This is a genomic window from Halioglobus japonicus, from assembly GCF_001983995.1.
Lineage (GTDB): Bacteria > Pseudomonadota > Gammaproteobacteria > Pseudomonadales > Halieaceae > Halioglobus > Halioglobus japonicus.
In genome coordinates this window covers 2,935,557-2,993,227 of sequence record NZ_CP019450.1, presented here as the reverse complement: position 1 = coordinate 2,993,227, position 57,671 = coordinate 2,935,557, and the positions used below count along the sequence as shown (strand labels likewise).

The following is a 57,671-nucleotide window of genomic DNA, read 5'->3' as shown; positions in this document are numbered from 1 at the left end:
ATAGGCGGCATGCTGGGTCACGGCGGTCTGGTGGTGTTTGACGATACCGCGGACATGGCTGCACAGGCGCGATTTGCGATGGCATTCTGCGCTGAGGAAAGCTGTGGCAAGTGCACGCCCTGTCGGGTTGGCTCAACCCGTGGGGTTGAGGTGATCGACAAAATCATTGCGCGCGAAGATCCGGCGGCCAACATGACGTTGCTGGAGGATCTCTGCGATACCATGGAACATGCCTCACTGTGCGCCATGGGCGGGCTGACACCGCACCCGGTGCGCAGTGCCATGACCTATTTCCCCGAGGATTTCTGTAAGGATGTCGGCGAGGTGTGACATGCTGAAATATTACGAACCCCAGAAAGATTTTGGTACACCGCCAGCCAGTAGCGATGCACAGGTGTCGCTCACTATCGACGGTGTTGCCATCAAGGTGCCAGAAGGTACCTCTGTGATGCGCGCCGCCGCGCTGGCCGGTATCAAGGTGCCGAAACTGTGTGCCACAGACAGCGTCGATGCATTCGGATCCTGTCGCGTGTGCATGGTGGAAATCGATGGGCGGCGCGGCTACCCGGCTTCTTGCACAACGCCGGCGGAGGAGGGCATGTCGGTCAGCACCCAGACACCGAAGCTGGCAAATCTGCGGCGCAATGTTATGGAGCTGTATATCTCCGATCACCCACTGGATTGTCTGACCTGCCCTACTAATGGCGACTGCGAACTGCAGGACACCGCCGGTGAGCTTGGCCTGCGTGAAGTGCGCTACGGCTTCGAGGGTGAAAATCACCTGTCCGCCGAAAAGGACGAGAGCAATCCCTACTTCACCTTCGACCCCAGCAAATGCATTGTGTGTTCGCGCTGTGTGCGCGCCTGTGAGGAAGTTCAGGGCACGTTTGCGCTGACGATCGAAGGGCGCGGATTTGATTCCAAAGTCAGTGCCGGCGGGGCCGATTTTATCGGGTCTGACTGCGTCTCCTGCGGCGCCTGTGTAGACGCCTGTCCCACCGCGACGCTGACTGAGAACAGTATTATCGAACAGGGCATACCTGAGCACAGCGTGGTGACGACCTGCGCCTATTGCGGTGTGGGTTGTTCACTGCGCGCAGAGGTTAAAGGCAATACCGTGGTGCGCATGACACCCTGGAAAGACGGGCCGCCAACGAGGGCCACGCCTGTGTAAAGGGTCGCTTTGCCTGGGGCTATGCCACCCATGGTGATCGTATTACCTCGCCGATGATACGCGACAGCATCGACGATGCCTGGCGCGAAGTGTCCTGGGATGAGGCGGTCAATTTTGCGGCCAGTCGTTTCCGCGACATCCAGCAACGCCACGGGCGCAATGCGATTGGCGCCATTACCTCCAGCCGCTGCACCAACGAAGAAGTGTATCTGGTACAGAAGCTGGTGCGAGCGGGCTTCGGCAACAACAATGTCGATACCTGTGCCAGGGTCTGCCACTCGCCCACCGGCTATGGACTGAAAACTACGCTGGGTGAATCAGCCGGCACCCAGACTTTTGCCTCCGTGGCCAAGGCCGATGTGATTATGGTCATGGGCTCCAATCCCACCGAGGCTCATCCTGTGTTCGGTTCTCGCTTGAAGAAACGCCTGCGCGAGGGCGCTAAACTCATTGTTATTGATCCACGCAGTATTGAGTTGGTGGCTACGCCACATATTCGTGCCGATTATCATTTGCCGGTAAATCCCGGTTGCAATGTTGCGGTGCTCAACGCCATGGCGCATGTCATCGCCACCGAGGCGCTCTACGATGCTGACTATGTAGAGGCACGCTGTGACAGTGCTGCCTTTGCACAGTGGTTCGAGTTTATCTGCAGCGATGAACATTCTCCTGAAGCGCTCGCCGAGACCACGGGCGTGGAAGCACAAACATTGCGGGCTGCGGCCCGTCTGTATGCCAATGCTGGCAACGGTGCGATTTACTACGGGCTCGGCGTGACCGAACACAGCCAGGGATCGACGGCCGTGATGGGGATTGCCAATCTTGCGATGCTCACCGGCAATCTCGGTCGCGAGGGCGTGGGCGTCAATCCCATGCGTGGTCAGAACAACGTGCAAGGCTCCTGCGATATGGGCTCGTTTCCGCACGAATTGCCCGGCTATCGGCACCTCTCAGATGCTGCAACCCGCAGCCTGTTCGAGGAGGCCTGGCAGGTTGAACTGGACCCCAATCCGGGTATGCGCATACCCAATATGTTTGACGCAGCGGTCGATGGCGAGTTTCGCGGCCTCTATTGCCAGGGCGAGGATGTCGCGCAGTCTGATCCCAATACACATCATATCGAGGCGGCCTTGCGCGGCCTGGAGTGCCTGGTGGTACAGGACATTTTTCTCAACGAAACCGCCAAGTATGCCCATGTTTTCTTGCCCGGTGCCTCCTTCCTGGAAAAAGACGGTACGTTCATTAATGCCGAGCGGCGTATCTCACCGGTACGCAAAGTCATGCCGCCGCTGTCCGGCAAAGCAGACTGGGAGGCCACCATGGCGTTCGCCAATGCACTGGGTTACCCCATGGACTATGCACACCCCTCGGAGATAATGGATGAGATCGCCGCGCTCACCCCGACCTTCAACGGCGTGAGTTATGCCAAGCTCGACCAACTTGGCAGTATTCAGTGGCCCTGCAACGAGGAAGCACCTGAGGGCACGCCTACGATGCATGTCGACAGCTTTGTCCGCGGCGAGGGTTACTTTGCTATCACTGAATTTGTCCCAACCGATGAGCGCGCCAATCGTCGCTTTCCGTTGCTGCTTACCACGGGGCGCATTCTCAGCCAGTACAACGTGGGTGCGCAGACGCGCCGTACGGCCAATACCGTTTGGCACGATGAGGATATCCTGGAGATTCATCCCCACGATGCGCAGGAGCGGGGAATTGGCGACGGCGACTGGCTGGGCATCCAAAGCCGGGCCGGCGACACGGTGCTGCGTGCGCGACTGTCAGAGAGTGTGAAGCCCGGCGTCGTGTATACGACGTTTCACCATCCGTTCTCTGGTGCCAATGTGGTGACCACCGACAATTCCGACTGGGCGACCAATTGCCCCGAGTACAAGGTGACAGCTGTACAGGTTACCAAGGTGACAGCGCCCTCAGCCTGGCAGGCACGGCAGCGCGCTTTTGGCGAGCGCCAGCAGGCCTTACTCGCAAAAGCGCGGGTCGATGCCTGAGCGCATCGAGAAAGTCGGTCGCTATCAGTGGCGCGATGGCAGCGGCGATTACGACACCGATGAGGTCGTGGTAGAGCTGCCTGTGGCGCTAAGCTACAACGGTATTTCCCATGCGGTCATGATGACGACGCCGACGGACCTCGCAGACTTCGCTCTAGGGTTCAGTGTATCCGAGGGTATTTTGTCGGGCCCGCAGCAATTATTGGGGCTGGATATTGTCGAGCGCGAGCAGGGGTTGGAAATAGCCATGGAGATTACTGCAGGCGCGTTTGCAGGTCTCAAGGATAAACGCCGAACACTGGCGGGCCGCAGCGGTTGTGGTCTGTGCGGAAAGGAGTCACTGGAGGCCCTGAGTTTTACACCGGCGCCTCTACCTTCCACGCTGACGATAGCGCACCAGGCCTTGCAATTAGCACAGCAGACGCTGCAGCGCGAACAACCCCTGAAAGCGGTCACCGGCGGTGTGCATGGCGCTGCATGGTGTGATCCCGACGGCAGTATCGTCCTGGTGCGCGAGGATGTTGGGCGTCACAACGCATTGGACAAACTCCTCGGCGCTCTATGCCGATCCGATCGCGGGCAGGGCTTTGTGGTTGTAACCAGCCGCGCAAGCTACGAAATGGTCATCAAGGCAGCGGCCTGTGGCGTCGAGCTGTTGGCCGCGGTTTCCGCGCCCACCGCACTGGCCGTGGAGCAAGCCCGGGCTGCCGGCATGAGTCTGGTGGGCTATTTGCAGCAGGGCAGGCACGCGGTTTATACCGGGGACCATCGAGTGGAGGACAAAAAATGACCACGGCGGGACAAACCGCGCATCTGGTGAAAATGGCCAATCAGATTGCACTGAACTTTGGCGAGCGCAGGGACTCCAAGCTCGCAGCGCAACGCACGGTGCAACATCTGGAGAAATTCTGGACACCGGCCATGCGTGAACAATTGTCAGCGTACGCCACGTCCGACGGTGAAGCATTGTCGTCGGACCTGGTGCAGGCGCTGGCAGAAACGCCCAACACACTCAGGTAGTCTTTATGTCACGACTGTTACAAATCCTCGCTGTCTGCGGCCTTGTGCTGCTGTTTAACGCCTCCCAGGTAAAGGCCGAGGTCACCGCTGCTATTCACGCCACAGGCCAGGCCGAAGCCAGGCTCGCGCCGGATATGGCTACACTGGAGCTCAGTGTCGCTCGCGAGGCAAAAACGGCGCGCGAGGCACTGGATGCCAACTCAGCGGCGATGGGGCGGGTGATTGCTGCCATGCGCGACCAGGGTGTGGCCGACGGTGATTTGCAAACCAGTAACTTCAGTATTCAACCCCGCTATGTATACCCGAGCAATCGCAGTGAAAAGCCGCCCCAGTTGGTCGGCTACCGAGTGCGGAATTCGCTGACCGTGGTTGTGCGCGATCTGGACCAGCTGGGTGCACTGCTGGATAAGTCGGTCAGCCTTGGTGTGAATGAGGGCGGCAATGTCAGCTTTGGCAACACGGATCCTTCTGCGGCCATCGATAAGGCCCGGGCTGCTGCGGTTAAAGACGCATTGCGAAGAGCAGGCACTATGGCTGAAGCGGCGGGGGTGAAGCTGGGCGATATTCTCTCCCTGAGTGAGCAATCCGGTATGTCTCATCCACGCCCGATACCCATGGCGAGAATGGCTGCCGCGGAAGCGGATTCAGTACCCATGGTGGCCGGCGAAAACAGCTACCAGGTCACTGTGCAACTTTCGATCGCCATCGATCAGTAACGCTGGCGCCCGCGGCTCAGCGGGCGTTTCCCCGCGCTTGTCCCAGTGCGGGGGCTCATCCCAAACATCGTTCCCCGGGGTCGTACAATGCTCGTGTGGCTGCGCATTTTTGGTCGTCTGTATTGTTAAATATTCACACTGGTGCTGTCCGCTCTGACCATGGCCGCATGTTATGGTGTGATCGCGCAGTAACCGGCTCTTCGGTTCGTCTCATGCCGGGTATCGCCCAAAAAAAGCTACAAGAAAGTACAAGAACGAAACGTTAGGGAGACTCCACCATGCATTTCAAGAATGCGCCTTTGTACGCAGCTGTCGCTGCAGCGGTTGTCACGATGACACAATCAAACCTGGCTCTTGCCCAGGACAATTCACAGATGGAACTGGAAGAGGTCGTTGTTACAGGTTCTCGTAATCTCAAACCGCGGACTGTCTCCGATTCCCCAGTGCCGGTGGATGTGCTCAATAGCGAGGAATTCAACAGCCTCGGTAACACCGCTGATATCACTGATAACCTGAAGGCACTCGTGCCGTCGTACACCGCGACACCCGCAACCGGTGACGGCAGCGCGTTCATCCGTCCGACCTCGCTGCGTGGCATGGCTCCGGACCAGACTCTGGTGCTGGTGAATGGCAAGCGTCGTCACCGCGCCTCACTGCTGCAGTTCTTCGCCCCCGCCGCCGGTAACGGTGCACACGGTGTCGACATCGGCATGATTCCCAGCATTGGCCTGAAGAGCGTTGAAGTTCTGCGCGATGGTGCTGCGGCCCAGTACGGTTCAGACGCGATTGCCGGTGTGATGAACTTCCGCATGAAAGATGCCAGCGAAGGCGGTACTGTCATGGTTCAGTACGGCGAGTTCTTCGAGGGCGAGCAGAGCACCAAGGTAGGCGCCAACTTCGGTTTCGCTGTTGGCGATCGCGGTTTCGTTAACCTGACCGGTGAATTCTACGAGAACGACGGTCTGTCCCGCGGTGACCAGCGCCCGGATGCACAGGCGCTGATTGATGCTGGCGCACAGGGCGTGGGTTCCGATGCAGTGTTCGGTGATGCGCCGTTCACGCAGTCATGGGGCCGCCCGGAAAGCGACGGCTACCGTTTGTTCTTTAACTCCGGTTTTGGTGTGGGCGACGAGGGTGAAATCTACGCCTTTGGTAACTACGCCGAGACAGAAGGCCGCTACCGTTTCTTCTACCGCAGCCCGACCCACGGCACCATGGAGCAGTTCCGGGATGAATTCGGCTACGATGGTCCGCTGAACCAAACCGGTTACACGCCGTATCTCGATGGCGACCAGACTGACTACAGCCTAGTCGGTGGTTGGCGCGGTAATTTCGCCAACGACATGACTTACGATTTCAGCGTAGGTTATGGCAAGAACGAACTGGACTACTACCTGAACAACTCTACCAACCCCGACCTTGGACTCGGTTCTGATGGCGAGCCCATTCAGCGCGGCTTTGATACCGGTGACCTTGAACAGGAAGAACTCAACTTTAACGCCGATTTCGGTAAAGCTCTCACAGACAGCCTGTTCCTGGGTTTTGGTGCGGAATGGCGCGAAGAGACCTACACCATTATCGCGGGTGAGCCCAACTCCTACTTTGGACAGGGCGTGAGTGGTATGCGCGGTACTGCGCCGCAGGATGCCGGTGAATTCGATCGTGACAACTGGGCCATTTACGGTGATATCGAGCACGATATTACTGACAACTGGCTGATGCAGTATGCGTTGCGCTACGAAGACTTCTCAGACTTCGGTGATACTACCAACGGTAAGATCGCCACCCGTTATCGTTTTGCCGATGACTTCACCATCCGCGGTGCCGTTTCAACCGGCTTCCACGCACCGACGCCCGCTCAGGCTAATGTGCGCAGCACCATTACTACCTTTGATGGCACCACCGGTTTGCAGGTAGAGGAAGGTCTGGTACCGCCCACATCGCCGCAGGCACTTGCCAGTGGCGGTGCGCCGCTGACCGAGGAAAAGTCCACCAACTACTCCCTGGGCTTCACCTGGGATATTGGTGAGAACACTACCCTGACAGTGGACGGCTACTTCATCGAGGTGGATGATCGCATCTACCGTACCGGTGATATTGCCCAGCCTGACGGCACCAGCATCTCGTTCTTTACCAATGCCCTCGACGTTGAACACACCGGTCTGGACCTGGTGTTGACCAACGATCTGTACTGGGATGACAGCACCTCTACCACCTTCACCTTTGCTTACAACCACAACGAAATTGAAGTGGTTGATCAGTCACTGGTGAATGGTATTCAGCCTGTCAGCGATTCGCTGGTGGAAGATATCGAGAACAACTACCCCGAAGATCGCCTGGTGTTCACTGCCAATACCCGCTTCCTGGATAACTGGTGGTTTATGTTCCGCGCCAACTGGTGGGGTAGCCACTACGATGAGCGTGGCACCATCGACGGCGAGCCCGGCAGCCGCTCCAAGGAGATCGGCGACCTCTGGTATGTTGACCTCGAACTCGGTTGGGACATCACCGAAAACTGGAACGTTACCCTCGGCGGCTCCAATGTATTCGACGAGTACCCGGATGAAATTGGTGATGACGGCCCTTATGCAAACCGCGTAAGCGTCGGCCTGCCGTATCCGCGTCGCACTGTAACCAACTACGAAGGCGGTTCCTGGTACCTGCGCGCATCTTACAACTTCTAAGTGCGATGCAATGCGAAAAAGGCGGCTCTGGCCGCCTTTTTTGTGCCTGCAGTATATAGCCAGCCTGCTTCGAGAATCACCTGATGGGCAATATTGCGTTCCAAATCGGAATGTCTGTGCTACATTTCCTGTAACTATAGGGAGGGTAGTCCATGCGCTGGGATGACATAGATAAACAGGTTTGCTCGGTCGCACGTGCACTGTCAGTAATCGGTGAGCGGTGGACCATGCTGATTATCCGCGATGCGTTTCTCGGCACTCGTCGGTTCGACCAGTTCCAGAGTAACCTGGGCATCACCCGACACCGCTTGTCTGAGCGCCTGGGCAAACTGGTCGAAGCCGGCGTGCTGGTCAAGGTGCCTTACAGTGAACGTCCCCTGCGCCATGAATATCGCCTGACCCGCAAGGGCCTGGGGCTTTACCCGGTATTAATGAGTCTCGCCGCCTGGGGTGACGAATGGATGGATAATGGCGAGGGTGCGCCGATGGAGTATGTGCACCAGCGCTGTGGTCGGCAAACCCATGCTGTGATGACGTGCAGCGAATGTGGCGAAGCTTTGCGTCCGGAAGAAGTCATGCCCAGTGTAGGGCCAGCGCTGCAAGTGATTGCCGACGAACTCGGCGAACAGGTTAATGCCGTAGAAGAGATTCCCGCGCTGCTGCGCAAATCCATGTAGCACTTTCACCACGACCACGCTGCGATTCGTCGCAGCGCAGTCGCCACTCGTCTCAGACAAGCTCACTTGAACACTTTTTCTATGAAATAGTGTGCCTTTCTCAATCTGGCGAATTTCAGACGTCTGTCTAGAATTCGCCTGAAATTTAAAAGTACAAACACAACAATCAACACACGCTTTACGGAGCGCACCGCAATGAAGACTTTCCAAAAAACAGTGATGGCCACGGCTGTCCTCTCCGTACTACCTTCGCTTTCTGTGCCAGTTCTTGCCCAGGGCGGTGCCAACCAACTCGAAGAAGTGGTGGTTACCGGGACGCGCAAAGAAGGGCTGTCGCCGACAGAGACGCTATCTCCCATTGATCTTATCGGCGGTGAAGCACTGTCCGAGCAGGGCGCGTTTGACCTCACGGATTCACTCACCAAGATAGCTCCCTCGCTGAATACCCAGCGTTTCCCGATCGCCGACGGCACCGCTTTTATTCGCCCTGTGACGCTGCGCAACTTATCGCCAGATCACACTCTGGTGCTGGTCAACGGCACACGTCGCCATCGCTCGGCGCTGGTAAATCTGCAGCTGGCGCCACTCGGTACAGTTAATCAGGGCTCGCAGGGCGTCGATTTTGCCGCGTTCCCATCGGCTGCGATCAAGCGTGTTGAAGTGTTGCGAGACGGCGCTTCAGCACAATATGGTTCCGACGCTATCGCCGGCGTCGTCAACGTCATCCTCAAGGATGACGCCGAGGGCTTTAACGTGTCTGCCCAGTACGGCGAATATCAGGAAGGTGATGGTGAGCGCATGTCGGTGAGCGCCAATGGCGGCCTGTCACTGGGCGCCGATGGCTTTTTGAACCTGACCGCTGAGTACTCGGACACCGATACCACCAGTCGCGGTAATGCGCGCCCTGATGCGGCAGATGTAGCTGGTGTTGTTGGATCGGGTAACGTGCCCTATGACGGCCTTGGGCAGCGCTGGGGTGACCCTGAAGTTGAAGCAGTCAAACTGTTCGCCAATGGTGGCTACGCCATCAGTGACAGCGTTGAATTGGTCGGCCACGCCAGTTACATGGACAACGAAACCGTGGGCGGTTTCTTTTATCGCACACCGGTTTTACCGGGCGATGGCAATATCGCTATTCCCGCGCGTGAAACACTGCAAACCGATGCAGATGGCGACGGCCAGCCCGATTTCGCCGAGACCTCGCTGGTCGATTCCATTCTCGCCCAGGGCCTGAATCCTTCTGAGTATCTGGTGGCTGATCCTGCCAGCCCCAGCGGTTATGTCCTGCGCAACCCGAGTTACACTGAATTCCCCGGCGGTTACAGCCCGCTGTTTGGCGCTGATATCACCGACTATGAACTGGTATTTGGCGGTCGTGGTGAGCTGGACAACATGGGCTTGAGCTGGGATGTGCGCGGACGCTACGGCGAGAACGAGGTTGAGTACACGCTGGAAGGCAGTATTAACCCCAGCCTTGGCGCACTGTCACCGCTGAAGTTCAACCCGGGTACACTGACCCAGGAAGAAAGCAGCATTAATGCCGACTTCGTTAAGACCTTCGATAATTCGCCAGGCAACCTCGGTTTTGGTCTCGAGTGGCGGAATGAGACATACGTTATTGACCAGGGCGACCCCGCCTCGATAGCCGTTGGCCCCACCTTCGCTCAGTTTGGCGTTGGTTCCGACGGTTTCCAGGGTTTTTCCCCGGATTCGGCTGGCGAGTTTGAAAGTGATAGCTGGGCCGCTTATATCGATTACGAGACCGACATTACCGACCGTCTTTCCGGTGCGGTAGCGGTGCGCTACGAAGACTACGAAGAGTTTGATTCCACCACTGACTGGAAGCTGTCTGCCCGCTACGATTTCACCGACAGCTTTGCGGTTCGCGCTACCGCCAACACCGGCTTCCGCGCACCCAGCCCGGGTCAGGTGAATACCCTGAACGTGACCACCACCTCCGATAGCAGCGGTAACCTGATTCCCAGTGGTACCTACCCTGTCGATTCCCCAGTGGCCCAAGTCTTGGGATCCCAGCCTCTGGAATCCGAGGAGTCTACTAGCTATACCGTCGGCCTCGTCTGGACACCGGGTGATCGCTACAACATTACTCTGGACTACTACGATATTACGATCGAAGACCGCATAGCGCTGTCGTCTAATACCATCAGTCAGCAGAACGTCGACGATCTGCAGGCCATTGGCTATGAGAATGCTGAACTGCTGCTGGGCAGTAACGCCAACTACTTTGTTAACGGCTTCGAGTCGCAGGTTAGCGGTATCGATGTGTCCCTGACGGCCTGGTATGACGTGGGTGCGGGCGTACTGACCGCAGACCTGCGCCACAACTACAACGAAATGGAAGTCAGCGATGTTCAGTCTGCGGCGATTGGTCCAGACCGGGTATTCGACCTTGAGAACCAGGTGCCGGAGAACAGCACGGTGCTCAGCTTTGACTATGATCTGGATGCCTTCCAGACCCTGGTGCGGGTGAACTACTACGACGAATGGTCAACCACAGCCGGTTTGTTCGGCCCGGGTGATGCGTCTGACGCGGTCACCTATGACGACACCTTCCTGGTGGATATTGAGGCCAGCTACACGTTTGCAGAACACTACACGGTAACCATCGGCGGAGAGAACATCTTCGACGAGTACCCTGACAGTGAGGCCAATGACGTGCTGCAGTTCCTCGGTACAGAGTATGCGATTACCTCGCCCTATGGCTTTAATGGCGCCTTCTGGTACGCGCGGATTTCGGTGACTTTTTAAGTACGCTATAGCGAAAAAGCCCGGCACTCGCCGGGCTTTTTTTGCGAGTAGCGATCAGGCCGCAGCGGCAGCCAGGGCTTGTTCGATATCGGCAATGATATCGTCGATATGTTCGATGCCAATCGATAAGCGCACCATTTCCTCGCTGACCCCCGCGGACGCCAGTTCTTCCGGGTTGAGCTGGCGGTGCGTGGTGCTGGCCGGGTGACAGGCGAGGGACTTTGCGTCGCCAATATTGACCAGGCGCAGGATTAACTGCAGTGCGTCGATGAACTTGCCGCCAGCTTCCGTACCACCTTCAATGCCAAAGCTCAGAATGCCTGCGGCTTTGCCGCCGCAAATTTTCTTGCAGTTGTCGCGGTAGGGGCTGTTATTCAATCCGGCGTAGTTCACCCACTTCACCTGAGGGTGGCGAGACAGGTATTTAGCCACTTTCTTGGCGTTCTTGCAGTGTTGCTTCATGCGCAGGGCCAGTGTTTCCAGTCCCTGCATAATCAGGAAGGCATTGTGTGGCGACAGGCTGGCGCCAGTATTGCGCAGTGGCACCACGCGGCAGCGACCAATGTATGCGGCTTCGGCCATGGCTTCGGTATAGACGACACCGTGATAAGAAGGGTCGGGCGTGGTCATGACAGGAAAACGGCCACTGGCAGCCCAGTCAAACTTTCCTGAGTCGATGATGGCGCCGCCTATAGTTGTACCGTGGCCGCCGATATATTTTGTCAGTGAGTGCACGACGATGTCCGCGCCGTGATCAAAGGCTTTGCACAGCAGGGGCGTCGCCACCGTATTGTCGACAATCAGGGGGACACCAGAATCGTGGGCAATATCCGCCCACTGCTGTATGTCGACGATATTGCCGGCGGGATTGCCAATGGATTCACAAAACAGCGCTTTGGTGTTGTCATCGATGAGTGCGCGGACCTTGTCGAAGTCGTCTGCAGCGGCAAAGCGGGCCTCGATTCCCTGGCGCGGAAAGGTGTGTGCGAACAGGTTGTAGGTGCCGCCGTACAGCTGTGAGGTGCTGACAATGTTAGAGCCTACCTCCGCAATGGCTTCAATGGCGTAGCGTATCGCCGCCATACCCGAGCCCACACACAGCGCGCCGACACCACCCTCCAGCTCCGCAAGTCGCTGCTCCAGTACTGCATTGGTCGGATTCATGATTCTGCTGTAGATGTTACCCGGCACGGCCAGGTTAAACAGGTCGGCGCCGTGCTGCGTATTGTCGAAGGTAAAGGAGGTCGTCTGGTAAATGGGCGTGGTAGCAGCGTTGGTGGCAGGATCGCCGTCGTAACCGGCATGCAGGGCGATAGTCTCTTGTTTCATTGTCTAGGGTTCCTAATGGTTGTTTTCGCTATTAGATGAACCCTAGAGACTAGCAAAGCCGGGCATAGTCGCAAGCAATCCGGGCAGGCGAGGCGGGTTGATTCGCGCTATAGTGATCCAGAACAAAAGAATAGAGGGGGCGCCAATGCGCTTATTAGAGCTCGGGCTTATTCCACAAATCGTGATCGGCGTCGTGCTGGGCGCAGTGCTTGGCATGTTGCTGCCCTCGTTGGCGGAATCTTTGGGGCTACTCGGTCAGCTGTTTGTCGCCATGCTCAAGGCCGTTGCACCGCTGCTGGTTATGTTGCTGGTGATGTCGGCGATTGCCAATCGTCACGAGTCGGGCAGTGATGGCCGTAAAACGTTTATCGTTGTGGCGCTGTATATCGTCGGCATGGTGAGTGCGGCTGTCGTGGCGCTCACCCTCAGCCAGATCTTTCCCCAGACAATTGCCCTGGCTGCCAGCGCTGAAGGCGCGCCTCCCGTCGCTGTAAGTGCAGTACTGACCGATGTGCTGCTCAAGCTGGTCGACAATCCGATCAACGCCTTGTTAACCGGTAATTTCCTGGGATGTCTGTCCTGGGCTATTTTGCTCGGTATGAGTTTCCGCAAGGCGCCACATACTTTTCGGGATCATCTGCAGGTGGCAGCAGACGGCGTAGCCACCATCGTGGGTTACGTGATCAAACTGGCCCCCATCGGCATTTTTGGTCTGGTGTGCTTTACCGTGGCCACGGTGGGTATGGAGGCGCTGGCGGGATACGCCAGCCTGGCGACGGTGCTTGTAGCGGCGATGCTCATCATGGCACTGCTCATCAATCCGCTGTTTGTCTTCCTGATCACGCGCAAAAATCCGTATCCCATCGTCATCCGGTGTCTGGAAGAGTCGGGTATTACCGCCTTCTTTACCCGTAGTTCGGCAGCCAATATTCCGGTCAACCTGAATCTGGCAAAGAAACTGGGCATCAGCGAAGAGCTTTATTCGGTGACGATTCCGGTTGGCGCTACGGTCAATATGACGGGCGCTGCGATTACCATCACGACCCTCACGCTCGCCGCAACTCACACTCTGGGTATCGAGGTCTCTATGCCGGCAGCGTTGCTGCTGTGTGTGATCTCTGCGCTCTCTGCCTGCGGCGCCAGTGGTGTCCCTTCAGGCAGTTTGTTATTGATTCCGTTGGCGTGTTCGTTGTTCGGTATTCCGCTGGATGTGTCCATGCAGGTTGTCGCGGTGGGATTTATTATCAGCGTGATCCAGGACTCTGCGGAAACGGCGCTTAACTCCAGTACTGATGTGGTCTATACCTACGCGGTCGACCAACTGGGCGAGGAGTCCTAGCGCACCTGCGTCAATTGCCGGCAAATCACTTCGGCGCCCTGAAGCAGTCGGGTCGTGGGGCGTTGCACCAGGTCGGGATGCACATGAAACAGCGCATCGTCCTGCACTGCCTGTAGGAAACTGTACTGACGCCAGTCGTCCAGCCATTCTGGCCGGGATGCATCCATGCCGCTGGCAAGAATAGCCTCCGGGTTGAGTTGCAGAACGGCTTCGCGACTGACGACCGGCGCCAATTGCGTGGCATTGGCAAAAATATTGCTGCCGCCGCACAAGGCAATCACTTTGCTAATCATGTGCTCGCCATTGATAGTTTGCAGCGGGCTGTTCCACACTTCGTAGAAGGCGCTTACCGGGCGCTGATGGCTGTGTGCTTGGGCGAGTGTATGAAAACCCGCATCAAGCGTGTCGGCTGTGCTGTTTGCGATCAAAGATGTCCCGGCCAGCACCCCGATATCGCGAATCATATTGCCGATATCTTCGATCTTTCGTGGTGCACTCACATAGACTGTAAAACCCAGCGACTCCAGTTTGCGCAGCGACTCCATGCCGTTACCTGACGCCCACATGAGCACCAGGTCCGGGGCGAGGGCGGTGAGGCTTTCCTGGCTCCAGGCGTGATAGCTGCCGATGCGTGGCAGCGCCTTGGCTGCGGCCGGATAGTCGGAGTATTCCACCACGCCGACCAACTTGCCGCCGGCGCCGGCGCTATACACGTTTTCAACAATGTGCGGAGCGAGGGCGACAATACGTTGCGCAGCCTCGGGCAGCTGGACTTCACGGCCCAGGGCGTCGGTGACGGTGACTGCCGCTGCCGCGTTGCCTATCTGCAGGCAGGCCAGCAGTGCGATCAGGCGGATCATTCAGGACTCCTCGGCGATACCGGCTTCGGCGAAACTCGCCATGTCATTGTTCAGTGCCAACGCAGCTTTGATCAGCGGTACGGCGGTAAGGGCGCCGCTGCCTTCGCCGAGGCGCATGTCCAGTTGTAGCAGCGGGGAAAGTTGCATGGCATCAAGCAGAAGCTGATGGGCGTTCTCGGCAGAGCAGTGTCCGGCGAACAACCAGGGCTGCACGCCGGGATTCATCTGACTGGCGACCAGCGCGGCAGCCGTGCTGATAAAACCATCCACGAGGCTCGGTAGCTGGCGCTGCGCGGCGCGAATGTAGGCGCCTGCCATGGCGGCAATCTCAAAGCCGCCGAGGCACTGGAGCGCGGCCAGGGGCGTGTCAAGTTGTTGTCGATGTAGGTTCAGGGCCCGCTGGATGGTCGCTGTTTTTGCCGCGAGACGCTCGCTGTCGATACCCGTACCACGGCCGGTGGTTTCGGCAGCAGCCAGATCCAGTAAGGCAGCCATCAGGGCTGACGCAGCGCTGGTGTTGCCAATCCCCATATCGCCGGCAATCATTAGCTGGCAATCTAGGCCGTCCACTACCTCGGCACCCGTCGCCAAGGCCTTGTCGACCTGCTCGGCTGTCATCGCCGGCGTGCTGCTGAAATCGGCGGTGCCGGCTGCGACTATGCGTTGGCGCAGGCCGGGCATGTCAGGGACGGGTATGAAGGTGCCGAGATTAATCACTTCCAGATCAATATTTTGCTGTTTGCACAGCACGCTGGCAGCTGCACCGCCGTCAATAAAGTTGGTAATCATCTGCGCGGTGACCTCTGCCGGATAGGCAGACACGCCCTGTGCCGTAATGCCGTGGTCCGCGGCGAAGATGCGGGCGCTCACTCGTTCGAGCGCCGGGGTGTCGGTGTGCTGCCAAGCAGCGAATTGCTCGGCCACCTGTTCCAGTCGTCCCAGCGAACCCGCGGGTTTGGTCAGCGTGGCCTGGCGTTGCCGGGCCGCAATGCGGTGAATTTCTGAAGGGGCCCGGCAGGGCTGTTCGTACCAGTTCATGGCGGGCTACTCCTTGAGTGTCTGGGGTAGGCCGGCTGTGACCAATGTGACTTTGTCGCACAGGGTCGCCAGATCCTGGTGCAGCCAGCCGATCTCGTCTACGAATCTACGGCTGAGTTCGCCCATTGGAATAATGCCCATGCCGACCTCGTTGCTGACCAGAATCACCTGCGCTTCGATCCCCGGCAGGCAATTCATCAGGGCTTCGCGTTCGCGCGTCCAGCAGTCCTGGTGCAAGCAGTTGCTAAGCCACAGGCTCAGGCAGTCGACCACCACGCAGCGGCTTGGCGCATCCAGTGTTTGCAGCTGCCGGGCCAGCCCAATAGTCTGTTCGCAAACCACCCAGTGAGGCGGGCGGTCTTGTTGGTGACGCGCAATGCGCTGCGCCATCTCTTCGTCGCCGGCTTCGGCCGTCGCGATTAGATATGGCGTGGGGACCGCCTGTTCGGCCAGTTGTTGGGCGATACGACTTTTACCGCTGCGAGCGCCGCCGAGAATTAAGTGCTTCACGACTTGATGACCAAAGGACCACGATGGACAGGGTGCGCTTCCACCAAAACGTTTGCACTAAACACTTCGCGGAACATCTGTGTTGTGAGTACCTCTGCCGGTGTGCCGGTGCTGTGCAAGTTGCCATGGTTAAGTACCATGATGCGGTCGCACAGCCCTGCCAGCAGATTAAAGTCATGGCTTGCGATGACCAGTCCACATCCGCCCTCGCTGAGACGCTCTACGGTATCGCCGACCATATGGGTATGTGCCAGATCCAGCGCGGCACTCGGTTCGTCCATCAACAGAACCCTGTGGGCGCTGTCCTGGGCGCGCCACACCTGAGCGACGCAGCGCGCCAGTTGTACGCGCTGGCGTTCACCGCCAGACAGCTCCGTATAAAGCCTATCCCTGAGTGACTGAGTGTCGGTGAATGCCAGCACTTCGTCGAGAATGTCGAGGTCCGCTTCACTGCCACTGGCATGGGGAATACGGCCGAGCAGAATCACTTCTTCGACACTGAAGGGGAAATTGAGCGCGGGGTTTTGTGATAAAAAAGCCAGGGCGCGGGCACGCTGTTCGTTGTGCATGGCCGCCAGCGGCTGATTTCCCAGTTGCAGACTGCCCTCTTGAATAGGGTGGCCGCCGGCGAGTGTGTGGAGCAGAGTGCTTTTGCCTGCGCCATTGGGCCCGATCAACCCCAGCACGTCGCCGGCCTCGATCGCCACAGTGATGTTCTCCAGCAGCGCGATCGCGCCATAGGGCGACACACGAGTGGCTTGCAGGTTGAGCAGACTCATCACAGCATGCCGTAGTCGCGCCGACGGCGCAGCAGTGAGATGAAGAACGGTACCCCGATGGCCGCAGTTACAACGCCGACAGGCAACTCAGTAGGGGCCACGATTGTCCGCGATAGGGTGTCGGCGAGTATGAGCAGTATCGCGCCTGCAAGCCCGGAGGCGGGCAACAGGTAGCGGTGATCAGGGCCAATCAGCATGCGCATGATGTGCGGCACGACCAGGCCGACGAAGCCGATCACACCGGCCAGGGCCACGGAAAAACCCACGCCAATAGCGGCGAGCGTGATGATACAGCGTTTGGCAAACTCGATATTAATCCCGAGATAACGGGCTTCTGATTCGCCCAGCAGCAGAGCGTTCAGGGCGTTGGCGAAACGTGGCAGGGTTATACCCAACAGGGTGGTTGCGACGAGCGCCATAATGACGCGCGGGTAGTTTGCTCCGTCCAGACCGCCCATACGCCACATGCTGATGCGGCGCAGAATTTCATTGCTCGAGTAGAACTCCAGGACATTACTTGCGGCGGCCGACAGTGCTGAAATGGCAATGCCTGCCAGCAACATGGTTGCCACGGACGTCATGCCACCTGAGGTGGCAAGCTTGTAAACCAATATGACCGCCAGCATGCCGCCCGCGAAGGCGCCAATAGAGACCACGCCCAGCGCACCCACGCCGGCGACAACCGGTGCCGCCATGGCGATGGCCATGCTCGCACCCAGTGCCGCGCCCGCCGTCACGCCAATCAGGGACGGGTCGGCCAGGGGGTTGCGAAACAAGCCCTGCATGGCTGCGCCGGTCATGCCCAGCATGGCACCGACAAGCATGGCGAGCAGGCTGCGGGGCAGCCGAATCTGGCCGATAATCACGGCCGCCTGATCGACGCTTTCACCCTGCAGATAGCGGCCGAGCGCGGCGGCCGCTTCAGGTAGTGAAATCGGCACAGTGCCCGAGGCAGTGGCGTGGAGCAGGCAAAGTGGTAATGAGAGACCGAGCAACCAAAGTGTTGTGCGTGCGCGTTGTGCTCTCATGGCGTGAACCACTGTGGAAACATCGCGCCGAGGTCGAGGGATTGCTCGAGTGCGTCTGCCAGCCGGTCGATCTCCCGTTCGCGCAAAACCTCGCGATCCTCTGTAACCGCAGCTTCGAGCCCGGCCCAGCGCAGCAGCGCTGCACAGCTCTCTCCCTGGTCAAAGATGCCGTGAGTGTATGTGCCGGCGATCTGGTTATCTGCTGACAGGGCGCCGTCTTCACGGCCGTCATCGAAGTGCACAAAAGCGCGGGTGCCGGGTTCAACCTGAGTCTGGCCGCAGTGAATTTCATAGCCTTCGAAGCATCCACCATCACTCAGATGACCTGTGACCTGGCGCAGGGTTTTGCCAGGCGCAAGCGTCGTGGACAGGGGCAGTAGATCGAAACCAATGCTAGTGCCTGCCTCACCTTCGACGCCCTGGGGGTCATTCACCTGCGCGCCCAACATCTGCATGCCGCCGCAAATGCCCAGCACTTTGCCGCCGTAGCGGACATGCCGCTGCAGATATTTTTCCCATCCATTGTGACGCAACCAGGCGACATCGGCTCGAACACTCTTGGATCCGGGGATAATCACCAGATCAGCGGGCGGTGGCACTTCCCCCTCACCGATGTACTGAAGATCCACGCCGGGGTGGGTGCGCAGCGGGTCAAAATCGGTGTGATTGGATATGCGCGGCAGCACCGGAACAATGACGCGCAGTGGCTCGTCGGTATCACAGGCCTGCTCGGTGGCAATGGCATCCTCAGCATCCAGCTGCAAATTGTGCAGATAGGGCACTACACCCAGCACGGGCTTGCCGGTGCGCGCCTCAAGCCAGTCGAGCCCGGGCTGCAGCAACGCGATGTCGCCGCGGAAGCGATTGATTATAAAACCTTGCACGAGGTCTTGTTCACTGGGTGACAGTAATTCGAGGGTGCCAACCAGGTGTGCGAAAACGCCGCCCCGATCGATATCGGCAACAATCACCACCGGGCAGCTGACTGTCTCGGCAAAACCCATATTGGCGATGTCACCTTCGCGCAGGTTGATTTCAGCAGGGCTGCCAGCGCCTTCGACGAGCAGCGCTTCATATTGGATTTGCAGTCGCCGCCATGAGTCCAGCACCGTGTCCATGGCGACTTTCTTGTAGTCGTGAAACTCAGTGGCTTCCATGTGCTCCAGGGCGCGGCCTTGAAGTATGAGCTGAGCGCGTTGATCGCTACTGGGTTTCAGCAGTACCGGATTCATGTCCACGTGTGGTGCGATACCAGCCGCCTGGGCCTGGAGGGCCTGGGCGCGACCAATTTCGCCTCGATCGGAAGTAACCGCGCTGTTCAGCGCCATGTTCTGTGGCTTAAAGGGGGCGACGCGGATGCCGCGGCGGTGCAGGCAGCGACAAAGGCCGGCCACCATCACAGATTTGCCGGCGTCTGAAGTGGTGCCCTGAATCATCAGGGCAGGGGGGGGTCAGTAGTCGACACCACGCCGGGCCTTGATGCCGGCTTTGAAGGCATGTTTGACTTCCTTCACTTCCGAAACGGTATCCATGGCGGCCTGCAGCGCGGAACCGCCACCTCGTCCGGTCACAACCACGCTCTGTTCACGAGGACGCTGGGTAATCGCTTCAATAATCTCCGCTTCTGGGAGATAGTCATAGGCAATCATGTAAGTGAGTTCGTCCAGGACCACCAGGTCATAGCTGTCGTCCTGAAGCATGGGAAGGGCCTTTGCCCAGGTGTCTTGCGCCGCGGCGATATCGCCGGAGCGATCCTGAGTGTCCCAGGTAAAGCCGGTGCCCATTTGGTAGAAATCTACCTGCGGACACTTGTCCCGCACGTAGATTTCTTCACCGGATAACTGCGCGCCCTTGATGAACTGAACTACGCCGACCTTCATGTCGTAGCCCAGGGCGCGCATGACCATACCAAAAGCAGAACTGGACTTGCCTTTGCCGTTGCCGGTAACCAGCACCGAGACTCCGCGTTCAAGATCTGCGGCCTCGATGTTGGCGTCGACTTTGGCTTTCTGCTTTTCCATAGCGGCCTTGTGTTTGGCCTCACGCTTTTGGTCCTGGTTGTTATCGCTCACAGTGACTCTCTCTAGAAGTTGTAACGCACGCCGGCGTAGGCCGCCGAACCTGAAGTGTTATAGGTTGGCACTTCCTGGTAGTCCTCGTCCAGCAGGTTTTCTACGCGCCCGTACAGCTCCAGGCCCTCGATAATCTCGAAGCTGGCATTGAGATTGACGAGTTCATAATCGTCCAGATCGCTACCATCGACATCAACGGCGTCATAGGAGCCACGGACGTACAGCGCTACCGACAGGCGATCCGCCAGGCCCAGCCAGGTCAGGCCCAGATTGGCCAGGTGTTCTGGGCGACGCGCGCGGCTGCCGCCGGCGGCGCGTTCGGTGTCGTTATAGGTGTAGTTGCCATCCAGGGTCAGCCCCAGGGGGAGGGGCAGGGTGCCGATCAATTCCACGCCACTAGAGTCAAAGTCACCGTCGCCCTGCAGATAACCCGAGAATCCGGTGGGATCGAAGAAGATTTCGTCACTGACAGTCTGGTCGAAGTAGTTCGCCTCAAGATACACACCGCTATTGGCGTACCAGGCGATACCGACATCGAAGCCTTCACTTTCCTCTTCCTTCAGTACCACCTCGGATGCGGGCGGGCTCGCAGCGACGCTGCTGTTGTAGGCAACCTCGTACAGGCTGGGTGCGCGGAAACCCGTGCCGTATGTGGCTTTCAACTTGAGTTCGCCATTGTTCATGGGAATAAGGTAAGCGCCGCTGGCGCGGTAGGTGGTGTGAGAACCGAAGTCGTCATTGTCGTCGTAGCGCGCGCCCGCGGTAACAAAGAAATCGTCAATCACTTCACCCTGGTACTCCAGGTAGTAGCCGTCCTGATTGCGCTCGCGATTATTAAAGCCGTCGTCAAAGCTCTCTTCCTTGCGCTCGGCGCCATAGACGAGACGGGTTGCATCGCTAACAGTGAAGCTGCCCAGGTAGCCGTATTGGTCGAGGTCGCCATCGCCACCAAAGCCGAATACATCTTCGGTATAGAACTTGCGCTCGGTTTCGTTGCCAGTGTAGCTCAGGTCGTGGCTGAAGCGTCCGGTTTGTAACTCAGCAGAGAGGTGCCAGGCGGACTGGTCAAAGGTGTTGTAACAATCATTGCTGCTGGTGAACGTGGCACTGCTAAAGCAGCTGTCGTACTCGTTTTCGCCTTCGGTGTCTCGCAGTACCGCTTCAACACGTAAATCGTCGCTGATGTTCCAGCCCAGACGGCCGTGCAGGGTGGTGTTTTCGTAACCGTCATCGTCCCTGAGGTCAGTGTCTGTGGCTTGGGTGTTGAAACCGTCGGTTTCAAAGTCAATGGCCGATATGCTGAAGTCGAGGGTGTCATTACCACCGGCTGCATCTGCGGCCAATTGTTGGGTGCCGTAGCGGCCGCCTTCGGCACTCACTCTGCCGCTGAAGCCTGGCTCGGCTGCTCGGGTGTAGGCGTTGATGACACCGCCGGCATCTGCGCCATACATCATGCCCTGAGTGCCGCGCAGAATTTCAACGCGATTAATCCCTGCGGACATCAGGTTTTCAAACTTGGGGCCGATTTGCGTGCCGGAGCTATCGGAGACGTCAATGCCATCGATATAGAGCTTGGTCCGGTATCCTTCTTCACCGCGAACGCGAACGCTGGTTGCGGAGCCGGCACCGCCGGTGTTGCTCACGCCGATAGCGGGCTGGGTGCGCAGCACGTCAAACAGCGAGTTGTAACCGCGCGCCTCAATGTCGGCAGCCGTGATGACAGAGACGGACGTGCCGATCTGGCGCAGGGGCATAGCCACCCGCGAGGATACGACGACCACTTCCTCGAGTTGGCTGTTGGTGGTTTCCACCTGAGCCTGGGCCAGCAGTGGTGTAGCGCTGATAACGGCGAGCGCCAGCGGTGTAATTTTGGACATTAGAATTCCTCAATTGCCATTTAGTCTGTTGGCGACTGAGGGAGGGGATCAGGAAATACAGCCCGGTAGGCCAGACAACCTTAATGAAGCCCTCCGCTCCATCGGTGAATGCATCAGGCAGGTGTCGGACTGTCCGTCAGTGACGGCATACCGTTGCGGGGGCAGTGGTGTCGACATCGCTGTCGCACGCTTCCCATTTAACCCACCCAGCAGTTCCTCGGAATGCGGCAGGCACCTGATACGGGGCGGGGAGAATAAAGGCTGGGCAAGACTAAGTCAATTGAGGCTGACGGGTGCCGCGTTGGCGAATGAATAGTTGAACGCCCCGGCCAGAGGCTGTCCGGCCAGCTCGCACAGCAGAATACCCAGGGCCCCTCGATGGCCGACCAGCAGGGTGCCTGGAGGGCTCTGGTCGACGACCTCGTGCATGCGCTCTGCCACCTGTACGGCGGATTCACCCCCCGGGGGACCTTCGTGTACCCAGTGCTGGCCCCAGTGGTCGACGGCGGCCTGGTGGGTGGCGTACAGCGTATCCCAGCTCTGGCCTTCCCAGTGGCCCATGGAGATCTCACGCAGGCGAACGTCGATGTCCGGGGCAGGGGCGTTGAGCAGGTCCGCGAGAATCTCCGCCGTTTGTCGCGCCCGGCCGATATCGCTGCTGACGATACGGCTCGGTAGCGGGCCAGCCCAGTGGCTGGCCAGTGCGGCGATCTGCCGCTGGCCATGGGTGGACAGGGGATGTTCCCATTGTCCCACGCAGCGCCCGGCGGGGCGTTCCGCATGGGCGTGGCGTAGCAGGGTCAGACGGCGGTTCAAATGGCGTAATGGGCGCAGAAAAACAGCAGCACTGCGCATTCCGTCAGTTGATTGACAGCGCCCAGCGTGTCGCCGGTAATGCCGCCGATACTGCGCCGTAGCCACCGTTGGCTTGACACGAGCAGGGCCGCCACCACGGCGATCAGCGCAAGCGCCTGGGGTAGCGGGAGCCACAGCAAAGGCAGCACAGCGATGGCTGTGCCCAGACCGATGCGGCGGGCGGAGACACTGCCTACCAATGGCTTGCCGCTGGCACCTTCACTGACATAGGCGCAGAAACGCACCAGCGGCAGTGTCGTCCAGCGCCCCAGTGTGTGGGCGGTGATCAGGGCCAGGGGAACCATGGCGGCCACAGTGCTTGCCAGGCAGGCGAGCTTCAGTGCGAGCGCCAGGAACAGGGTAACCGCACCGTACGTGCCTATGCGGCTGTCTTTCATGATGCGCAGCTTGTCTTCGGTCGTCCAGCCACCGCCCAGGCCGTCTGCGCTGTCCGCCAGACCGTCTTCGTGGAAGGCGCCGGTAAGAGCTACTGCTGTTACCAGGGTCAGCACTGCCGCAATCGACTGTGGCCATAGCATCGCGCTGATGGTGAACACTGCAGCGGACAATGCGCCGATGACCAGACCCACCAGAGGGAAGTAGGCGGTGGACTGGCGAAAACTGTGCTCGGACCAGGCAAAGGGTGGCACGGGAATGCGGGTCAGGAAACTGAAGGCCGTGGCCAATGCCCGTAATTCCTGTCTCTGCCTGCTGGAAGCGGGGGCATGATCGGGCGTGGAGTTCATGGCGATACCTGAGTACTATGCGCGGCAAAGTGAAGGATGATAACTGATTCATGGCAGACGAACATCGATTTAGCCCGGCGGAGTTAGCTGCCGTTTACCGCGCCATTTATGAGCGCCGCGACATGCGCCACTTTCGGTCTGATCCGGTTGATCCGGCCATGTTGCAGCGGCTACTGCAGGCGGCTCATCACGGGCCTAGTGTGGGTTTCATGCAGCCGTGGCGTTTCCTGCGTGTTACCCAGCCAGCATTGCGCCAGCAGATTCACGCATTGGTGGAAGCCGAACGCGTGGCTACGGCCGAAGCGCTGGGTGAGCGCAGTGACGAATTTATGCAACTGAAGGTCGAGGGCATACTCGAGTGCGGTGAGCTGTTGGTGGTGGGCCTGATGGACCAGCGCGAGGAGCATGTGTTTGGTCGGCGGACGCTGCCGGAAATGGATTTGGCCTCCACCGCCTGTGCCATTCAGAATCTGTGGTTGGCAGCCCGTGCTGAGGGCCTGGCAGTGGGCTGGGTATCGCTGTTTGATCCCGATGACCTGGCCCGGTTACTGGCAATGCCCGCCGGCAGTAAACCTATTGCGGTGCTCTGCATTGGCCATACGGACGAATTTTACGACGAGCCCATGTTGGCGCGCGAAGGTTGGCGGCAGCGCGATGATTTGGCGTTGTCCGTCATGGAAAATCAGTGGGAGCCCTAGAATATGACTAAGATGATAGTGGGCACAGGCCGCTATGGAGAGGAGTAGCTTGAGTATTACAGAAACAGATCGCCGGGCAGTGGCGGCATTACTGGGGCGCGCGCCGCGCGGCCTCGAGGAGGTATCAGTGCGTAATGCCGCGGGTGAGCCCAGTGTGATCAGGGTGGCGCCGCTCGTTGACGACAAACCTTTCCCGACACTCTATTGGCTGGTGGATCGCGAGATATCCTACCGGATAGATCAGGAAGAAGCGTCGGGACTAATTGCGCAGCTGCAGGACCAGATTAATGCCGACTCGTCACTGCAGGCGCAAATGGCAGAGGATCATCGCCGCTACAAGGCGCGTCGTGAAGCCTACATGTCCGAGGAGGAGCGGCAGCGGGTCAAAGCGTTGGGCTTTGGCGATGTGTTCGAGATCAAGGGTATTGGTGGTATCGCCGACACATCACGTATTCGCTGTCTGCACACCTGGTATGCAGCACACCTGGTTGAATCCAATACCGTCGGCAGAATGCTCGATGACTACTGGGCAGGGGCCGCAGAAAGCAATTGACCCCGCCGGTGGGTGCTCATAAAATAACCACAATAGAAAAATAGTTATCACTAACATAAGGCGCTCTGCGATGCATATGATCAAGTTACTCCTGGTGGCACTTACATTTACCGTCGTGGGCTGTGCGCCTGAGCAGGACAGTAAGACCGCGGCTGCCGAGGTCGCCAGTCGTGATTTGCAACCGGCCGATGGGCAGCTGGCCGAAATCTATAACCGCAGCTGTCGCAGTTGTCATACGGTCGCAGCCACGGGGTCGCCGTTGACCGGCGACGCCACAGCCTGGCAGCCGCGCATGGACAAGGGTATCGACGTACTGCTCGACAGCGTGATCAATGGTTTCGGCGGCATGCCTCCCTTTGGCTTGTGTATGGATTGCAGTGCAGAAGAGTTCGAGGCGTTGATTCTGTTTATGGCGGGGGAGCAGGGCTGATGATGCAGCGTCGCAGTGTATTACAGGCGCTGGTGGCCACGGCCGTAGCGTCGCAGATGAGCCCGCTGGCACTTGCTTCCGAACCGCGCCGGCTTCCCTGGCGGAACTGGTCAGGGAGCCAGCAGTGCCTGCCGATGGCGCGTAAAGCACCGGCCAGCATGGCCGAGCTGCAGGAGCTACTTACCACCACCACCGGAACGATTCGCGCGGTGGGTGCGGGGCACTCTTTTACACCGTTGGTGCCAACCGACGGCACACTGGTGTCACTGTCGCGTATGGGTGGGGTGAGTAACGTCGACAGCAATACCCTGCAGGCCAACATCGGCGGTGGTACCCGTTTGGGCGACATCGGCCAGCCGCTGCATGACGCTGGCCAGGCACTGGTCAATATGCCCGATATCGACGAGCAGACGTTGGCGGGCAGCCTCGCCACCGCCACTCATGGTACCGGAGCGGGCTTTGGGTGTATGTCAACGCAGGTGACGGGACTTGAATTGGTGACAGCCGCAGGTGACATCTTGTGGTGTGATGCGCAAACGAACCCAGAAATTTTTCAGGCGGCAAAGGTATCCCTCGGTAGTCTGGGAATGATTACCCAGGTGCGCATGCAAAACCAGGCGCCGTATCGACTGCGCCGGGAAATGATCTGGATGCCACTGGAAGAGATGTTGGAAGTCGTGGATGGCATGGCCAACAAGCACCGCAACTTCGAGTTTTTCTACGTGCCGTTCTCAGGTTGGGGTTTTACCGACTCGCACGATATTACCGACGAGCCAATCGCTGCTGCTGAGGCGCCTGTGGATCCCAATGAGGGCACTATGGAGCTGAAGATGATTCGCGATTGGCTGGACTGGACGCCGGCGGTTCGCGAGCTGGTGTTAAGCACCTACGCACGCACTATTCCCGACGAAGTCAAAATCGGCCACTCCTGGAGCAATTACGCGAATGAACGCAATGTGCGCTTCAATGAAATGGAGTACCACCTGCCGCGAGAGAATGGTCTGAAGGCATTGCGCGAGGTGGTCGATGCGCTGGAGCGCGATCATCACGAGGTCTTTTTCCCCTTGGAGATTCGCTATGTGAAGGGCGACGACATCTGGTTGAGCCCGTTCTACCAGCAGGAATCCATGTCCATTGCGGTACACCGCTATTTTGAAGAAGACTACAAGCCGTACTTTGCCACCATCGAGCCGATTCTACGCAAGTACGGGGGTCGTCCTCACTGGGGTAAGCTCAACAGCCTCGGTCAGAAGGAGTTCCGCGAGCTCTACCCGCGCTGGGACGATTTTGCCGAGGTGCGCCGCGAGCTGGATCCGCAGGGGCGTTTCCTTAACGAATATCTGTCCGGTCTCTTCGGGTAGTCGCATGAAACGTCGCAGCTTTGTTCTGGGTGGGCTGGCAGGTGCCGCAGGCGCGGGACTTTTATTGCGCCCCAGTGATCGCGGGGCGCCGCATACCGATTATTTCAGGGGCCTTAGCACTGCGCTGGATCACGCTGGTCTGGCTGCGCCGCGCCTGGTCATTGATCGGAAGTTACTGCGCGACAATGTCGCGACGCTCAAGCGCCATATCGGTAACCGTTTCCACTATCGCATCGTCGCCAAGTCACTGCCCTCGATTGAGTTGCTGGAAGAGGTCATGCAGTCCGCCGATAGCAACCGCCTGATGCTGTTCCACCAACCGTTTTTGAATCGCGTCGCCGAACGACTGCCGCAGGCAGACGTATTGCTCGGTAAGCCTTTGCCGGTGGCGGCGGCAGCGAGGTTCTATGCCGAATATCGCGGCGAATCGTTCAATGCCAGTCGTCAGTTGCGCTGGCTTCTGGACAGCCCCGCGCGAGCGACACAGTACGCCGACCTGGCCGATACCTTGGGCCAGGACATGCTTGTATGCCTCGAACTGGATGTGGGATTGCACCGCGGAGGTGTGCAGTCAAACGAAGAGCTTGAGGCAACGCTGGCGATTATTCAGGCATCGCGCCACCTGAAGTTTGCGGGTCTGATGGGCTACGAGCCGCATATCGTTAAAGTGCCTGGTGGGCCAGAGCGCTACAAGCGGGCTGCCATGGATGCCTATCGCGGTTACGTGGCTTCAGCAAAGGGTTACCTTGGCAGCGATTGGCCGCAGGATGTGGTGCTCAACTGCGGTGGTAGCCCGACCTACCAGTTGTACGATGAAGGCGACTATCCGTTCAATGAACTAGCTGCAGGATCCTGCCTGGTGAAGCCCGGCGACTTCGATCTACCCTCACTGGCGGACCATCAGCCAGCGAGTTACATAGCCACCCCGGTAATCAAGACCAGCGATGGAGTAAAGATTCCCGGCATAGACCTGGGGCAACTGCAATCTTTGTGGGATGTGAATCGGCGTCGCACCGTGTTCACTTACGGTGGTTTCTGGAAGGCGCAACCGGTATCGCCCCAGGGTTTGAGCACTAATACTATCTATGGTCGTTCCACCAATCAGGAAATGCTTAACGGCTCTGCCGCAACTGATCTGGCGGTGGACGATTGGGTGTTCCTGCGGCCCGACCAGAGTGAGTTTGTATTCCTCCAGTTTGGCGATATAGCGGTGCTGGAGCAGGGGCGCATTAGTGAGTACTGGCCGGTGCTCGGACAGCATCCCGCCTGAGCCGTGGCCTACCTCATACCGGCGGCCGTGATCGAGCACGAGTATGCGGTCAAGAAATCACGCTTTATTGCCCGCGTTCACCCGGTAAGCAATCGCGATGAGGTCAACGCAGCCGTTCGCTGCGCAAGAAGTGACTACCCCGATGCCCGTCACCACTGTTGGGCCTACTTGTTGGGTTCGCCGGCGGATGCGCGAAATGCCGGCATGAATGACGATGGCGAGCCCTCGGGTACGGCGGGCAAGCCGATGCTGAACGTCCTCCAGCACGGTGAGGTGGGCGACGTACTGGTGATTGTCATCCGCTACTTCGGCGGCATTAAGCTCGGCGCTGGCGGGCTGGTTCGCGCATACAGTGCTGCCACCCAACAGGCCATGGACAAACTACCTACCCGGGCGCTGCGCGATATGTGCCGGTTGGTACTCAGCGCCAATTTTGCTGACGAGCAAGCATTGCGCCACCGCCTGGGGCAACTCGATGCTGAGATTGAGCATGTCGACTATCGAGAGCAGGTATGGCTGCACATTTCGCTCCCCGTTGAGAGTGAATCGGCACTGCGCGCGTTTTGCGCCGCCCACAGCGTGGCGGTGAACGTCATCGACACTGCATAGCACACCATCCCCAAAGTGGCCTGTGGGTGCTATATTAGGCGCCGATTTTTTGCAGCAACAGAAAGGTTTAGCGAGTATGACTGCCAACACAGACGACCTGAGAATTCAGAAAACCAATGAGCTGATTTCTCCGGAACATATTATTGAGGAAATCGGGGTCAGCGATGCGGCGGCGGCCACTGTTAACAACGCCCGCGAGGCGATTCACCGTATTCTTACGGGCGAGGACGATCGCCTGCTGGTAGTGGTAGGCCCTTGTTCTATTCACGACCCCGTTGCGGCCCGCGACTACGCTGCCCGGCTTAAGGCGGAAGCGGACCAAATTGCTGACGATGTCCTGGTGGTGATGCGCGTGTATTTCGAAAAGCCGCGCACCACTGTGGGCTGGAAAGGCCTGATCAATGACCCGGATCTGAATGACACTTTCCAGATCAACAAGGGCCTGCACCTGGCGCGCCAGCTGTTGGCGGACTTGGCGGAAATGGGGTTGCCGACCGGTACTGAGTATCTCGATTTGATCAGCCCCCAGTACTATGCGGACCTTATTTCGTGGGGCGCGATCGGCGCACGGACGACCGAGAGCCAGACTCACCGTGAACTGGCGTCGGGTTTGTCTTGTCCCGTGGGTTTCAAGAATGCAACGGATGGTGACATTCAGGTGGCTATCGATGCCATTGGTTCCGCCTCACAGCCGCACAATTTCCTGTCGGTGACCAAGCAGGGACACTCAGCGATTTTCCAGACTGCTGGCAACGAAGACTGCCATATCATTCTGCGCGGTGGTAAGCATCCTAACTACGATATGTTCTCCGTGGACGATGCTGCGGCAATGTTGTCCATGTCAGGCCTGCCTGAGCGCATCATGATTGACGCCTCGCATGCCAATTCACGCAAGATCCCAGCCCGCCAGATCGACGTGGCATCTGATATCGCAACACAGGTTGCGCGCGGTACACGCAGTATCTTCGGTGTGATGATTGAGTCCAACCTGGTTGAGGGACGACAGAATGTAGTGCCTGGCCAGGAGCTGACTTACGGTCAGAGTATTACCGATCCCTGCATCAACTGGGATGACACGGTGACCCTGCTCGAGGAGTTGGCTACCGCAGCGCGTCTGCGCCGCGGTTAATTCAGGGGTATCTGCCGCTTAGCGGGAGCGAGCACGCTCTCGCGCAGCGGTCATCTGATCCAGGTAGGTCAACATTTCCATGGTGTTGGTCTCCCGATCCATAATCCGGGTTTTGTACACGTCGTAGACCAACTGTTGCACGTTGGGGTCATCGGGCCGGGCGTAGAACAGCCAGTCGGTCAGGTGCGACGCCAGGCGAATATCGTTGGCAATCAGGCCCTGTGCGTACTCAACAATCGCGGGGATATTGCCTCCGGCGAGTTCAATAATCATCTCACCCTGATTCTCCATGGTTGCCGGCGTCCAGTGCGAGGGGATGTCATCCCACCAGCCAGTGTACTGTTTGATCAACATTTTGGAGATGTCGTTGGGTGTCACATACTGCACGTTGAGTGTCGGGTGTGTCGCCAGGTGCTCAGGTAACTGCACACTAAGGAAGATTTCATCCTTGCGCTTGCCCGCATTAAGCCCATCGATAGTGTGCTCGGTAATGTGATCAAATGCCTCTGCCAGCACCAGGAAGTTTTCCTGGATCGTAGCAGTATCCGTCAGGGCTTCGCCGTGAGCCGGCAGCAGGAATGCCGGCTCCAGCGCCGCCATCTCCTTCATGGCCGCAGACCAGGCTTCCACGTGCCGTTGGGTGCGCTTGCCATTGCCGGCGTTGGGCAGGAAACCCTGATAGTAATCGGCGCTGGCCAGGGCGCCGCGGCCCGGTACCCAGACGTACAGCTGGTCATCGGTTTCGCCTTTGTGATGTTGAAGCACGAAGGTTTCGCCGCCCACTTCGATTTCCAGCCGATCGCTGAAATAGCGTGTGGGCCAGACCAGGTCATCGGTAGAGGCGGGGAGTTGCTCCTCGGGTTGGCTCATGTATTTGGCCAGCGAACCGCGCAGGCGGATATAGCGCTCAAATCGAGGTTTGAGCAAGTCGTGGGCAATGATTTCCGGCGTCTCACCGGCCTCCATAATCGCCCAGGTGCCATAGCTGTGGTCGACATGCCCATGGGTATAGATGATGGTGTGTATGGGCAGGTCAGTGACGGAGCGGATTGCCGCGTAAATGGCCGGACCCGCGGGGCCCATGCCGGTATCAACGAGCACCACACCTTCGTCGGTAACGAAGAAAGCCGCGTTGACGATGGGCATGCGAATCAGATAGCTGCGCGGGCCAACCTCGACGACATGGGTTTTGTTCATGACATCGTCGATTGCCGCCTGGGTGCGGCCGAACATGTTTTGGGCTGCCTCCACCGAGTATTCGCCACCAAAGGAACCGCCTTCCATCAGGCGCGAGATAATCTCGGGGTTTTCCGCCAACACCATGGTTCGGGTTTCGATGCCGGCGCGATTGCCGACGACTTCGATCGCAGCGGAACGCGCCGAGCGCGCGGCATCCAGCGCAGTCTCAGCGATTCTGGTATCTGCCAGGGTCATCCCGATGAGCAGAAAGATGACAGCCACAAGGGCGTGGGTAAGCAGCTTTTTCACGGTGCATCTCCGATGGTTTGATCCAGAGGATAGTCATAGCAGGGCAGGGCGCCAATGACCCCGGGGGCCGGATACTATTGGACTGAAACAAAAAAGGGCGGCCTGAGCCGCCCTTTTCTGAAGTGCCAGTTCTTTAGAAGCTGTAGCGCACGGTAGCGCCGATAACGCGCTCGGTCTGGATGTTGGACTGCAGGTAGGACCCGCCTGAATACAGTATGTCGAACTGGTCGTGACCCTGTTCGAAGACGACCTCATCGGAATCCAGCAGGTTCTTGGCCCAGATGTTCACGTCCCAGGTGTAGTCACTGGAGCGCAGACCGGCATAAACATTGACGACGTGGTTAGCATCGAACGTTTCGCGAGAGGTGATGCCTGCTGACGCTTCAGTATTTAGGCGTTCATCGGTGTACTTGTACAGGGCGCGTACATACCACTCGTTGCTGCCAATGGGCATGAAGTATTCAGTGTTGGCTGTCACACTCCACTCTGGCTCCCCACCGAGGGCATCACCGCCAATGTCACAGAAGCCCAGAACTTCACCCGGTTGGCGGTCATTACAGGGCTTTGTAGCGCCATCATCCCATTCACCCTTGGTGTAGGACACCGCACCGCCGGCATTCCAGTGTTCGCTTAGCAGAATCTGGCCTTCGAGTTCAGCGCCCCAAACGGTGGCGTCGCCGTTGAAGAGCACACCGCCGGAAATATCCTGCGGGTTACCGTCGTCGTCGAGTACCTGTACGCCGCGGGTGAAGCCCAGATAGCCGTCGTACTTCTGATAGAACAACGCGCCATTCAGCGTGGAGCGTCCATTCAGATAACGACCCTTGAAACCCACTTCGAAGGAATCACTTTTCTCTTCGTCGTGAATCAGGTCGTCTTCACCGTTAGGCAGAAACTGTATGTTCGGCGTCGGATTAATCGAGATGCCGCTCGGGCGGTAGCCACGGTTGTAGGCGGCATATAGTGTGGTGTTGTCGGTCCAGTCGTGGTTGATCGCAACAGAGCCGGTGATGGTATCTTCTTTGGTGTTCTGATTCTCTTCGCTAACCCCCTCGATGGGGAACGCTGCTGCGAAACCTGCTTCAATAATGTCTATGATAGGCTCGAACGCCGGCGGCAGGTAAGTCAGACCGCCATAGTTTACGGTCGCTCTGCGGAAAGAGTCATACTCGGCGTAGCGCAGACCAACTTCCAGCTTCGTGGCCTCGCCCAGATAGAAAGTATTGAAGGTAAAGATACCCAGCTCTTTCCGGTCGACTGGAATGTCGCCTGCGGTGATAAAGCCAATGCCGGTATCCACGCTATTGGCAAAGAAGTCAGTTGCGGTTTTCTGATCCTGGTAGTAAATGCCGACCATCCAGTCCCAGAAGTCATTGTCTGAGGTGGACAGGCGTAGTTCCTGGGAGATAGATTCCTGGTCGGTATTGGAGTTCTGCCAGGTGGGAATCTCTTCGTCGACATAGTTGGCTCGATCGTTCTCGGTGAAGCTCACCTTGGAGCTCTCCGAGTAGCCGGTCACAGAGGCCAGGTTGATATCGCCGATATCCCAGTCAATCTGCAGGTTGGCCAGGTCGTACTCCATCTCGGCGTTGTCGATCAGGTCGCCGAGGGATGTGCGGTCCTCCGGCGACAGGGTGGGGCGCTCGCCGAGGTTGTCTGTCCCGTTCATGGCCTTTGGATCATCGGTGTCGCGATCCTGGTACTGGTAGACGAACTTGATGTTTAGATTATCGCCGGCCTGCCAGACGGTGCTCAGGCGTGCAGACAAAGCCTCTGCTTCTGGATCGTCGAACCCCTGGAACTGTTCAACGTTGGTAGAGTTGTTAACGTCGTATACGGCGGCAATACGCGCTGCGAAAACCTCATTGATGATGGGGCCGCCAAAAGACACTTTGCCATTGAAACCCTCGTTGTCAGAGGCACTAAGTTCGATAGAACCTTCGTTTTCCGCCAGGTCCGCGTGACGGGTCACCAGGTTGATGGCGCCTCCGGGAGAGGTTCTACCTTGGAGTGTGCCCTGGGGGCCGCGCAGGATTTCCACACGTTCCATGTCGTACAGCTGGGAGAACGCCACGTCTTCGCGCACGGGCTGGTCGTTCCAGTAAACGCTCACAACAGCGCTTGCGCCCGCTTCAGGGTCGATGCTGACACCGCGCATGGCAATACTGTTGTTGCGCGAGTTGGGGCTATTCAGGGTGAGGCCTGCAGTCATCTGTTCCAAGTCGTTAAACTTGAACGCAGAATAGCGGTCCATGCTTTCGCCGGTGACCACGTTAACAGTGCCGGAGATTTCCTGAATCGTGGCTGCGCGCTTCTGGGCAGTCACAATCACTTCTTCCAGAAACAGGTCCTGGGCAGAGGTCGGTGACACCATGGCAGCGACGGCCGTCGCGAGAAGGGTTTTGGCCACTACCGGAGTAGAGGGGCGGCGGTTTCTCATTGCAATACCTCACACGGATGTCCATGCCAGTGTCGGCGTGGACGGGTTAGTTATCTTTATAAGAGTCCCGCAATGGAGATGTAGCTCTCCTTCTTGCGCAGCGGGTCGTCCCATATGCGAGTCAATATACTACCTGCAACCTCGCCAAATATGACCAGAACGGCCATTTTCCGGGGTGGGTAACCGAGGCTGGTCCTACTATCTGAACTGCCAAATGACTCCCATGTGCTTCTGGGAAATTACACGGATTGTGCTAATGTGAAAAGTACCGATGTTCAGAAGTTTGCACCGCATATCGAAGAACGGAGTACATTTGTGATTGCCATCGTTCGCGCCCTGCTAGTTTCACTGATGCTCTACACTGGGTTGTCTGCTCCGGCCTATGGGGCCGATAAAATCACGCCTGATCAGGTCGCTAAAATGTCGGACCGCCTGCAGGCGGATATTGCCGATAGGATCACGCCTGAGCAGGTCGCCAAAATGTCGGACCGCCTGCAGGCGGATATCGTCAGTATTCAAATGCTGGACGCGCTGATAGAAGGTGCCTCAGATCACGACATGCAATCTCTGCTTTATCGACGCGATGATCGCAGCTTCAAACTCTTGTTAAATCTGGATAAGTTGGCGCAGGCAGCTTCGACTCTGCCTGAAGACAATGAAGTGCGAGCGAGTGTAGCGATCTTCCTGGGCGAAGGTCTCGGGGGCGTAGGCAAGGGGGTGCTGCAGCGCACTTCCAAGCTAACTGCTCGTATCGCCGAGCAAAGAGTGATGCTTACGGAGCTCTCGGGGGCCGACCTGGTTGTTGCCGAGGCGAAGGCTGAAAGCCTGGAAAACCTGAGAATGCGTTACTACGTTGCACTCGTGACGCTTATTGAGCGGCGCAAGGAATTCGGACTGTCCGATGGGACACTCTCGGGTGACCTGCTGCCCATGCTGTATTTACAGGCAGAGACCCTGACGGGCCGGATCAAATACACCGGTGGTGCGCTGGACGAACTGAATGAGCGCATTGTTGAGGATACTCAGAATGCAGACCTGGCGGTCGCGCGCAACGGCATGGCTCGACAGCAGGAACTGGATCTGGCTCATCTTGAGAAGCTGATTGATTTACTGGCGCGTCTGGGCGAAAACCCCGCGGTATATAAAGAAGTACTGCTCGCACAGAGCCACAGCATTAAAGTCAGCGCCCTGGGAGCGGGTGTTCTGGTGAGCCTGCTGCAGTCGGGCTGGGACAATGTCAAAATTGCTATCGCAGACAACGCCCCGGATATTCTATTCAAACTGCTGCTGTTCATTAGCATACTACTGGTTTTCCGGTACTTGGCGCGATTGGTACGTAAGTTGGTCAAGTTGGCGTGTGAGCGTCCGGGTAACGACATGTCCACACTGCTCAAGGATGTGCTGATTTCGGTCTGCGGCGGCGTTGTGATGGTGTTCGGGTATTTAATTGCATTGTCACAAGTCGGGATATCGCTCGGCCCCATGCTGGCGGGTCTTGGTGTCGCCGGGTTTGTAATTGGCTTTGCGCTGCAGGATACACTGGGCAACTTCGCCGCCGGCGGGATGATACTCCTGTATCGCCCTTACGATGTCGACGATTTTGTTGAGGTGGCCGGTGCGTCCGGGCTGGTCAAGAAAATGAGCCTGGTATCTACTACGATTACTACATTTGATAATCAGACATTGGTGGTTCCCAACAGTAAGATCTGGGGTGACGTCATCAAAAATGTGACGGCGCAGAAAGTTCGCCGTGTCGATCTGGTGTTTGGTATCAGTTACACAGATGATATAGCCAAGGCCGAGTCGGTACTTGCGTCTGTGCTGGAAGAACATGAGAAGGTATTGTCAACGCCGGAGGCGCTCGTGAAGTTGCATGAGCTGGCAGACTCATCGGTGAACTTCATCGTACGACCGTGGGTGCGCACTGAAGACTATTGGGGTGTGTATTGGGATATTACCCGAGAGGTGAAAATGCGCTTTGATAGCGAAGGTATCTCTATACCCTTCCCGCAGCGGGACGTGCATGTTTACTCGCAGTCGCCCGGGTGATTAGAAATCCCAGCCTATGCCGGTGGTGATGGAGTAGTCCCAGTAGCTGACGTTATCTTCCACGTTGTTGTCGCTGGTTGCCCACGCCGTGATGTCCCAGCTAAGGTCTTCAATAATTTCCCAGCTAATGCGTGCGTTGCTGTAGCTTCGTAAGCGCCCCGCATCTGTCAGGCTGGGATAAAGGGTGAAATTCAGATCGACGTGAAGTTCCGGCGTGGAGAACTTCCATGTGGAATAGCTGACGTTAAGAAACCCCTCGATATCTTCATTAGATCCATCACTGAACCCCTTCTCCGTAATTACCTGCAAGCCGCCTGCGCCGGTGAGGCGTGACCGATTGGTATCGATAAAGTAACGACCGGTACCACCACCTACCGCTACCCGGTAATCAAGTTCGAGCTCATCGTTATCTTCGTAGTTGACGAAGCCAGTTCGGAATTGGTCCGAACGGTTGCCCGGCCACACCGCCCTTTGAAAATTTAGTCGTTTGCTTGAGGTGCTTCCTTCGTTCGTGTCGGAAATATCAACCTGTCCTGTTAGGGTGTTTCTGGAGCGTTCGTTTTCGTAGCTGATCTCGGTGTTAAACGCCAGTTGGGTAACACCACTGGCCCGGGTATAGCCATAGGTGCCCGACAGGTGGATGTTGAGGCGATCGACCCAGCTATCCTCGATCGGGCGTATTTCAACGATCGCCAGGGACTCAAGTTGGTGGCGGGCGAAAACGTCTGTGACCAGTACCTGCCCGGGGCGCGCTTTATCGGAGAAAGAACCATAGATACGGTCGCCATTGGTGACTCTAACCTCGTAATGGTACTCGCTTTCCATACGCGCGATTTCAGGCCACTCAATTTGTACGGTGCCCATGGCATCGGTGCTCACCTTGAGGATGCCGCCCATGAGGGACACGATTTCCCCGGTGAGCTTGTCGCCATTGTAGAAATGAATAATGTCGGTCTTGCGATGTGCATGGGCTTCAAATGCACACAGGTACAAGACTAAACTCAGGATGCAAAAGAGTGGTTTCAATGTCACGTTATATGCTCACGGTTTGGCACTGCTTGCTTACTATAGTAGCCCCTGTTCGCGTGGTATGCTCGCTGGACAAATCAACTCCCTGAGTCGCCGATGGTAACTGCCACCAATTTGCTGAGTCTGGCACTCCTCTATATCTGTGTACTGTTTGCAGTGGCCTGGTGGGCGGATCGACAGGTGGACGAGGGTGCCCCGGATAGCTGGCTGGCGCGGCCCGGCGTACGGGGTTTGATATACGCCCTATCGCTGGCGGTGTATTGCAGTTCCTGGACTTTTTATGGAGCGGTGGGCAGTGCAACGGCAACTGCCTGGGGGCATGCTCCGATTTACCTGGGGCCCATTGCGCTGTTTGTTCTTGGCTGGCCGATTATTCAACGCTTGCTCGCTGTGGGCGAACGCCACCGGGTTACCTCGATAGCCGACTACATTGGCGCCAGGTACGGTAAACGTCAGGCGCTGGCGGTACTGGTCACTCTGGTGGCCACCACGGCGGTACTGCCTTACATCGCGCTGCAGTTCAAGGCGCTTGCACAGGCCTGGTCAATTGTGGGCGGCAATCTTGAGGGTATGGGTGAGTACGACGGCGATACTGCCTTGCTGGTGGCGATTGTCCTGGCGGTGTTCACTATTCTATTTGGCACCCGGCGGCTCGATGGCCGCGAACGGCATCAAGGTATGATGGCGGCCGTGGCGGTTGAGTCCATCGTCAAGTTGTTGGCATTTGTCGCCGTGGCCATTCTCGCGCTGGCCTATCTAGGCCGGCTGCCCGCGGACCTCCGTGTCACGCAGGGTTCTCAGGCGTTGGGTGAGTTTTCGATTACGGCCGATTTCCTGGCGCGGACTCTGATCAGTGCCTTGGCCATATTGTGTCTCCCCCGACAATTTCATGTCATGGTGGTAGAGGCCGGGCAGGGCACACGCACCGGGGTGGCGCGCTGGCTATTTCCGGCGTACCTGGCGTTATTCATGTTGCTGGTTGTCCCTATCAGTCTGGCAGGCGCTCATGTCTACACAATGTCTGACACGATTAGTCCCGATACTTATGTCCAGCTACTGCCTATTTCGCTCGAAGCGCGCTGGGTGACCGTAGCGGCCTTTATCGGTGGTATCTCTGCGGCCACGGGCATGGTCATTGTCGCCACGGTCAGCCTCGCCATCATGATTACCAATGAGATCGTCGCGCCCATGATCATGCGGGCCAATGCTGCGTCGGCAGCAGCAGTGCTCAACCTGGGCGACAGCCTGCGGCGTAGCCGCCAGCTGACCATTGCCGGCATACTGCTGGCGGCCTGGCTCGTGACCCGGCAGATAATGAATATTCCGTGGCTGACCCAGATCGGTTTTATCTCGTTTCTTGCCGCCGCCCAATTGGCGCCTGGGCTGCTGGCGGGATTGTACTGGCGGCGCGCTCACGGTATCGGGGTTGTCGTCGGCTTGCTGTGCGGATTGGGACTCTGGTTTTACTGCTGTGTGTTGCCAGTGGTGCTGAATGTCGATGCCACTTTGTTGACCCAGGGCCTGTTCGGTCAGAACTGGTTGCGACCCATGAATCTGTTTGGCATCAGCGGTGAGAATCGATTGGCCTATGCCACGGGGTGGAGCTTGACGGTCAATCTTGTGGCCCTGGTGGTTCTCTCACTGGCATTCAAGCCTTCTCAGGCAGATATTCGCCAGGCGCGGCTGTTCACGGAAGATCAACAGGCATCGCCGTCAGAGAGCGACCGGGATTTCGAACTCAGCCTGATCCGCGTAAGCCAGTTACAGGCATTGCTGCCGCCTTTTCTGGATGAGGCTGAGTCGCGGGCCATGTGGCTGCGTTTTGAAGACAGCTATGAACAGCGTCTGCTGCCCGGTGACCGGGCGCCCATTTTCGTGGTCACTCAGGTGGAAGCGGTGCTGGCGCGCATTATTGGCTCGACTTCTGCGCATCAGGCCATGGAGCAACTGGAGCGCAGCCAGCAACTGGAATACACCGATCTGGCCGGCATGGTGACGGATGCCAGCCGACTCAATACGTTTAATCGCGAGTTATTGCAAACGACAGTAGAGAGCCTGATCCAGGGGGTGTCGGTGGTCGACAAGGAGCTGCGCCTTGTGGCCTGGAACAAACGCTACGAAGAAATGTTCCACTACCCACAGCGCTTTCTGTATGTGGGTTGCCCGATAGAGCGCGTTTATCGCTTCAATGCTGAGCGGGGCATACTCGATACGGGCGGTCGTCTGGTCGAAGAGGAGATCGATAAGCGCCTGGCCTGGCTGCGCGAGGGCAATTCACATCGCCTGGAGCGGACCCTGCCTGACGGTACGGTGATTGATATCCGTGGCAACCCCTTGCCTCACGGCGGTTTCGTGACCACCTACATCGATATTACCGATTATCGCGATGTGGTGGCGCAGTTGGAAGACGCCAAGTTGGAGCTCGAGCAGAAGGTAGCCAGTGGGTCGCAGACATTGAGCGAAACCAATGCCAAGTTGCGCCAGGAGAATAGGCTTCGCGCTCAGGTCGAGTCCCGCCTTCGGGATGCCCATCAGAGCCGTACGCGATTTATGTCGGCGACCAGCCATGATCTGCTGCAACCGATTAACGCTGCACGTCTGTTCACTGCAGCGCTCAAACCGCGGCTGAGCGGGGATGGTGACGGCGAAACCCGCCGCGTAGTCGACCAGATTGACAGTTCACTGCAACGAGCCGAGGAACTCATTGCAGAGCTGCGCGAAATTTCCCGGTTGGACTCGGGCAAGCAAATGCCTCGCCGCAGTCACTTCCCGATTAGTGCGATTCTCGACTCACTGAGTCGCGAATTCATTCCTGTTGCCCAGTCGAGCGGGCTTGAGCTGAGCGTGGTGGACAGTTCCGCCTGGCTTTATACAGATCAGGCGTTGCTCACACGCATCTTGCAAAACCTGATATCCAACGCAGTGAAATACACTGACAGTGGCCGGATTGTGGTTGGTCTGCGGCGCCGGCGCGATGGCGCTGAACTACAGGTGCTTGATACCGGCCCCGGCATTGCAGAGCAGGATCAACTGCTGGTGTTCCAGGAGTTTCAGCGTTTGGAGCGCCATCGTCACCAGGGCGAAGAGGGGCTGGGCCTTGGGCTGGCGATTGTCGCCCGGTACGCTGAACTGCTTGGCCACCATCTCAAGCTGCGCTCCGCGCCAGGGCGGGGCAGTTGCTTCGCCATTGGGGTGACGTTTGGCCAGCCTCAGCAGCAGGATACACGAGAGCAACAGTCGTCACTGGGCGCCGACCTGCAGGGTCTGGAGATCGTGTGCGTGGATAATGATCCGCTGATTCTCGAGGGTATGCAGGAACTATTAAGCACCATGGGTGCGGTGGTCTCGACTGCGGCTGGTCGAGAGGCGCTGCTGCGACGTATCGGTGAACGCCCGACGCCGGATATTGTATTGGCCGACTATCATCTGGATGAGGGCGACACAGGGCTGAATGCCGTGATCGAGGGCCGTAAACTGCTCGGCAAAGCGCTGCCCTGCATCATTATCAGCGCTGACGACAGCGATGTTATTCGCGATCGGGCCAAGGCGGCTGGATTCCGGTTCCTGCCCAAACCAGTGAATGCTGCCCGGTTGCGCGCGCTGGTGCTCGCTCTGACCCGGTAGCGGTGTTAGAGCGTGGCTATAATGTGGTTGAAGTAGCTGAGGTACTCTGAACTGACATCGGCGTCCAGACCCTCGCCACCGGGGGTGCCGTCGCGGCCCAGTGATAGCAGTTCGACTTTGCCCTTGTTGCGACCCCATTGGACAGCCTTATACAGGTATGGCCGCCCCCAAGGATCGTTTGGCATAGCAGATAAATAGCCTGCTTCGGGGTAGTTCGGCATGGGCATTTTACTTTCAGGCTTCTCCATCAGTGCCGCCAGACCCTGTTCGTTATAAGGGTAGAAGTGATTATCTGCGTAGTAGGCTTCAAGAGCAGCCGTGATCTTTCCAAAGTCGCGAATTATCGCCAGCCACTCGGCGCTGTCGTTGGTCAGTGGGCCAAAGCCGGTCATGGCGGTCAGCGAGGTCGCTGAATCCTCATTGCAGAAGATCTTCCAGTCACTCGGTCGGGGAGTGCGATCGATTTGCCCGTTTCTGTAGATGAAGGGTGCATCCTCCATACGGGGTTCATGGTAGGAGACGTAGGCGGTAAATTTGCCGCACACAACATCGCCGGGATAGGCTCTCAGGTCACTGACAGACATGTCTGTCTTGATGACGATGCTGTCCGCCAGGGCTTTTTTGGCGTCCTCGATTTCCGAGCTGCAGGCGGCAAGAGTTGCGGCGAGTACGATGAGGGTGGCGAGGCGAATCAAGGGGCAGGTCTCCAGTGTTCCTGGGGGCAGAGTATGACGATTTTACCGGTCGGGCACAAACGCGCTGATCAGCGCATCTCGATCCAGTCGCGCGGAATATTGTCTTCCAGTAACTGGGCAATACTGATGCTGATGATATTGTGCTCCCGGCCCACTTCAGTGGCGAACAGGGATTCCTTGCTGGAGCGTGCAATGACCATGGACTGCGGGTATTTTCGGCGCAGCCACAGCGCTGTGCGCAGGTTCTCTTCCTCGCGGCCGGTGCCGAGTACGAATACGGTATTGTCGCCGTCGACGCTGACGGTATTGCGCACCTGCTCCCAGACCTCCGGGTGGGCAATGTCGCCTTCAAACAACTCACGTCGATAGTCGCCGCTGAATTTCATCTGTTCGTCTGCCACCAGAACGCGGCGGCGGGCGTCCTTGTCGATGATAAGTACGGTATCCAGTTCCCCCGAGGCAGAGTTTTGCATTTCCTCGAGCACGGTCTGGCCAAAGCGCCCAAAGCCCGCGAGGATGACAACGTCTTTGGGGCGTGTCTCGTGGAAGTGCTCGAGCATTTGCCCGCGAACCAGGCCAGAAGCCGCCAGATGGTAGGTGTTGAAGCAGTGGCAATGGTTGGCTACCCGGGTATTGGCCATGGAGCGCATGAAGCGCAGGCTTGAACAGTGAATGATGACTCTCGATGCGATGCCCGGTACCAGGTTCAGCAAGACGCTGGCAGCCTCGTAACTGCGCAGGCTGTTATCGTTTAGCAGCAGAATACGCCGCGCGCGTTCCACGCGCAGCTCGCGTAGGAAAAACTGGTGGGTAATGTCACCGCTGACCACGACCGCACCAAAACTCTGTTTGAACTCGTCCCGCAAAACCTCTGAGCCAGTATTGGAGACTACGACTACGGGGGTTTTCCGGTTGTGCTCCCGAAGCACCCTCAGGTAGCTGATGGCCAGTTCGCCATCGCCAACCACCACGACGTGATTGCGCAGGCGCTTGAGTTGCCACGCCTGCGGTGCCAGTGCGCGAAGCAGGGCGCTGATCAGGCCCCATGCAGCGAGCATGGGCGCGCCGAAATAAGCCGTCCAAACCATGGCCTGGCCCAACAGCGGGCCGCCCAGAGGTGTGCCCAGGTCAACGCCGCCAACCACAAACAGGCTCAGAGAATAGTAGGCTTTGGTCAGAAACCCTTCGGTGCTGAGCTCGGGGCGCTCGGTGACAGAGACGCCGGATTCAAAGCCGATTAACGCCATCAGGAACACGCTCAGCGCCCCGACAGAGAGCCAGGGGAACTGGGGAGGAGAGTACTGTTTCTGCATGGTCGAGATCATACCCCTTGGTCTGCGGTGTCGCTATCGGTTTGTGCTTTATACACGGGATGTTTACACTTTCGCGGTCTTTTGCCGTGCTTAGCCTGCTGCTGCCCTGTTCGTGATACTCCACCCTGTAAGATCGTTGTTGCCCGCTTTGGAGGTCATGGCCGCCCGCGGCCACGATGCAGCGGCCTGTCTGGATGGAACTGGCCTGTGCGAAGCGGACGTTCTGCGTGAGGGAATTGACGACTCGCTCAGTAGAGAGCAGGAGTGCCGGTTTTACGAAAATGTGATCCGCTTGAGCGGCGATCCCAGCATTGGTCTGGAACTGGGTGACGTGGTGATTCCCGAGCGCTACGGATTGTTTGGTTACGCCTTACTCTCTGCAGAAACGTTCGAACGCGTCCTGGTGTTGGCGGAGAGCTTTGGACCCATGGCGTTCAGTTTCTTCAGCTTCGGTTATGGCAAACAGGGGCGCGATGCCTGGTTTGAACTGCGTGGCAATCCTGACACCTCACCTGATCTGACCCGGGTTTTCGTCGACCGTGGCCTGGCAGCCGCTGCACGCACCTTTCGGGCCATACTGGGACAACGTTTTTACCTGCATCATGTGTTGTTGCCGCATGCGAGCAACGGCAATGCCGACAACTATCTGCGGATGTTCCAGAGTCCGGTCAGCTTTTCCAGTCAACACAGTCGGCTAGTGTTTGATGCGGCGTTACTGGAAGAACCGCTGCTGAACAATCATCGAGGAACCTCCCTGCATCTTGAGCAGCAGTGCCAGTTGATCATGGCGCGGCTGAGTGGTCAGGGACGATTTGTCGACAGTGTGCGTATGCAGGTGCTCTCCCGGCCCGGCGTGTTCCCCGATATCGATGTTGTGGCCAATTCATTGGGTTTATCTACTCGCACCCTCAAGCGGCGATTGCGCGATGAGAATACCGGCTACCGTGAAATCGTCGACGAGCTACGCTATGGTCTGGCGCTTGAATATCTGGGAAAGACCCGGTTGCCGATGGAGCAGATATCGACATTGCTGGGCTATAGGGAATCGGCGAATTTCAGCCACGCTTTCAAACGCTGGGAAGGACTTTCACCCAGTATCTGGAGACGCGAGAATACATCGGCTCTGCCGCTGAGTTAAGCTCGGCCAGGGCATCATTGCAGTCAGTTGGAGAGATGGATGGCCAGGTACAAACAGCTTTTAATCACACTGCTCATACTCTCGGTATGTCCGGCGGCTCTGACGGCAGAGCAGGGCTATTCAGAGCAACGTGAGGCCTGCGCCAATCGCGACCCGCTCAAGCAGCCGTGGTTTGGCGATCTGCATGTCCACACCCGATATTCCCTCGATGCAAGCACCCAGGGTACTCAGACAACCCCGCCCAGGCTTACGCATTCGCACGTGGCGAGAAACTGCCTATCCAGCCCTGGAGCGATAGTGGGGAAGGCATGCGCAGCCTGCAGCTGCGACGTCCACTGGATTTCGCCATGGTCTCTGATCACGCCGAACTGATTGGCGAGGTGTATATGTGTAATACACCGGACGCGGAGGGATATGGCAGCTGGCAGTGCGTGGTGTATCGCAATCTGCCGCGGGTTGCCTATTACCTGTTTAACTTCGTGGCCACTATGCAGCAGGCGCATCTGGGCCTGTGTGGCGATGACGATCAAGTGTGTCTGGAGGCGTCGCGCATCCCCTGGGGCGAAATGCAGCATGCGGCGGAGCAGCATTACGATCGTTCGGCGCAGTGCGAATTCACCAGTTTTGTGGGCTACGAGTGGACAGCGATGGAGGGCGCCAGCGGCGGTAATCTGCATCGCAATGTGGTATTTCGCAATGCCGATGTCCCGGATCTTCCCCTGAGCTTTATCGATACTCCCGCCCCTGAACTGTTGTGGCAGGGATTGCATGAGAAATGCCTGAGCTCGGGTACCTGTGATGCGTTGGTCATTCCCCACAACTCCAATCTGAGTGCGGGCTACATGTTCCCGGCGCAGCTTGACGGTGGGGGTTTAATGACGCCTGAATACGCTGCCCGGCGCATGCGGTTTGAACCGCTGGTGGAGATCATGCAGCACAAGGGCGCCTCTGAGTGCTACTACGGCCCAGGGGCGAGCGATGAGTTGTGTGCCTTCGAACAACAGCCCAACGACAACATCGCAGGCCTCAACAAGCCGCCGCTGCCTGACACCGGGTTCGTCAGGCAGGTGCTCGTCGATGGTCTGAAGTTGGAGCAGGAGCTCGGGGTAAACCCTTATCAGTTTGGTGTTATCGCCAGCACAGATACCCACCTTGGGGCTCCCGGAGCCGCCGAAGAGGATCGTTTCCTCGGTCACGGTGGCGCCGGAGTGCCCGCGGGCGAGGCTATACCGCCCGGGCTGCCCGACAAGCTTGAATACAACCCTGGTGGTCTGGCCGTCGTCTGGGCCGAAGAAAATTCGCGAGATGCCTTGTTTAATGGCATGCGCGCCCGGGAAACCTATGCCACCTCCGGTCCGCGTATTACCAGTCGCATGTTTGCCGGCGACTATCCCGACAATTTGTGTGACCAGGCGGATCGCATTGCCATAGCGTACGCCAATGGCGTGCCGATGGGTGGCGAGTGGGCCGCAAGTGAGACGCCGCCGGTTTTTCTGATTGCGGCCAGTCAGGACCCCGGCACCCCGGATTCCCCGGGTGTGCCCTTACAGCGTATTCAGGTGGTAAAGGGTTGGGTGGACGTCGGCGGTAATGCCCGGGAAAAGGTCTTCGATGTAGCCGGATCGGCAGACAATGGTGCGACGGTCAATCCCGCTAACTGTGCGCGCAGTGGTGAGGGGTTCGCCGAACTTTGCAGCGTATGGCGCGACCCTGAGTTCAAGCCCGGGGAATCGGCCTTTTACTACACGCGTGTTCTTGAAAATCCCAGCTGTCGCTGGAGCCAGCGTCAGTGCGTGGCCGCCGGTGTCAGATGTGACGACCCTGCGACCATTGCCGATGGGTTTGAAGGGTGTTGTGCGCCGGAGCATCGGCCCGTTATTCAGGAACGGGCCTGGTCCTCGCCGATCTGGTTTAGCGCAACTAGCGAGCGCTAAAATCCTGAGCGACCAGAATGTCGCGATAGCCCCCGGAGCGGAAGCCATTAAAGCCGGTGCTCGTGGCTGAACCATAGGCACCCAGCAAGCCGAATTCGATGTAGTCTCCGGCGCGCAGGTCCTTCGGTAGCGGTGTGGTTCGCGACAGCTTATCGACAGGGTCGCAGGTAGGTCCGAACACGTGGTACTCGTTGACCGGTCCGCTGAGCAGGCTGTCGCCACGCCAGGCGCGCACGGGCATTTGCAGGTCAATCAGCAGCTGTTCCTGCATACCGCCGTACACCCCGTCGTTTACAAACAGGCTGTGGCCGTTTTCACGTACATGAATGACCCGGGTCAGCAGCGAGACGCTGTCCGCCACCATGGCGCGTCCAGGTTCACACATAAGCGGCGTGCCAGCAGGCAGAAAGCGCTCGGCAGCGGAATGAATTTCAGCGAAGAACGTGGCCAGTTCGGGCACATCGGCGCCAGCGTATTGAACGGGAAAGCCACCTCCGACGTTGACCAGTTCTGGCGCAACACCCGCGCGCTCAATAATATCGCCCGCCACTTCGAGATAGCGGCCGTACATGGCGGGCTCAACACACTGTGAGCCCGGGTGGAAGGTGAGTGCGGGGCGGCCGCCCCGCGCCTTGACGAGGCGTAGCAGCTGTACGGCTGCATCGGGCGTAGCGCCGAACTTGCTGCCAAAGTCGTACGCGGCGCCACTGTGTTCCAGTTTGAAGCGAACGGTGTAGCGAACCTCAGGGTCGCCACCGCAGGCCCGGTAGATTTTCTCCAGCTCGGCAGTCTCGTCGAGGGCAAATGAGCGTACGCCATAGCGCTGGTAGGCTTCAGCTATTGATGTGTCGTCCTTGATAGGATTGTTAAAGTGCAGCGTTGCTTGTGGCGCGATGGCCAGGGTAGAGCGAACTTCCTCCAGGGATGCAACGTCGAAGTGCTGCACGCCGCTGCGACGCAAGGTCTGCAGAATTCGGGCTTCGGGGTTGGCCTTGACAGCATAGCTGACCGCACCATTGAAGTTGCTCAGAAAGTCGGCCGCGCGGGTTTCCAGTTTGGCAGCGCAGAACAGGTAGGCAGAATCTTCCGGCTGAGCGCTGGCGATGAAGCCACCGGTACAGGAGTAGGTCTCGCGCCGGTCTTGCTGCCATTGTTGTTTGATGTCACCTGTCATGTCGGTATTCCTGAGGTTGTTATGCATTCATTGTGTGGCTATCGGGTGATGAATTGGCAGTTGCAATAACTGGTTAATATGGTCAAATAGGTGCCAAATTGACCAGCATAATGTTCAATTTGTTAATTGTTGGTTGTGGGGGAGCTGAAGTGGAGCTGAGTAAGAACGATAAACGGCTGTTGAAGGCACTGCAGCGCAATGCGCGTCAGAGCGTCAGTGAGCTTGCACGGGAACTGGATTTGTCGCGCACGACGGTGCAAAAGCGCCTTACGGCCCTGGAAAGCAATGGCGTCATTACCGGTTACAAGGTCAAGCTGAGCGACAGTTATCGCGCGGAAACAATACAGGCTTACGTCAATCTGGTGGTAGATCCACGCAAGGGGGCGATGGTAACCAGTGCCCTTGAGAAACTTCCTCAGGTTGAGGCCTTGTACACCGTTAGTGGCAAAATCGATATGGTGGCACTGATGCGGGTGCACAGTCCGGCAGAGCTCGACACCACCCTGGACCGAATTGGCGAGACCGAAGGTGTTCGGGACACAGATTCGGCGATTGTCCTATCTACAAAGTTTGATCGACGCTAGACGCAGATCAGGCTTCAAACAGCGCCAGCTGCGCTTCCCGCACTTCGCTGCGAGGGTTTAGCCGCAGTCCCGCCCCCAGCAATCGGACCGGTCGGCTCTGGCGCTGCCACGCTCTCTCCAACAGTGCCCGGTAGGCCACCGGTTGTAACCAGTGCTCCCCGTTGGCGGGAATGACCTCTTCGATGGTCGTCTGTTCGAAGTTATTGAATTTTACTTTTACAAATCGCTTGTGCGGGTGGTACTGCTCGTCAATGTGGTGAAATCGGGATTCAAGTTCTTCGAGGATTTTTTCCAGTGCGAGTTGCATGGCTCCGGTATCTTTAAGATCGTCGGCATAGGTGTTCTCCACCGAGATGGATTTGCGAATGCGGCTGGTCTGTACCGGGCGATTATCGTCACCGTGGGCAAGGCGTGACAGGCGTATGCCGTATTTGCCAAAGCGTCGGGCCAGGGTTTCCAGCGGTATCTTTTGCAACTCCCCGCAGGTGGTCGCGCCCAGTTTTTCCAGCTTGGCAGCAGTGACGCTGCCGACCCCATTGATTTTTGCCACAGGAAGATCGGCCACAAATTCTGCGACCTGCTCCGGCGCGATCGTGAAGCAGCCGTCGGGCTTGTTCCAGTCGCTTCCGACCTTGGCAAGAAACTTATTCGGAGCGACACCCGCCGAAACGGTCAGATTCAGCTCGCGCTTAATACTCGCGCGTATGTCTTCGGCAATAAGGGTGGCGCTGCCACGGCAGGCAGTGGCTGCGCTGACATCGAGATAGGCCTCATCTAGGCTGAGTGGTTCGATGACATCTGTATAGCGGTTAAATACCTGGTGGAACTGGCGAGACACCTCGCGATAAAGCTCAAAGCGCGGTTTGAGAATTTGCAACTGGGGGCACAGCTGTCGGGCGCGGCTACTGGGCATGGCGGAGTGCACACCGAACTTACGGGCCTCGTAGTTGCAGGTGGCAATGACGCCACGGCCAGTGCGCCCGCCCACGGCGATGGGGTGGCCGACCAAACTGGGGTCTTCGCGCATCTCGACAGACGCGTAGAAGGAATCCGCGTCAATGTGGATGATTTTGCGCTGGCTCAACTCAGTTCCTGGCGGGGCTTCCAGCGTGGCTGCAATGGCGCCGGCTACCTGGTCGAGCATGATGCTGCGTTGACGGGGCTTGTCGCCAAAGGCGCTGCAGATGTCTGCAATACTGTGGAAATTAATCGACACCGCCAGAAACAGGCGGCGCCTAGCCTCCGCCTGGCCGAGGTGTGACAGCGCCCTGGCAACCAGGGGTTCCAGGGCAGGGACATCGCGGAAACTGATTTGTGAATCGGCGCCTGGATTGGTTGTCGGGCTGTTAGTGGCCGCCAGTTGCGACAGAATTCTCACGTAATACTCACCCTCGGGGGTGCTCTTCAGATACTCTCCCAATGGTGTGACGAGGGTGCGGGCGACCTGCTCTGCGGGCGACCATTGCTCGAGCTCGGCGCTCGCCAGGAACCGGTTTCGCAGTGCCTCGACCGGATCGGCATGGTAATCGAGAATAGCCTGTATGAGCCCCTGCCGGTTGCCGAAATGATATTGCAACGCGTTGCGGTTTTTCTGCCCGGCAGCTTTTGTCACCTCGTTCAGAGATACGACGTCAACACCGCGCTCGGCAAATAGCTTCTGGGCAGCGTTGATAAAGCGCAGTCTGGTCTGGGCTGAGCGGGCGGTGTGCTTGTTGGTATGGCCACTGGCCATGGGGCGGACTCCTCCAAAAAAGCCTATCTTAGTTCAGGTGTCGACGGAGCGACAGGTATCCATCCAGTAGCTCACCGACTCGATTGGGTAGCGCTGCCTGGGCAGGACGAAGTAAAAGCTACGACGCAGATCGCGGCGGGGCAGGGTCAGTGGCACGAGATCGCCATTGGCGAAATTGCGCTCCAGTACAATGCGGGACAGACAGCCGATGCCCAGGCCCGATTCTACGGCATTTTTAATCGCTTCATTGTGCATGAACTCCATATAAACGTTCAGCTCCGAAAGCAATCCCGCCATGGCACGGTCGAAGGTGTGACGAGCACCGGAATCCGGCTCGCGCAATATCCATGCTGCCTCGCGAATATCCCGGGTCGATAGGGTCTTTTTCTCCGCCAGTGGATGATTGGCCGCGCAGAACACCACCAGTTCATCGTCTCGCCAGGGAATCAGTTCCAGTTCCCGGTGCTGATACTCGCCTTCGATCATGCCGATATCGACCTCGTAGTTGAGGACTTTGGCCACAATTTCCGGGGTATTGGCGATCTCCAGGCGGACGTCGGCCTCGGGATACTTGCCAAGATAGCCGGCCAGGTAACGGGTGGCGAGATGGTTGCCTATGGTAAAGCTCGCGCCAACCTTGATGTGTCCCAGTGACTGGTGCGTATGCAAAAGGTCTTCAAAATGCTGGCAGTGGGCGAGCAGCGATTCGGCTTCCTTGCGGACCGTGTGCCCCGTGGCATTTAGAGACAGCTTATTACTGGCGCGATCAAACAGCGGTATGGCGTAGCCCTGTTCGAGGTTGAGCAGGGCCTCACTGGCCGCTGACTGTGACATATGCAGCTCAGCTGCTGCGCGCGAGATGTTCTCGTGCCGGGCAACGGCGAGAAAGACCTGGAGTTGTTTGAGGGTATATTTCATCTTCGTGTAGCGGCGGACTTACCGCCGGAAAAACCGATACTGGTATCCATAATATCCTGTTTTACATATAGCTGTAACGTGCGTAAGCTGCGCCGATCTCATTATCCCAACAGACAGGACCCTACCATGGCTGAACAAAAAGCAACCAATGTGCACTGGCACGAAGGCGATATCACCAGAGAGCACCGCGAAAAGCTGTTGGGACACAAAGGCGCCACTTTGTGGTTCACCGGATTGTCCGGTAGCGGCAAAAGCACGGTGGCGGTGGAACTCGAGGGTATGTTGCACGAACGCGGTGTGGCCTGCTATCGCCTCGACGGCGACAACGTCCGTATGGGTATCAACAAGAACCTTGGCTTTTCCGCCGAAGATCGTGCCGAGAACATTCGTCGTATTGGCGAGGTGGCCAAGTTGTTCGTCGACAGTGGCCAGATTGCACTGTCGAGCTTTGTGAGCCCCTATAAGGCAGACCGTGACGCGGTGCGGGTACTCCACGAAGAAGCCGGCATGGACTTTATTGAGATCTTTGTCGATTGTTCACTCGAAGCCGCTGAAGCGCGCGACCCCAAGGGCTTGTACAAGAAGGCCCGGGCCGGCGAAATCAAGAACTTCACCGGTATTGACGATCCCTATGAGGCGCCCGCAAACCCTGAGCTGCACCTGCACTCTGACCAGCAGTCGCTGGAAGAAGAAGTCAACCTGATCCTCGACCTGCTGCGTGAGCGCGGCATTGTCACCAAGTAAACCGGAGAAAAGCATGATCAAGCCCCATGGTTCTGATGAACTGAACCCCCTGTACGTCGCCGACGATGCCCAGCGTGCAGCACTGCTCACTGAGGCAGAGTCGCTGCCCTCTATTTTGCTGAACTCAGCCGCTGCGGCAAATGCAGTGATGCTCGGTGGCGGTTATTTCAACCCGCTTACGGGTTACATGAATCTCGCGGATGCTATGAGCGTCGCGGAATCCATGACCACCAGCAGCGGCGTATTTTTCCCGGTGCCCGTGGTTAACATGACCGATGAAAGTGGTGTCGAGGCCGGTAGCCGCATTGCCTTGCGCGACCCCAATGTCGAAGGCAATCCCGTGCTTGCCATTATGGATGTAGAGGCGGTTGAATCCGTCAGCGATGAGCAGATCGATTTTATGGCGGAGAAGATCTTCCGCACGCTCGACGGTCAGCACCCGGGTGTCGCGACCTTCAAGAGCCTCGGCAAGACGCTGCTGTCCGGTCCGATTCAGGTGCTTAACTTCTCTTATTTCCAGGCGGAGTTCCCCGAGACTTTCCGGACTGCGGTGGAAATTCGCGAGGAGATTGCCAAGCGTGGCTGGGAGAAGGTAGTGGCCTTCCAGACCCGCAATCCCATGCACCGTGCTCACGAAGAACTGTGTCGCATGGCCAAGGACGATCTGAACGCCGACGGTATTCTCATCCACATGCTGCTCGGTAAGCTCAAGCCCGGTGACATTCCAGCGGATGTACGCGACGCTGCAATTCGCAAGATGGTGGATGTGTATTTCCCCGAAAACACCGTCATGATTACCGGCTACGGCTTCGACATGCTGTATGCAGGACCACGCGAAGCCGTGCTGCACGCAGTGTTCCGCCAGAACTGCGGATGTACTCACCTGATTGTGGGTCGCGATCACGCGGGTGTGGGAGATTACTACGGTGGCTTTGACGCTCAGACGATCTTTGACGAAGAAGTGCCTGCGGACGCGCTTGAGCTCGAAATCTACAAGGCCGATCACACCGCATACAGCAAGAAGCTGAACAAGGTTGTGATGATGCGCGACGCGCCTGACCACTCCAAGGATGACTTTGTACTCCTTTCCGGTACCGCAGTACGCGAGATGCTGGGTAAGGGCATTGCGCCGCCCCCGGAATTCTCCCGACCTGAAGTCGCCAAGATTCTGTCCGACTACTACCAGAGTCTCGATAGCTAGCACAGCGTATCGCGGCCATTGGCTGACCCGCCTGGGCGCGGGACGGCCAATGGTCGCGATTTTTTTTGGAGGTATAGAATGGATTACGATGTTTTTAACGGCGATGCCGATGGTATTTGTGCGTTGCTTCAGTTGCGCAAAGCGGAGCCCCGTGATGCCCAACTGGTGACCGGAGTGAAGCGCGATATCAATCTGCTCAGTAAGATTGATCCTGCGGCGGGTGATAGGCTCACTGTGCTCGATATTTCGATGGACAAAAACAAACAGGGCCTGGCCACAGCACTGGAGGCCGGCGCTGAAGTGTTTTATGTCGATCATCATTTCCCGGGTGATATTCCTGAGCATGCGTCTCTGGTGAGCTTGATCAATGAGTCCCCTGACGTGTGCACGGCGGCGCTTGTCAATGGCCATCTGCAGGGTGCCTACCTGGACTGGGCGGTTACCGGTGCCTTTGGCGACAACCTCAAAGAGACTGCACGGACTCTCGCCAAGGGGCTGGATATCGCCAGTGAAGATCTGGATCGTCTGGAGAAGCTGGGTACGTATATCAATTACAACGGCTATGGCCCGGCCATTGCCGACCTGCACTTTGATCCTAAGGATCTTTATCTTCACCTGGCCGAAGCGCAAAGCGCCCTCGATTTTGTCAGCGCCTCTGCGCACTTCCGTACCCTGGCCGAAGGCTACACCCAGGACATGGGGGCAGCGGAGGCATTACAGGCCTCACTGGCGAGCGCTGAGGTGGCGATTTTCATGCTGCCGAATGAAGCCTGGGCGCGGCGGGTTAGCGGTGTATTCAGCAATGATCTTGCAACGGCCAATCCCGAGCGTGCTCACGCCGTACTCACAGCCAAGGACAACGGCAACTATCTGGTCAGTGTGCGTGCACCGCTGGCGAACAAGCAGGGCGCCGCGGAATTGTGTATGCAATTTCCTACCGGTGGTGGTCGAGCTGGAGCTGCGGGAATCAATGATCTACCCGCCGATCAACTTGAAGCATTTGAGGCCGCCTTTCAGGCGGCCTATGGCGCCTAGGGGAGGGTGTTGGCCGGGGGCTGCGATTCAGCGAGTCGCTGCACCTGGTCGACAAAATGCCAGGGGGAAAGCATGGGTTTGAGTTCATCTGCGGTTACCGGCGGACTGAACAGATAACCCTGGAGGAACCCGGCGCCATTTTCCGTCAGGAACTTGAACTGCGCGTGGGTTTCTACCCCAGTCACCAATACCCTCAGCCCCAGGCTACGCGCCATGGCGATGATTGCCACAATGAGTTTAGCGCCGGCTTCGCTGCGGCCGCTGTCGAGGAGAAATTCGCGCGCTATCTTGATCTCGTCCAGCGGGTATTGGCTTAGATAGGTCAACGGTGAGTAACCCGTGCCGAAATCATCGACCGACAAATACACGCCGGTGTCTTTCAACGCCCGCAGGGCTTCAACGGTTTCCTCGTCATTGCTGGTCATAATGCCTTCGGTCAGCGCCAGTTCGAGTTGCTCGGGTGCAATGCCAAACTGACGTATTACCTGGTTTACACGCGCAACAAATTCTGTGCCGAACTGTAGTGCGGAAATGTTAATGGCCACTTTCTGCAGCTTGAGGCCTGCCCGATTAAAGGCCTGTACCTGCTGGCAGGCCTGCACCAGTACCCAGTCACCGAGTTGGTCGATCACGCCGATTTCCTCGGCCAGGCGAATAAAGTCGCCGGGCGGGATCATGCCTTCTTCCGGATGCTCCCAGCGCAGCAGGGCCTCAACACCGGCCACGGAGCCTGAACGTGTGTCCACCTGGGGCTGGTAGTGCAGCGACAGCTCATCGCGTTCTATGGCTCTGCGCAGGTCTGCTTCCAGGCGCAGCCGGCTCTGGCCTTGCTCACCCATACTTTCGCTGTACATTTCGATCCCCGCGCGGGGAGTCTTCTTGGCATGCCATTTTGCCGCGCTGGCGGCCAAGAGCAGTTCCTCGACGTCAGCCCCGTGCAGTGGCGCTATGGCGATTCCGATAGCAGGCTTGATAACCAGCTCATGGTCATCGATGTAATAGGGCGCCTCCAGCGCTGCCACCACTCGCTGCGCAGCTTGCAAGGCAGCTTTATCGGACTCTACTTCATTGAGCACAACCGTAAACTCGTCGCCGCCGAGACGAGACACCGCAATGTCTGCATCGCTGTTCACCAGGTGGCCAATGCTATCGCTCTCGCGCACGGTTTCGTTCAAGCGGCCCGCCACCTGCTGCAGCAGATGATCGCCCGCGCTGATCCCGAGTGAGTCATTAACCCGTTTGAATTCGTCCAGGTCGATAAACAGCAGCGCCAGATTATGCTGATTGCGGTGATTGAGCTTGAGAAGTAAGTCCAGTTGTTCGGCAAACAGTTGGCGGTTAGGTAATTGCGTGAGCTTGTCGTAATTAGACAAGTGGTGGAGTCGGCTGCGGGTCTTCTTGACCTCGCCCACGACTTTATTGAGCTGTGCATTGCGTTCCGTCAGTTGCGAGTTGCGCTCTTCGACCTTAAGGCTGAGGAGGCGGTTGCCGATCTCCTGTTCCGCTTTGAAGTTCTTTATGCCGCCAAGTACGGTATTAATAATCCGCGCAACCTCCTGCATTTCGCCGCCACCCTCGAGGTGGATCGGCCCCTGCATGTTGCCGGCGGCAACATCATTGGCAATGTCGCCCAATTGCTTGAGTGGCCGGGTAATACGACGCCCCACCAGCCATGCGGCAATACAGCAGAGCAATACCAGTGCAGCTACCCAGAGCATTACCGTGGCGGCAGCGAACAGGGCGGCAGCATTGAGCGGCGTTCGATCCAGGACGAGGTGGAGATAGCCAATCACCCACTGGCTCTTATCGCGCGTTGCATCGGTCAGTGCCAGGGCAAAATCCGCCTCGGTGAGGAGTCGTTCAGCGGGGTTGACCAGGGTGAATACAGGCAGGCTGTAATAAATGGGTTCGTCAGCGGCCAGCACTGAGTTGAACCATGTGGGGGTGATGCGATCACCGTCACTGGCAAATGCGACGAGTACTTCATCCACCGTCAGTGCATCGCCGCGGACCCTGTCGAAATCTGTGGCAATGAACCCGCGCCCGGCAGGGCTCTTCAGTGTCGAAATCTCGACCCCGGTGTTGTTGTAGATAACGCCGCCACTAATGGCGGGGTCCTGAAAGAACAGCTCGATGACGTCGGCCATCGCCGCGCTGTCGTTGCGATAGATATGGAATTGCAGATCGGGGCGCGCCTCTAGCCCACTGGCAGCCGTCGTGGTGATTTGGTTGAGCTGAATCTGGTAATCGCGCAAGCCTGCGGCACCGCTCGCAAGTATGCCTAGTGTGACTGCACCGAGCACGAATACCATATTGAGACGGGTGATTATGCTCATCGGCCCAATATCCTGCACATGCCGCTATCGGCCTGCCCCGGTACTTCATCAACTGCCATGTTTGCGTCCCGTTGTGCCCCGTCATAGCGGGGGTGGTATCGCGGTCGTTAGCCGTACATCCTGTATAGGCTCGCGCGATTTGACCGTTTCAAACTAGCATGAGCCAAGCGCGCCGCGCAATAAATGACGACTGATTACGATGTATTCCCGGGCAGCGCTAGTCGCTGGACTGGAGATCGCCGATAATGTCCGCCACAGACCTTTTGTCGGCCGAAGCAACAATGAATAGATACGCCTCTATCGTTCTTATTTTGTCCTGCATGCTGGCCACCGTGGCGCAGGCCCGGCCGCCGGTGCAGGTGAAGTCGGCGGTGGACCGTCTGGAGAACACCGGTTCACTCGGGGAATACATGGTGCTGCCTTATGCGTTCGCGGCGGAGAGTACTGACACCGTGCTGGGAGTCGGGGGTATGCGCAAGGGCTTTTATCAAGATCAGATGCTCGTAGGCGGCATTGCCTTTGCGGGCGAAGAGAGTTGGGGAGCGTTTGCCGGTGTCTGGGATTACAACACGCCCTGGTCAGATCGCTTGTTTGTGTCAGTCACCGGCATGCTGGGCTACTACCCGCAACACCGCGCCTACACCTGGCCTCGTGAACTGGATCTGCCGCCGGATGTGATACGTCCGGGGGCCAACGATTCCAGCGAGGATCTTTTTCTCGAGTCCAGCGGCGATAGTAACTGGTGGGAGATGCGCTTTGACTATGTGCTGCCAACGGGCAAAGGTCGTGATTCAGCCATTGCCCACTATGAGCTGGAGGGTGGCCTTCTGGTTTCTGAAGGTAGTGGCGGCCCGCAGTGGAATCCGTTGGAGCATGGCGTGACGGTGGCGACGTTGCGCCAATACAACCGCTATCAGAGCTTCGAGTACGAGCGGGCCGGTGATCTGGACGGCACTATTCATGCGTTTGAGCTGGGGCTGTTGCACGACAATACCGATTTTCCGATTAATCCCTCCCAGGGAAGTTGGCAGTATATGGCCTTGCACCACGATCCAGCCTGGCTCGATTCTGAAGATCAATGGACGTTTGTCGAGGCAGAGGCCGCCAAATACGTGCCCCTTGGCGAGGATCGCTTCGCTCGCCAGCGAGTGCTGGCGCTCAATGCCTGGACAGGCTATTCGCCGAGCTGGCGAGAGACGACCAACGATATTGGTGGCGTGCGTATCGAGGATGCGCCACCGTATCTTGAGGGGGCAAGCCTGGGCGGCTTTTATCGCATGCGCGGGTATCGGGATGCCCGCTTCCACGATAAGGCTTCAATCTATGCCAGCGCGGAGTTGCGCTATACGCTGCGCTACAACCCGGTTAAAGACGTGGATTGGCTCCGGTTCCTGCGCCTGGACTGGTTCCAACTGGTGGGCTTTGTTGAAGGGGGCAGGGTAGCGCCAGACTACGACTCAGAACTGCTGGAAGACTGGCACAGCGATGTGGGGCTAGGCCTCAGGGCGATGACGGGCGGTATTGTGGTGCGCTTTGATGTCGGTTGGTCCGACGAAGGCAGTAATGCCTGGGTGATGGTGGGGCACCCGTTCTAGCTCATTCCGACGCTGCAGGCTGATCGCTGTAGCCTTCACCGGCCCCGCCATACCAGAACACCGGTTCAATATCGTCATTAAGTGGCTGGCCGCTGGCATGCCGCGCTACCCAATCCGGTGTCGACATCAACGGCCGGCCGATAGAGACAGCCTGGGCGTGACCACTGGCCAGGGCAGTGCGGGCGCTTTCGAGGTCATAGCAGCCATTGGCCACCAGATTACCGCGGTAGAGCTTGCGCAGGTCGACTGGCGAGAAGCCCAGATCTGAGCCACCGCCGGTATCCACTGCCAGCGAGTCAAAGCCCCGCTCGACAATTTCCAGAAACGCCAGTGGGCGCTTGTCCAGTTCACTCACCGCATGGCTGAAGATCGACTCGGGATGACTGTCACTGCAATCCCAGGTCACCGTAAACGGAGACAGGCGCACCGAGGTGCGCTCACCGCCAATGGCATCGCACACAGCGTCGGTTACTTCAAGCAGGAAGCGGGCGCGATTTTCCACGCTGCCGCCGTAGTCGTCCTCGCGCTGATTCACCCCGTCTCGCAGGAACTGATCGATCAGGTAGCCACTGGCTGCGTGGATTTGTACGCCGTCAAAGCCCGCCTCGATGGCATTAAGGGCCCCCTGGCGATACTGGTTGACGACACCGGCAATTTCATCTCTCGTCAGCGCCCTCGGTGGGGTGCAGGGCTCAAAACCATCGGCCGTAAAGGTGTTGACCTCACCGGCGGTTGCCGAAGACGACACGGGTTGCTCATCGTTTGCCTGCATTTTGCTGTGCGAAACCCGGCCCACGTGCCATATCTGGCAGATGATGCGCCCGCCGGCGGCGTGCACTGCATCGGTAACCCTGCGCCAGCCTGCGATCTGCTCTGCGGTATGGATGCCCGGGGTGGCGATAGAGCCAGTGCCCTGGTCTGACACTTGAGTGGCTTCGGTGATAATCAGGCCGGTGCCCGCACGCTGTCGGTAGTAGTCGACCATGATGTCGTTAGGCACGCGCTCCGGTGCCCGGGCGCGGGTCATGGGCGCCATCAAGAAATGATTGGCCATGGCAAAACTTCCCAGCGTGACGGGGGAGAAGGGGTCTGCTGTGCTCATGATTCGGTCCT

At 58.0% G+C, this 57,671-nt stretch carries 46 protein-coding genes, 1 pseudogene and 1 riboswitch (1 of these 48 only partly in view); of the genes and pseudogenes, 26 read left to right on the top strand and 21 right to left on the bottom strand.

What is annotated here, in order from left to right; genetic code table 11:
• The 9 genes from BST95_RS14050 to BST95_RS14015 form a co-directional block, all read left to right on the top strand.
• Nucleotides 1–330 carry the 3' end of an NADH-ubiquinone oxidoreductase-F iron-sulfur binding region domain-containing protein gene (locus BST95_RS14050; RefSeq protein WP_084200225.1) on the top strand. Its footprint begins 1,209 nt before the window's first position, so 330 of the gene's 1,539 nt are visible here — the last part of the coding sequence; its start codon lies off the left edge, out of view; it ends in the stop codon at nucleotides 328–330.
• A 1-nt stretch (nucleotide 331) separates the two neighbouring features.
• Nucleotides 332–1,174 (top strand): 2Fe-2S iron-sulfur cluster-binding protein, encoded by an 843-nt coding sequence (locus BST95_RS20640; RefSeq protein WP_240500202.1) that lies wholly within the window; start codon nucleotides 332–334, stop codon nucleotides 1,172–1,174.
• The gene (gene fdhF / locus BST95_RS14045; protein ID WP_240500302.1) at nucleotides 1,135–3,180 is read left to right on the top strand and encodes a formate dehydrogenase subunit alpha; all 2,046 of its coding nucleotides are present in this window, start codon (nucleotides 1,135–1,137) and stop codon (nucleotides 3,178–3,180) included. The genes BST95_RS20640 and fdhF overlap by 40 nt, the downstream gene beginning before the upstream one ends.
• Entirely contained in the window at nucleotides 3,173–3,970 is a 798-nt protein-coding gene (fdhD, locus tag BST95_RS14040) for a formate dehydrogenase accessory sulfurtransferase FdhD (RefSeq protein WP_084200224.1), read from the top strand. Before fdhF ends, fdhD begins: the two co-directional genes overlap by 8 nt.
• Nucleotides 3,967–4,200, top strand: a complete 234-nt coding sequence (locus BST95_RS14035) for a formate dehydrogenase subunit delta (protein WP_084200223.1) — start codon at nucleotides 3,967–3,969, stop codon at nucleotides 4,198–4,200. Before fdhD ends, BST95_RS14035 begins: the two co-directional genes overlap by 4 nt.
• Before the next feature lie 5 nt (nucleotides 4,201–4,205).
• Nucleotides 4,206–4,916, top strand: a complete 711-nt coding sequence (locus tag BST95_RS14030; protein ID WP_084200222.1) for an SIMPL domain-containing protein — start codon at nucleotides 4,206–4,208, stop codon at nucleotides 4,914–4,916.
• Between the two features lie 278 nt (nucleotides 4,917–5,194).
• Nucleotides 5,195–7,600, top strand: coding sequence for a TonB-dependent receptor plug domain-containing protein (locus tag BST95_RS14025; protein ID WP_084200221.1), 2,406 nt, complete (start codon nucleotides 5,195–5,197; stop codon nucleotides 7,598–7,600).
• Between the two features lie 152 nt (nucleotides 7,601–7,752).
• Nucleotides 7,753–8,277, top strand: a complete 525-nt coding sequence (locus tag BST95_RS14020; RefSeq protein WP_084200220.1) for a winged helix-turn-helix transcriptional regulator — start codon at nucleotides 7,753–7,755, stop codon at nucleotides 8,275–8,277.
• 195 nt (nucleotides 8,278–8,472) lie between these two features.
• On the top strand, nucleotides 8,473–11,046 hold the full coding sequence (locus tag BST95_RS14015; RefSeq protein ID WP_084200219.1) for a TonB-dependent receptor plug domain-containing protein: 2,574 nt from the start codon (nucleotides 8,473–8,475) through the stop codon (nucleotides 11,044–11,046).
• A 54-nt stretch (nucleotides 11,047–11,100) separates the two neighbouring features.
• Here BST95_RS14015 and BST95_RS14010 read toward each other — a convergent pair whose 3' ends face one another.
• Nucleotides 11,101–12,375: an O-acetylhomoserine aminocarboxypropyltransferase/cysteine synthase family protein gene (locus BST95_RS14010; protein WP_084200218.1), complete on the bottom strand. Its 1,275-nt coding sequence runs from the start codon at nucleotides 12,373–12,375 to the stop codon at nucleotides 11,101–11,103.
• A 145-nt stretch (nucleotides 12,376–12,520) separates the two neighbouring features.
• Here BST95_RS14010 and sstT point away from each other — a divergent pair, with 145 nt between their 5' ends.
• The gene (sstT, locus tag BST95_RS14005; protein WP_084200217.1) at nucleotides 12,521–13,714 is read left to right on the top strand and encodes a serine/threonine transporter SstT; all 1,194 of its coding nucleotides are present in this window, start codon (nucleotides 12,521–12,523) and stop codon (nucleotides 13,712–13,714) included.
• Here the strand turns inward: sstT and BST95_RS14000 are convergent.
• From BST95_RS14000 to cobS, 10 genes are all read right to left on the bottom strand, one after another.
• Nucleotides 13,711–14,574: a cobalamin-binding protein gene (locus tag BST95_RS14000; protein WP_084200216.1), complete on the bottom strand. Its 864-nt coding sequence runs from the start codon at nucleotides 14,572–14,574 to the stop codon at nucleotides 13,711–13,713. The two genes, sstT and BST95_RS14000, sit on opposite strands and share 4 nt — an antisense overlap.
• Complete coding sequence (cobT, locus tag BST95_RS13995) at nucleotides 14,575–15,612, bottom strand: nicotinate-nucleotide--dimethylbenzimidazole phosphoribosyltransferase (RefSeq protein ID WP_084200215.1); 1,038 nt, start codon at nucleotides 15,610–15,612, stop codon at nucleotides 14,575–14,577.
• Nucleotides 15,613–15,618: 6 nt separating this feature from the next.
• Complete coding sequence (gene cobU, locus BST95_RS13990) at nucleotides 15,619–16,122, bottom strand: bifunctional adenosylcobinamide kinase/adenosylcobinamide-phosphate guanylyltransferase (protein ID WP_084200214.1); 504 nt, start codon at nucleotides 16,120–16,122, stop codon at nucleotides 15,619–15,621.
• On the bottom strand, nucleotides 16,119–16,901 hold the full coding sequence (locus tag BST95_RS13985; protein WP_084200213.1) for an ATP-binding cassette domain-containing protein: 783 nt from the start codon (nucleotides 16,899–16,901) through the stop codon (nucleotides 16,119–16,121). The genes cobU and BST95_RS13985 overlap by 4 nt, the downstream gene beginning before the upstream one ends.
• Nucleotides 16,901–17,929, bottom strand: a complete 1,029-nt coding sequence (locus tag BST95_RS13980) for a FecCD family ABC transporter permease (RefSeq protein ID WP_084200212.1) — start codon at nucleotides 17,927–17,929, stop codon at nucleotides 16,901–16,903. The genes BST95_RS13985 and BST95_RS13980 overlap by 1 nt, the downstream gene beginning before the upstream one ends.
• On the bottom strand, nucleotides 17,926–19,365 hold the full coding sequence (locus BST95_RS13975; RefSeq protein WP_084200211.1) for a cobyric acid synthase: 1,440 nt from the start codon (nucleotides 19,363–19,365) through the stop codon (nucleotides 17,926–17,928). The genes BST95_RS13980 and BST95_RS13975 overlap by 4 nt, the downstream gene beginning before the upstream one ends.
• Before the next feature lie 15 nt (nucleotides 19,366–19,380).
• Complete coding sequence (gene cobO, locus BST95_RS13970; RefSeq protein WP_276205893.1) at nucleotides 19,381–20,001, bottom strand: cob(I)yrinic acid a,c-diamide adenosyltransferase; 621 nt, start codon at nucleotides 19,999–20,001, stop codon at nucleotides 19,381–19,383.
• Between the two features lie 11 nt (nucleotides 20,002–20,012).
• Nucleotides 20,013–21,878, bottom strand: coding sequence for a TonB-dependent receptor plug domain-containing protein (locus tag BST95_RS13965; RefSeq protein ID WP_084200210.1), 1,866 nt, complete (start codon nucleotides 21,876–21,878; stop codon nucleotides 20,013–20,015).
• 99 nt (nucleotides 21,879–21,977) lie between these two features.
• Nucleotides 21,978–22,132, bottom strand: a riboswitch (cobalamin riboswitch).
• Between the two features lie 22 nt (nucleotides 22,133–22,154).
• Complete coding sequence (locus BST95_RS13960) at nucleotides 22,155–22,694, bottom strand: histidine phosphatase family protein (protein ID WP_169843953.1); 540 nt, start codon at nucleotides 22,692–22,694, stop codon at nucleotides 22,155–22,157.
• A complete protein-coding gene (gene cobS / locus BST95_RS13955; protein ID WP_084200208.1) occupies nucleotides 22,691–23,479 on the bottom strand; it encodes an adenosylcobinamide-GDP ribazoletransferase in 789 nt (262 codons plus the stop codon). The genes BST95_RS13960 and cobS overlap by 4 nt, the downstream gene beginning before the upstream one ends.
• Before the next feature lie 50 nt (nucleotides 23,480–23,529).
• Between cobS and bluB the strand changes: the two genes are divergently transcribed.
• The 7 genes from bluB (at nucleotide 23,530) to BST95_RS13920 (ending at nucleotide 29,529) form a co-directional block, all read left to right on the top strand.
• Nucleotides 23,530–24,177: a 5,6-dimethylbenzimidazole synthase gene (gene bluB, locus BST95_RS13950; RefSeq protein WP_084200207.1), complete on the top strand. Its 648-nt coding sequence runs from the start codon at nucleotides 23,530–23,532 to the stop codon at nucleotides 24,175–24,177.
• 49 nt (nucleotides 24,178–24,226) lie between these two features.
• Nucleotides 24,227–24,730, top strand: a complete 504-nt coding sequence (locus BST95_RS13945; protein ID WP_229801574.1) for a DUF501 domain-containing protein — start codon at nucleotides 24,227–24,229, stop codon at nucleotides 24,728–24,730.
• 76 nt (nucleotides 24,731–24,806) lie between these two features.
• Entirely contained in the window at nucleotides 24,807–25,160 is a 354-nt protein-coding gene (locus BST95_RS13940) for a c-type cytochrome (RefSeq protein WP_205737277.1), read from the top strand.
• Entirely contained in the window at nucleotides 25,160–26,521 is a 1,362-nt protein-coding gene (locus BST95_RS13935; RefSeq protein WP_084200204.1) for a D-arabinono-1,4-lactone oxidase, read from the top strand. Before BST95_RS13940 ends, BST95_RS13935 begins: the two co-directional genes overlap by 1 nt.
• Nucleotides 26,522–26,525: 4 nt before the next feature.
• Nucleotides 26,526–27,791: a DSD1 family PLP-dependent enzyme gene (locus BST95_RS13930; protein WP_084200203.1), complete on the top strand. Its 1,266-nt coding sequence runs from the start codon at nucleotides 26,526–26,528 to the stop codon at nucleotides 27,789–27,791.
• A gap of 3 nt (nucleotides 27,792–27,794) precedes the next feature.
• Nucleotides 27,795–28,400: a YigZ family protein gene (locus BST95_RS13925; RefSeq protein WP_084200202.1), complete on the top strand. Its 606-nt coding sequence runs from the start codon at nucleotides 27,795–27,797 to the stop codon at nucleotides 28,398–28,400.
• Nucleotides 28,401–28,476: 76 nt separating this feature from the next.
• On the top strand, nucleotides 28,477–29,529 hold the full coding sequence (locus BST95_RS13920; protein ID WP_084200201.1) for a 3-deoxy-7-phosphoheptulonate synthase: 1,053 nt from the start codon (nucleotides 28,477–28,479) through the stop codon (nucleotides 29,527–29,529).
• A gap of 18 nt (nucleotides 29,530–29,547) precedes the next feature.
• Here the strand turns inward: BST95_RS13920 and BST95_RS13915 are convergent, their stop codons facing one another.
• Together BST95_RS13915 and BST95_RS13910 are read right to left on the bottom strand one after the other, a co-directional pair.
• Complete coding sequence (locus tag BST95_RS13915) at nucleotides 29,548–31,017, bottom strand: MBL fold metallo-hydrolase (RefSeq protein ID WP_084200200.1); 1,470 nt, start codon at nucleotides 31,015–31,017, stop codon at nucleotides 29,548–29,550.
• 133 nt (nucleotides 31,018–31,150) lie between these two features.
• On the bottom strand, nucleotides 31,151–33,457 hold the full coding sequence (locus tag BST95_RS13910; protein WP_084200199.1) for a TonB-dependent receptor: 2,307 nt from the start codon (nucleotides 33,455–33,457) through the stop codon (nucleotides 31,151–31,153).
• A 258-nt stretch (nucleotides 33,458–33,715) separates the two neighbouring features.
• Here BST95_RS13910 and BST95_RS13905 point away from each other — a divergent pair, with 258 nt between their 5' ends.
• Entirely contained in the window at nucleotides 33,716–35,506 is a 1,791-nt protein-coding gene (locus BST95_RS13905) for a mechanosensitive ion channel family protein (RefSeq protein WP_084200198.1), read from the top strand.
• On the opposite strand, the gene BST95_RS13900 is transcribed toward BST95_RS13905, so the two are convergent.
• On the bottom strand, nucleotides 35,507–36,499 hold the full coding sequence (locus BST95_RS13900) for a DUF481 domain-containing protein (RefSeq protein ID WP_084200197.1): 993 nt from the start codon (nucleotides 36,497–36,499) through the stop codon (nucleotides 35,507–35,509).
• 132 nt (nucleotides 36,500–36,631) lie between these two features.
• On the opposite strand from BST95_RS13900, the gene BST95_RS13895 reads away from it, so the two are divergent.
• Complete coding sequence (locus BST95_RS13895; protein ID WP_084200196.1) at nucleotides 36,632–40,159, top strand: hybrid sensor histidine kinase/response regulator; 3,528 nt, start codon at nucleotides 36,632–36,634, stop codon at nucleotides 40,157–40,159.
• A 5-nt stretch (nucleotides 40,160–40,164) separates the two neighbouring features.
• Here the strand turns inward: BST95_RS13895 and BST95_RS13890 are convergent, their stop codons facing one another.
• Nucleotides 40,165–40,854, bottom strand: a complete 690-nt coding sequence (locus BST95_RS13890; protein ID WP_084200195.1) for a type II secretion system protein GspG — start codon at nucleotides 40,852–40,854, stop codon at nucleotides 40,165–40,167.
• Nucleotides 40,855–40,922: 68 nt separating this feature from the next.
• Nucleotides 40,923–42,167 carry an NAD-binding protein gene (locus BST95_RS13885; protein WP_169843952.1) on the bottom strand — a complete coding sequence of 415 codons (1,245 nt, stop codon included), beginning with the start codon at nucleotides 42,165–42,167 and terminating at the stop codon, nucleotides 40,923–40,925.
• Between the two features lie 139 nt (nucleotides 42,168–42,306).
• Between BST95_RS13885 and BST95_RS13880 the strand changes: the two genes are divergently transcribed.
• Nucleotides 42,307–43,305, top strand: a complete 999-nt coding sequence (locus tag BST95_RS13880; protein ID WP_146004158.1) for an AraC family transcriptional regulator — start codon at nucleotides 42,307–42,309, stop codon at nucleotides 43,303–43,305.
• Nucleotides 43,306–43,344: 39 nt separating this feature from the next.
• A pseudogene (locus BST95_RS13875) lies at nucleotides 43,345–45,239 on the top strand (DUF3604 domain-containing protein).
• Here the strand turns inward: BST95_RS13875 and BST95_RS13870 are convergent.
• Nucleotides 45,226–46,413: a type III PLP-dependent enzyme domain-containing protein gene (locus BST95_RS13870; RefSeq protein ID WP_169843951.1), complete on the bottom strand. Its 1,188-nt coding sequence runs from the start codon at nucleotides 46,411–46,413 to the stop codon at nucleotides 45,226–45,228. The pseudogene BST95_RS13875 and the gene BST95_RS13870 overlap by 14 nt on opposite strands.
• Before the next feature lie 149 nt (nucleotides 46,414–46,562).
• On the opposite strand from BST95_RS13870, the gene BST95_RS13865 reads away from it, so the two are divergent.
• Entirely contained in the window at nucleotides 46,563–46,997 is a 435-nt protein-coding gene (locus BST95_RS13865; RefSeq protein ID WP_066051881.1) for an Lrp/AsnC family transcriptional regulator, read from the top strand.
• Between the two features lie 7 nt (nucleotides 46,998–47,004).
• Here BST95_RS13865 and dinB read toward each other — a convergent pair whose 3' ends face one another.
• Both dinB and BST95_RS13855 read right to left on the bottom strand, forming a co-directional pair.
• Nucleotides 47,005–48,729 (bottom strand): DNA polymerase IV, encoded by a 1,725-nt coding sequence (gene dinB / locus BST95_RS13860; protein WP_084200190.1) that lies wholly within the window; start codon nucleotides 48,727–48,729, stop codon nucleotides 47,005–47,007.
• Nucleotides 48,730–48,762: 33 nt separating this feature from the next.
• On the bottom strand, nucleotides 48,763–49,647 hold the full coding sequence (locus BST95_RS13855; RefSeq protein WP_084200189.1) for a LysR family transcriptional regulator: 885 nt from the start codon (nucleotides 49,645–49,647) through the stop codon (nucleotides 48,763–48,765).
• A 126-nt stretch (nucleotides 49,648–49,773) separates the two neighbouring features.
• On the opposite strand from BST95_RS13855, the gene cysC reads away from it, so the two are divergent.
• From cysC to BST95_RS13840, 3 genes are all read left to right on the top strand, one after another.
• Nucleotides 49,774–50,391, top strand: coding sequence for an adenylyl-sulfate kinase (cysC, locus tag BST95_RS13850; RefSeq protein ID WP_084200188.1), 618 nt, complete (start codon nucleotides 49,774–49,776; stop codon nucleotides 50,389–50,391).
• A gap of 13 nt (nucleotides 50,392–50,404) precedes the next feature.
• Nucleotides 50,405–51,592, top strand: coding sequence for a sulfate adenylyltransferase (sat, locus tag BST95_RS13845; RefSeq protein ID WP_084200187.1), 1,188 nt, complete (start codon nucleotides 50,405–50,407; stop codon nucleotides 51,590–51,592).
• Nucleotides 51,593–51,670: 78 nt separating this feature from the next.
• Nucleotides 51,671–52,627, top strand: coding sequence for a DHH family phosphoesterase (locus tag BST95_RS13840; protein ID WP_084200186.1), 957 nt, complete (start codon nucleotides 51,671–51,673; stop codon nucleotides 52,625–52,627).
• Here BST95_RS13840 and BST95_RS13835 read toward each other — a convergent pair.
• The gene (locus tag BST95_RS13835; RefSeq protein WP_084200185.1) at nucleotides 52,624–54,963 is read right to left on the bottom strand and encodes a putative bifunctional diguanylate cyclase/phosphodiesterase; all 2,340 of its coding nucleotides are present in this window, start codon (nucleotides 54,961–54,963) and stop codon (nucleotides 52,624–52,626) included. The two genes, BST95_RS13840 and BST95_RS13835, sit on opposite strands and share 4 nt — an antisense overlap.
• A gap of 281 nt (nucleotides 54,964–55,244) precedes the next feature.
• Between BST95_RS13835 and BST95_RS13830 the strand changes: the two genes are divergently transcribed.
• Nucleotides 55,245–56,558, top strand: coding sequence for a BamA/TamA family outer membrane protein (locus BST95_RS13830; protein ID WP_229801573.1), 1,314 nt, complete (start codon nucleotides 55,245–55,247; stop codon nucleotides 56,556–56,558).
• Nucleotide 56,559: 1 nt separating this feature from the next.
• On the opposite strand, the gene BST95_RS13825 is transcribed toward BST95_RS13830, so the two are convergent.
• The gene (locus tag BST95_RS13825; RefSeq protein ID WP_084200184.1) at nucleotides 56,560–57,660 is read right to left on the bottom strand and encodes an alkene reductase; all 1,101 of its coding nucleotides are present in this window, start codon (nucleotides 57,658–57,660) and stop codon (nucleotides 56,560–56,562) included.
• Nucleotides 57,661–57,671: the final 11 nt, after the last annotated feature.

Excerpts from the sequence above, each read along its gene's own strand:
- BST95_RS20640 (WP_240500202.1), top strand. The coding sequence starts at position 332 with ATGCTGAAATATTACGAACCCCAGAAAGATTTTGGTACACCGCCAGCC.
- fdhD (WP_084200224.1), top strand. The coding sequence starts at position 3,173 with ATGCCTGAGCGCATCGAGAAAGTCGGTCGCTATCAGTGGCGCGATGGC.
- BST95_RS14035 (WP_084200223.1), top strand. The coding sequence starts at position 3,967 with ATGACCACGGCGGGACAAACCGCGCATCTGGTGAAAATGGCCAATCAG.
- BST95_RS14030 (WP_084200222.1), top strand. The coding sequence starts at position 4,206 with ATGTCACGACTGTTACAAATCCTCGCTGTCTGCGGCCTTGTGCTGCTG.
- BST95_RS14025 (WP_084200221.1), top strand. The coding sequence starts at position 5,195 with ATGCATTTCAAGAATGCGCCTTTGTACGCAGCTGTCGCTGCAGCGGTT.
- BST95_RS14020 (WP_084200220.1), top strand. The coding sequence starts at position 7,753 with ATGCGCTGGGATGACATAGATAAACAGGTTTGCTCGGTCGCACGTGCA.
- BST95_RS14015 (WP_084200219.1), top strand. The coding sequence starts at position 8,473 with ATGAAGACTTTCCAAAAAACAGTGATGGCCACGGCTGTCCTCTCCGTA.
- BST95_RS14010 (WP_084200218.1), bottom strand. The coding sequence starts at position 12,375 with ATGAAACAAGAGACTATCGCCCTGCATGCCGGTTACGACGGCGATCCT.
- sstT (WP_084200217.1), top strand. The coding sequence starts at position 12,521 with ATGCGCTTATTAGAGCTCGGGCTTATTCCACAAATCGTGATCGGCGTC.
- BST95_RS14000 (WP_084200216.1), bottom strand. The coding sequence starts at position 14,574 with ATGATCCGCCTGATCGCACTGCTGGCCTGCCTGCAGATAGGCAACGCG.
- cobT (WP_084200215.1), bottom strand. The coding sequence starts at position 15,612 with ATGAACTGGTACGAACAGCCCTGCCGGGCCCCTTCAGAAATTCACCGC.
- BST95_RS13985 (WP_084200213.1), bottom strand. The coding sequence starts at position 16,901 with ATGAGTCTGCTCAACCTGCAAGCCACTCGTGTGTCGCCCTATGGCGCG.
- BST95_RS13980 (WP_084200212.1), bottom strand. The coding sequence starts at position 17,929 with ATGAGAGCACAACGCGCACGCACAACACTTTGGTTGCTCGGTCTCTCA.
- BST95_RS13975 (WP_084200211.1), bottom strand. The coding sequence starts at position 19,365 with ATGATTCAGGGCACCACTTCAGACGCCGGCAAATCTGTGATGGTGGCC.
- BST95_RS13965 (WP_084200210.1), bottom strand. The coding sequence starts at position 21,878 with ATGTCCAAAATTACACCGCTGGCGCTCGCCGTTATCAGCGCTACACCA.
- cobS (WP_084200208.1), bottom strand. The coding sequence starts at position 23,479 with ATGAACTCCACGCCCGATCATGCCCCCGCTTCCAGCAGGCAGAGACAG.
- bluB (WP_084200207.1), top strand. The coding sequence starts at position 23,530 with ATGGCAGACGAACATCGATTTAGCCCGGCGGAGTTAGCTGCCGTTTAC.
- BST95_RS13940 (WP_205737277.1), top strand. The coding sequence starts at position 24,807 with ATGATCAAGTTACTCCTGGTGGCACTTACATTTACCGTCGTGGGCTGT.
- BST95_RS13935 (WP_084200204.1), top strand. The coding sequence starts at position 25,160 with ATGATGCAGCGTCGCAGTGTATTACAGGCGCTGGTGGCCACGGCCGTA.
- BST95_RS13930 (WP_084200203.1), top strand. The coding sequence starts at position 26,526 with ATGAAACGTCGCAGCTTTGTTCTGGGTGGGCTGGCAGGTGCCGCAGGC.
- BST95_RS13920 (WP_084200201.1), top strand. The coding sequence starts at position 28,477 with ATGACTGCCAACACAGACGACCTGAGAATTCAGAAAACCAATGAGCTG.
- BST95_RS13910 (WP_084200199.1), bottom strand. The coding sequence starts at position 33,457 with ATGAGAAACCGCCGCCCCTCTACTCCGGTAGTGGCCAAAACCCTTCTC.
- BST95_RS13895 (WP_084200196.1), top strand. The coding sequence starts at position 36,632 with ATGGTAACTGCCACCAATTTGCTGAGTCTGGCACTCCTCTATATCTGT.
- BST95_RS13885 (WP_169843952.1), bottom strand. The coding sequence starts at position 42,167 with ATGCAGAAACAGTACTCTCCTCCCCAGTTCCCCTGGCTCTCTGTCGGG.
- BST95_RS13870 (WP_169843951.1), bottom strand. The coding sequence starts at position 46,413 with ATGACAGGTGACATCAAACAACAATGGCAGCAAGACCGGCGCGAGACC.
- dinB (WP_084200190.1), bottom strand. The coding sequence starts at position 48,729 with ATGGCCAGTGGCCATACCAACAAGCACACCGCCCGCTCAGCCCAGACC.
- BST95_RS13855 (WP_084200189.1), bottom strand. The coding sequence starts at position 49,647 with ATGAAATATACCCTCAAACAACTCCAGGTCTTTCTCGCCGTTGCCCGG.
- cysC (WP_084200188.1), top strand. The coding sequence starts at position 49,774 with ATGGCTGAACAAAAAGCAACCAATGTGCACTGGCACGAAGGCGATATC.
- sat (WP_084200187.1), top strand. The coding sequence starts at position 50,405 with ATGATCAAGCCCCATGGTTCTGATGAACTGAACCCCCTGTACGTCGCC.
- BST95_RS13840 (WP_084200186.1), top strand. The coding sequence starts at position 51,671 with ATGGATTACGATGTTTTTAACGGCGATGCCGATGGTATTTGTGCGTTG.
- BST95_RS13835 (WP_084200185.1), bottom strand. The coding sequence starts at position 54,963 with ATGAGCATAATCACCCGTCTCAATATGGTATTCGTGCTCGGTGCAGTC.
- BST95_RS13830 (WP_229801573.1), top strand. The coding sequence starts at position 55,245 with ATGAATAGATACGCCTCTATCGTTCTTATTTTGTCCTGCATGCTGGCC.
- BST95_RS13825 (WP_084200184.1), bottom strand. The coding sequence starts at position 57,660 with ATGAGCACAGCAGACCCCTTCTCCCCCGTCACGCTGGGAAGTTTTGCC.